This window comes from Rhodococcus sp. 14-2496-1d, from assembly GCF_002259365.1.
GTDB lineage: Bacteria > Actinomycetota > Actinomycetes > Mycobacteriales > Mycobacteriaceae > Rhodococcoides.
On the sequence record NZ_NPFV01000023.1, the window covers coordinates 1 to 56168 of the forward strand.

General features: G+C 64.2%; 55 protein-coding genes, 1 rRNA gene and 1 pseudogene. 32 read left to right on the forward strand and 25 right to left on the reverse strand.

What is annotated here, in order from left to right:
* Positions 1 to 97, forward strand: a 5S ribosomal RNA gene (gene rrf, locus CH296_RS17480); the annotation flags it as partial.
* Positions 98 to 525: 428 nt separating this feature from the next.
* The gene (locus tag CH296_RS17485) at positions 526 to 1143 is read left to right on the forward strand and encodes a DUF6188 family protein (RefSeq protein WP_179277754.1); all 618 of its coding nucleotides are present in this window, start codon (positions 526 to 528) and stop codon (positions 1141 to 1143) included.
* Here the strand turns inward: CH296_RS17485 and CH296_RS17490 are convergent.
* On the reverse strand, positions 1122 to 1871 hold the full coding sequence (locus CH296_RS17490; RefSeq protein ID WP_256980484.1) for a YqjF family protein: 750 nt from the start codon (positions 1869 to 1871) through the stop codon (positions 1122 to 1124). The two genes, CH296_RS17485 and CH296_RS17490, sit on opposite strands and share 22 nt — an antisense overlap.
* A 23-nt stretch (positions 1872 to 1894) precedes the next feature.
* Positions 1895 to 2563 carry an SIMPL domain-containing protein gene (locus tag CH296_RS17495; protein ID WP_094647102.1) on the reverse strand — a complete coding sequence of 223 codons (669 nt, stop codon included), beginning with the start codon at positions 2561 to 2563 and terminating at the stop codon, positions 1895 to 1897.
* 88 nt (positions 2564 to 2651) lie between these two features.
* On the opposite strand from CH296_RS17495, the gene CH296_RS17500 reads away from it, so the two are divergent.
* Positions 2652 to 3644, forward strand: a complete 993-nt coding sequence (locus CH296_RS17500; RefSeq protein ID WP_094647103.1) for an isopenicillin N synthase family oxygenase — start codon at positions 2652 to 2654, stop codon at positions 3642 to 3644.
* Here the strand turns inward: CH296_RS17500 and CH296_RS17505 are convergent.
* Entirely contained in the window at positions 3638 to 4066 is a 429-nt protein-coding gene (locus tag CH296_RS17505; RefSeq protein WP_045201105.1) for a membrane protein, read from the reverse strand. The genes CH296_RS17500 and CH296_RS17505 overlap by 7 nt on opposite strands.
* A 34-nt stretch (positions 4067 to 4100) precedes the next feature.
* On the opposite strand from CH296_RS17505, the gene CH296_RS17510 reads away from it, so the two are divergent.
* Complete coding sequence (locus tag CH296_RS17510) at positions 4101 to 5168, forward strand: DNA polymerase IV (RefSeq protein ID WP_094647104.1); 1068 nt, start codon at positions 4101 to 4103, stop codon at positions 5166 to 5168.
* On the opposite strand, the gene CH296_RS17515 is transcribed toward CH296_RS17510, so the two are convergent.
* From CH296_RS17515 to CH296_RS17530, 4 genes are all read right to left on the reverse strand, one after another.
* Positions 5169 to 5873: a tellurium resistance protein gene (locus CH296_RS17515; protein ID WP_094647105.1), complete on the reverse strand. Its 705-nt coding sequence runs from the start codon at positions 5871 to 5873 to the stop codon at positions 5169 to 5171. It abuts the gene before it with no gap.
* Between the two features lie 125 nt (positions 5874 to 5998).
* Positions 5999 to 7750, reverse strand: a complete 1752-nt coding sequence (locus CH296_RS17520; protein WP_094685325.1) for a pyruvate dehydrogenase — start codon at positions 7748 to 7750, stop codon at positions 5999 to 6001.
* Positions 7751 to 7999: 249 nt separating this feature from the next.
* Positions 8000 to 8665: an aspartate/glutamate racemase family protein gene (locus CH296_RS17525; RefSeq protein ID WP_256980485.1), complete on the reverse strand. Its 666-nt coding sequence runs from the start codon at positions 8663 to 8665 to the stop codon at positions 8000 to 8002.
* Between the two features lie 3 nt (positions 8666 to 8668).
* Positions 8669 to 10087: an MFS transporter gene (locus tag CH296_RS17530; protein ID WP_094685326.1), complete on the reverse strand. Its 1419-nt coding sequence runs from the start codon at positions 10085 to 10087 to the stop codon at positions 8669 to 8671.
* A 199-nt stretch (positions 10088 to 10286) separates the two neighbouring features.
* On the opposite strand from CH296_RS17530, the gene CH296_RS17535 reads away from it, so the two are divergent.
* The gene (locus CH296_RS17535) at positions 10287 to 10961 is read left to right on the forward strand and encodes a GntR family transcriptional regulator (RefSeq protein WP_045199318.1); all 675 of its coding nucleotides are present in this window, start codon (positions 10287 to 10289) and stop codon (positions 10959 to 10961) included.
* A 16-nt stretch (positions 10962 to 10977) separates the two neighbouring features.
* Here the strand turns inward: CH296_RS17535 and CH296_RS17540 are convergent, their stop codons facing one another.
* Positions 10978 to 12096, reverse strand: a complete 1119-nt coding sequence (locus CH296_RS17540; RefSeq protein WP_094685327.1) for a YbfB/YjiJ family MFS transporter — start codon at positions 12094 to 12096, stop codon at positions 10978 to 10980.
* A 156-nt stretch (positions 12097 to 12252) separates the two neighbouring features.
* On the opposite strand from CH296_RS17540, the gene CH296_RS17545 reads away from it, so the two are divergent.
* The 4 genes from CH296_RS17545 to CH296_RS17560 all read left to right on the forward strand — a co-directional run bounded on the left by CH296_RS17545 (position 12253) and on the right by CH296_RS17560 (position 15003).
* Entirely contained in the window at positions 12253 to 12552 is a 300-nt protein-coding gene (locus CH296_RS17545) for a type VII secretion target (RefSeq protein WP_094685328.1), read from the forward strand.
* Positions 12549 to 13532 carry a WXG100 family type VII secretion target gene (locus tag CH296_RS17550; protein ID WP_094685329.1) on the forward strand — a complete coding sequence of 328 codons (984 nt, stop codon included), beginning with the start codon at positions 12549 to 12551 and terminating at the stop codon, positions 13530 to 13532. The genes CH296_RS17545 and CH296_RS17550 overlap by 4 nt, the downstream gene beginning before the upstream one ends.
* 206 nt (positions 13533 to 13738) lie before the next feature.
* On the forward strand, positions 13739 to 14476 hold the full coding sequence (locus CH296_RS17555; protein WP_094685330.1) for a hypothetical protein: 738 nt from the start codon (positions 13739 to 13741) through the stop codon (positions 14474 to 14476).
* Positions 14473 to 15003 (forward strand): LpqN/LpqT family lipoprotein, encoded by a 531-nt coding sequence (locus tag CH296_RS17560; protein WP_179273072.1) that lies wholly within the window; start codon positions 14473 to 14475, stop codon positions 15001 to 15003. Before CH296_RS17555 ends, CH296_RS17560 begins: the two co-directional genes overlap by 4 nt.
* Here CH296_RS17560 and CH296_RS17565 read toward each other — a convergent pair.
* Positions 15000 to 16367 (reverse strand): MmgE/PrpD family protein, encoded by a 1368-nt coding sequence (locus CH296_RS17565; RefSeq protein ID WP_094647112.1) that lies wholly within the window; start codon positions 16365 to 16367, stop codon positions 15000 to 15002. The genes CH296_RS17560 and CH296_RS17565 overlap by 4 nt on opposite strands.
* Positions 16368 to 16545: 178 nt before the next feature.
* Here CH296_RS17565 and CH296_RS17570 point away from each other — a divergent pair, with 178 nt between their 5' ends.
* Together CH296_RS17570 and CH296_RS17575 are read left to right on the forward strand one after the other, a co-directional pair.
* Positions 16546 to 17358: a cyclase family protein gene (locus CH296_RS17570; RefSeq protein WP_045199325.1), complete on the forward strand. Its 813-nt coding sequence runs from the start codon at positions 16546 to 16548 to the stop codon at positions 17356 to 17358.
* Positions 17355 to 18782 (forward strand): MmgE/PrpD family protein, encoded by a 1428-nt coding sequence (locus tag CH296_RS17575; protein ID WP_094629325.1) that lies wholly within the window; start codon positions 17355 to 17357, stop codon positions 18780 to 18782. Before CH296_RS17570 ends, CH296_RS17575 begins: the two co-directional genes overlap by 4 nt.
* Positions 18783 to 18840: 58 nt before the next feature.
* Here CH296_RS17575 and CH296_RS17580 read toward each other — a convergent pair whose 3' ends face one another.
* Together CH296_RS17580 and CH296_RS17585 are read right to left on the reverse strand one after the other, a co-directional pair.
* Complete coding sequence (locus tag CH296_RS17580) at positions 18841 to 19668, reverse strand: CoA ester lyase (protein WP_032394945.1); 828 nt, start codon at positions 19666 to 19668, stop codon at positions 18841 to 18843.
* Positions 19665 to 20453 (reverse strand): IclR family transcriptional regulator, encoded by a 789-nt coding sequence (locus CH296_RS17585; RefSeq protein WP_045199332.1) that lies wholly within the window; start codon positions 20451 to 20453, stop codon positions 19665 to 19667. The genes CH296_RS17580 and CH296_RS17585 overlap by 4 nt, the downstream gene beginning before the upstream one ends.
* Before the next feature lie 210 nt (positions 20454 to 20663).
* Here CH296_RS17585 and CH296_RS17590 point away from each other — a divergent pair, with 210 nt between their 5' ends.
* Genes CH296_RS17590 through CH296_RS17630 form a run of 9 tightly spaced genes read left to right on the forward strand, consistent with a single transcriptional unit; the run spans position 20664 to position 30020 of the window.
* The gene (locus CH296_RS17590) at positions 20664 to 21884 is read left to right on the forward strand and encodes an ABC transporter substrate-binding protein (protein WP_094685331.1); all 1221 of its coding nucleotides are present in this window, start codon (positions 20664 to 20666) and stop codon (positions 21882 to 21884) included.
* Positions 21881 to 22870, forward strand: coding sequence for a branched-chain amino acid ABC transporter permease (locus CH296_RS17595; protein WP_045199335.1), 990 nt, complete (start codon positions 21881 to 21883; stop codon positions 22868 to 22870). The genes CH296_RS17590 and CH296_RS17595 overlap by 4 nt, the downstream gene beginning before the upstream one ends.
* The gene (locus CH296_RS17600) at positions 22867 to 23910 is read left to right on the forward strand and encodes a branched-chain amino acid ABC transporter permease (protein WP_052049407.1); all 1044 of its coding nucleotides are present in this window, start codon (positions 22867 to 22869) and stop codon (positions 23908 to 23910) included. The genes CH296_RS17595 and CH296_RS17600 overlap by 4 nt, the downstream gene beginning before the upstream one ends.
* The gene (locus CH296_RS17605) at positions 23907 to 24629 is read left to right on the forward strand and encodes an ABC transporter ATP-binding protein (protein ID WP_032395095.1); all 723 of its coding nucleotides are present in this window, start codon (positions 23907 to 23909) and stop codon (positions 24627 to 24629) included. The genes CH296_RS17600 and CH296_RS17605 overlap by 4 nt, the downstream gene beginning before the upstream one ends.
* The gene (locus tag CH296_RS17610) at positions 24626 to 25330 is read left to right on the forward strand and encodes an ABC transporter ATP-binding protein (RefSeq protein ID WP_032394949.1); all 705 of its coding nucleotides are present in this window, start codon (positions 24626 to 24628) and stop codon (positions 25328 to 25330) included. Before CH296_RS17605 ends, CH296_RS17610 begins: the two co-directional genes overlap by 4 nt.
* A 13-nt stretch (positions 25331 to 25343) precedes the next feature.
* Positions 25344 to 25976 carry a hypothetical protein gene (locus CH296_RS17615; protein ID WP_094629320.1) on the forward strand — a complete coding sequence of 211 codons (633 nt, stop codon included), beginning with the start codon at positions 25344 to 25346 and terminating at the stop codon, positions 25974 to 25976.
* Positions 25973 to 27343, forward strand: coding sequence for an FAD-binding protein (locus CH296_RS17620; protein ID WP_094682015.1), 1371 nt, complete (start codon positions 25973 to 25975; stop codon positions 27341 to 27343). The genes CH296_RS17615 and CH296_RS17620 overlap by 4 nt, the downstream gene beginning before the upstream one ends.
* Before the next feature lie 23 nt (positions 27344 to 27366).
* A complete protein-coding gene (locus CH296_RS17625) occupies positions 27367 to 28833 on the forward strand; it encodes a dihydroorotase family protein (RefSeq protein ID WP_094647123.1) in 1467 nt (488 codons plus the stop codon).
* The gene (locus CH296_RS17630; protein ID WP_094658080.1) at positions 28830 to 30020 is read left to right on the forward strand and encodes a CaiB/BaiF CoA-transferase family protein; all 1191 of its coding nucleotides are present in this window, start codon (positions 28830 to 28832) and stop codon (positions 30018 to 30020) included. The genes CH296_RS17625 and CH296_RS17630 overlap by 4 nt, the downstream gene beginning before the upstream one ends.
* A 40-nt stretch (positions 30021 to 30060) precedes the next feature.
* Here CH296_RS17630 and CH296_RS17635 read toward each other — a convergent pair whose 3' ends face one another.
* Entirely contained in the window at positions 30061 to 30987 is a 927-nt protein-coding gene (locus tag CH296_RS17635) for an ABC transporter substrate-binding protein (RefSeq protein ID WP_094685332.1), read from the reverse strand.
* Between the two features lie 75 nt (positions 30988 to 31062).
* Positions 31063 to 33360 (reverse strand): excinuclease ABC subunit UvrA, encoded by a 2298-nt coding sequence (locus tag CH296_RS17640; protein WP_094685333.1) that lies wholly within the window; start codon positions 33358 to 33360, stop codon positions 31063 to 31065.
* 174 nt (positions 33361 to 33534) lie between these two features.
* Here CH296_RS17640 and CH296_RS29565 point away from each other — a divergent pair, with 174 nt between their 5' ends.
* The gene (locus tag CH296_RS29565) at positions 33535 to 34005 is read left to right on the forward strand and encodes a PASTA domain-containing protein (protein WP_230596718.1); all 471 of its coding nucleotides are present in this window, start codon (positions 33535 to 33537) and stop codon (positions 34003 to 34005) included.
* A gap of 1 nt (position 34006) precedes the next feature.
* On the opposite strand, the gene CH296_RS17650 is transcribed toward CH296_RS29565, so the two are convergent.
* Positions 34007 to 34546 carry a DUF2231 domain-containing protein gene (locus CH296_RS17650; RefSeq protein ID WP_094647117.1) on the reverse strand — a complete coding sequence of 180 codons (540 nt, stop codon included), beginning with the start codon at positions 34544 to 34546 and terminating at the stop codon, positions 34007 to 34009.
* A gap of 89 nt (positions 34547 to 34635) precedes the next feature.
* Between CH296_RS17650 and CH296_RS17655 the strand changes: the two genes are divergently transcribed.
* Entirely contained in the window at positions 34636 to 36132 is a 1497-nt protein-coding gene (locus CH296_RS17655) for an acyl-CoA synthetase (protein WP_094629314.1), read from the forward strand.
* Positions 36133 to 36139: 7 nt separating this feature from the next.
* On the opposite strand, the gene CH296_RS29570 is transcribed toward CH296_RS17655, so the two are convergent.
* The 3 genes and pseudogenes from CH296_RS29570 to CH296_RS29580 form a co-directional block, all read right to left on the reverse strand.
* Positions 36140 to 37921, reverse strand: a complete 1782-nt coding sequence (locus tag CH296_RS29570; RefSeq protein WP_256980486.1) for an HNH endonuclease signature motif containing protein — start codon at positions 37919 to 37921, stop codon at positions 36140 to 36142.
* 46 nt (positions 37922 to 37967) lie between these two features.
* Positions 37968 to 38219 (reverse strand): DUF3253 domain-containing protein, encoded by a 252-nt coding sequence (locus tag CH296_RS29575; RefSeq protein WP_230596743.1) that lies wholly within the window; start codon positions 38217 to 38219, stop codon positions 37968 to 37970.
* A gap of 15 nt (positions 38220 to 38234) precedes the next feature.
* Positions 38235 to 38402, reverse strand: a pseudogene (locus tag CH296_RS29580) (DUF2256 domain-containing protein); the annotation flags it as partial.
* On the opposite strand from CH296_RS29580, the gene CH296_RS17675 reads away from it, so the two are divergent.
* The gene (locus CH296_RS17675) at positions 38386 to 38952 is read left to right on the forward strand and encodes a peptide deformylase (protein ID WP_094685334.1); all 567 of its coding nucleotides are present in this window, start codon (positions 38386 to 38388) and stop codon (positions 38950 to 38952) included. The pseudogene CH296_RS29580 and the gene CH296_RS17675 overlap by 17 nt on opposite strands.
* Before the next feature lie 13 nt (positions 38953 to 38965).
* On the opposite strand, the gene CH296_RS17680 is transcribed toward CH296_RS17675, so the two are convergent.
* On the reverse strand, positions 38966 to 39406 hold the full coding sequence (locus CH296_RS17680) for a hypothetical protein (protein WP_094685335.1): 441 nt from the start codon (positions 39404 to 39406) through the stop codon (positions 38966 to 38968).
* The gene (locus CH296_RS17685) at positions 39406 to 39738 is read right to left on the reverse strand and encodes a hypothetical protein (protein WP_094685336.1); all 333 of its coding nucleotides are present in this window, start codon (positions 39736 to 39738) and stop codon (positions 39406 to 39408) included. Before CH296_RS17685 ends, CH296_RS17680 begins: the two co-directional genes overlap by 1 nt.
* 109 nt (positions 39739 to 39847) lie before the next feature.
* On the opposite strand from CH296_RS17685, the gene CH296_RS17690 reads away from it, so the two are divergent.
* Positions 39848 to 40261 (forward strand): hypothetical protein, encoded by a 414-nt coding sequence (locus tag CH296_RS17690; RefSeq protein WP_094685345.1) that lies wholly within the window; start codon positions 39848 to 39850, stop codon positions 40259 to 40261.
* Positions 40262 to 40403: 142 nt separating this feature from the next.
* On the forward strand, positions 40404 to 41672 hold the full coding sequence (locus CH296_RS17695; protein ID WP_094685346.1) for a DUF4185 domain-containing protein: 1269 nt from the start codon (positions 40404 to 40406) through the stop codon (positions 41670 to 41672).
* Here the strand turns inward: CH296_RS17695 and CH296_RS17700 are convergent.
* On the reverse strand, positions 41605 to 42267 hold the full coding sequence (locus CH296_RS17700) for a hypothetical protein (RefSeq protein WP_094685337.1): 663 nt from the start codon (positions 42265 to 42267) through the stop codon (positions 41605 to 41607). The genes CH296_RS17695 and CH296_RS17700 overlap by 68 nt on opposite strands.
* Positions 42264 to 43220, reverse strand: coding sequence for a hypothetical protein (locus tag CH296_RS29585; RefSeq protein ID WP_230596719.1), 957 nt, complete (start codon positions 43218 to 43220; stop codon positions 42264 to 42266). Before CH296_RS29585 ends, CH296_RS17700 begins: the two co-directional genes overlap by 4 nt.
* Positions 43221 to 43540: 320 nt before the next feature.
* On the opposite strand from CH296_RS29585, the gene CH296_RS17710 reads away from it, so the two are divergent.
* From CH296_RS17710 to CH296_RS17735, 6 genes are all read left to right on the forward strand, one after another.
* Complete coding sequence (locus CH296_RS17710; protein ID WP_032394960.1) at positions 43541 to 44521, forward strand: ABC transporter permease; 981 nt, start codon at positions 43541 to 43543, stop codon at positions 44519 to 44521.
* Between the two features lie 31 nt (positions 44522 to 44552).
* On the forward strand, positions 44553 to 45473 hold the full coding sequence (locus CH296_RS17715; protein ID WP_045199361.1) for an ABC transporter permease: 921 nt from the start codon (positions 44553 to 44555) through the stop codon (positions 45471 to 45473).
* Complete coding sequence (locus CH296_RS17720) at positions 45466 to 47367, forward strand: ABC transporter ATP-binding protein (protein WP_094685338.1); 1902 nt, start codon at positions 45466 to 45468, stop codon at positions 47365 to 47367. Before CH296_RS17715 ends, CH296_RS17720 begins: the two co-directional genes overlap by 8 nt.
* A gap of 37 nt (positions 47368 to 47404) precedes the next feature.
* Positions 47405 to 49093: an ABC transporter family substrate-binding protein gene (locus CH296_RS17725; protein ID WP_143546374.1), complete on the forward strand. Its 1689-nt coding sequence runs from the start codon at positions 47405 to 47407 to the stop codon at positions 49091 to 49093.
* A 212-nt stretch (positions 49094 to 49305) separates the two neighbouring features.
* Positions 49306 to 49746 carry a hypothetical protein gene (locus CH296_RS17730; protein ID WP_179277755.1) on the forward strand — a complete coding sequence of 147 codons (441 nt, stop codon included), beginning with the start codon at positions 49306 to 49308 and terminating at the stop codon, positions 49744 to 49746.
* A 94-nt stretch (positions 49747 to 49840) separates the two neighbouring features.
* Positions 49841 to 51199 (forward strand): acetamidase/formamidase family protein, encoded by a 1359-nt coding sequence (locus CH296_RS17735; RefSeq protein WP_094685341.1) that lies wholly within the window; start codon positions 49841 to 49843, stop codon positions 51197 to 51199.
* Positions 51200 to 51272: 73 nt separating this feature from the next.
* Here CH296_RS17735 and CH296_RS17740 read toward each other — a convergent pair whose 3' ends face one another.
* Complete coding sequence (locus CH296_RS17740; protein WP_032394963.1) at positions 51273 to 51890, reverse strand: TetR/AcrR family transcriptional regulator; 618 nt, start codon at positions 51888 to 51890, stop codon at positions 51273 to 51275.
* Between the two features lie 85 nt (positions 51891 to 51975).
* Here CH296_RS17740 and CH296_RS17745 point away from each other — a divergent pair, with 85 nt between their 5' ends.
* Positions 51976 to 53328, forward strand: coding sequence for a cytochrome P450 (locus CH296_RS17745; RefSeq protein ID WP_032394964.1), 1353 nt, complete (start codon positions 51976 to 51978; stop codon positions 53326 to 53328).
* On the opposite strand, the gene CH296_RS17750 is transcribed toward CH296_RS17745, so the two are convergent.
* The 3 genes from CH296_RS17750 to CH296_RS17760 form a co-directional block, all read right to left on the reverse strand.
* Positions 53325 to 54194, reverse strand: a complete 870-nt coding sequence (locus CH296_RS17750; protein ID WP_094685342.1) for an alpha/beta fold hydrolase — start codon at positions 54192 to 54194, stop codon at positions 53325 to 53327. The genes CH296_RS17745 and CH296_RS17750 overlap by 4 nt on opposite strands.
* 47 nt (positions 54195 to 54241) lie before the next feature.
* Positions 54242 to 54538, reverse strand: coding sequence for an antibiotic biosynthesis monooxygenase (locus CH296_RS17755; protein ID WP_094647130.1), 297 nt, complete (start codon positions 54536 to 54538; stop codon positions 54242 to 54244).
* 73 nt (positions 54539 to 54611) lie between these two features.
* Complete coding sequence (locus CH296_RS17760) at positions 54612 to 55988, reverse strand: NAD-dependent succinate-semialdehyde dehydrogenase (protein ID WP_094685343.1); 1377 nt, start codon at positions 55986 to 55988, stop codon at positions 54612 to 54614.
* Positions 55989 to 56168 lie beyond the last annotated feature (180 nt).

Here is a 56168-nt window from a genome sequence, read left to right on the forward strand (position 1 = left end):
GGAAACGCCCGGTCCCATTCCGAACCCGGAAGCTAAGCCCTCCAGCGCCGATGGTACTGCACTCGACAGGGTGTGGGAGAGTAGGACACCGCCGAACACAATTTCCCAGAACACCCCCAGACCACCCGGTCCGGGGGTGTTCTGCATTTCGAAACCACAACCACAACAGCCCATATCCCCGCGACAAACGCGCGCGCAATTGCCGTGCGCGCGCACAATCGCACCCCGGACACCCACCAATCCCAGCGCAGCTGACGAACGCGCGCGCATTCGCGGAACGGCGATCACCACCGGCAGCCGGCATCAGCCTCCACCGGACCCGAGCAGCTCACACCCACAGGGGGCAAACGCGCGCGCAGTTGTCATCCGCGCGCAGAATCGCACCCCGATCACTGACCATTTCCCCGCGCACCTGACGAACGCGCGCGCATTTGCCATCCGCCGAGGGCTGAACCCCGCACCGCGCATCGTGCCCCGGCCAGTCTTTGTGGGCTCCCACAGGATTGTGTGGCACAGTCGATGTCGATGAAACTCGCCGTCGTTCAGAAGCGTGTCAGCAGAATCCTGCTCGATTTCGATCTGAGTATCGAATTCGACAACGGTGCCAGCATTGCCTTCAGCGAGGTGATGATCGACGGACTCATTGTCGACGAGGACAATCAGTTCGAGGGTCTACGAGCGCTCGCGACACTGCACGGTCTCGTATGCGACGACGCAGACTACGACGAATCCGGTGTTCTCCGTCTGACGTTCGAGGGGCAGACAGTGGTGGCCAGTCCGCGAGACGAGGTCGAATCCTGGGAGTACACGGCTGCGGACGGCTCGACAGTGGTGTGTGGACCGGGCGGGGCTGTCGAGTCGTGGCCCGCACCCGAGCATCCGAAGTCGGTGGCCCCGACCGTCGAGAGGCTTCCTTCCATAGGTGCGACCGTGGTTCGGCTCTCGACCGGCGACGACCCTGCCGTCGAATTCTCGGATGGCACCAAGCTGTTGTTCGACCTTCCCCTCGACGCCGGGTACCTCGTGTTGCGGGAAAGTGTGACGTCGAGTTCCCTCGCTGACAGCGTCGCTGCTGCACAAAGAGATTGGGTCGTCGAACTGTCCTCGGGGCACGTGATCTTCTACCGACCGCGCACTACGTAGGGTCTACCGAACTGGGTCTCGACACCGGGTGAGTACAGAACCGAGTCCGGTCGCCGGGTACTGACACCGGGTAGGCCTGCCGCTGCCACGAGCTCGTCGGAGCAGTGGGTGAGTTCTGCGTCGACCAAGGGCCAGTGCCGGTGGACGTTCGGGACGTACAGCAGGCGACCGGCCAGTGAGGTGTGCAATCCCCAACGCGCGGTGAGGAACACCGCGAGCGGATCCTCGGACAGGTCGCGTGATCCTCTGACGACGCCGAAGTCGGTGGTTGCGCCGCGGTGTGGGGGAGCGAGCCGTTTGCTGCGGTAGCCGATCGTGGTGCTGTCGTCGGCGATATCAATCGAGGACCAGCGGTACGGAATGCGAGCAGCGTTGGTGCCCAGCACGACTGCGAGTCTGGTTGCTTCCAGGGATCGGAACACGACGCCGCGTCGCCCCTCCGCGTCGACCGAGTACAGCCGAACGTTGATCTCACCGAAGGTGCCGAAGTACGGGACGGGGTGACGGTAACCGAGGCCGGCACCGACCATGTGGAAGCCGATCAGCCCAACCCACGACGAGCCGTCGAATTCGTCGGGTACGCACCCTTGGGGCAACAGCGGGGCGACGTCGGAACTCGGAACCCGCCAGTGTAGAAAGACCAGCCGTTCCCATCGCTGATCCATCACGATCGGACGAGGCAGTAGCGGTGGCCGCGGCCAGAGGCGTCGGGCATCGTCTCGGTTCATGATTCGAGCCTAGGCGCGAGGCGTCAGGAGGCGGTGAATCGGGCGTGCACGCTCGCCGAGATGGTGATGTTCTCCGGCTTGAGTGCAAATCCGGTAGGCGCTGATTTCGCGGCGAACATACGTGCCGAGGATTCTGGTCCACCGCTCTCCGCGAACCCTGGCAGCAGACCGGGATCGGCCACCGCGACAGCGTGCACGCCCGATCGTCCCAGGCTCGACGCGTAGGCTTCGGCCTTCGAGACGGCGTCGCGCACAGCGAGTTCCCGGACCGCCAAGGTGTGAGCGGTTCTGCTGGATTCGGTGAGGTCCCAATCGAAGTGGTCGATCGACACTCCCTCGAGCGCCGATGCTGCGTAGACGAACGCGTCCACCAGATCGAGCTGGCTGAACTGCACTTCCACTGACGCCTCGGCTTGATAGACGTACGGCAGTTGCTCTCCGTCGTGGTTGAACGGGCGGTGGCGCGAGTGGCGCACCTGGTCCACCGACCATCGATCGATGGGTCCCCCGTCACTGTTGTAGAGCGGCTCGACCAGTCTGGTGAGCTCCCGGACGAGTTGTTGAGCAGGCTCGGATGCGGACTCTGCAGTGCGACCGTCGGTGCGGACGGTCAGCGCGAGTGTGCACTGTTCGGGTGGGTAGGTGGCTGCGCCGTGACCGACGACGGTGATGTCGAGTGCTTCGGGGCTCATGACACTCAGTGTTGCATCCGGGTCGGGCGGTTTTACCGAACCTGAACACTGCTGGCCGACGCGTCGAGGGAGGAGGACAATCGCGAACATGCTTCCCGTTCTCGATCTCGGTCTGGCCGACCACGACCCCCGCGCGTTCCAGTTGTCGCTGCGCGAAGCAGCTCACGGGTCCGGCTTCTTCTATCTCGTCGGACACGGGATCGAGATCGAACGAATGCACGAGGTACTGCGCCTCGCGCGAGAGTTCTTCGCCGTGCCGGACGATGTGAAGGAAGAAATCAGTCAGCTGAAGAGCCCGCATTTCCGCGGCTACTCCCGGGTGGGTGGCGAGCTGACCAACGGCCGGGTGGATTGGCGAGAACAGATCGACATAGGTCCCGAACGCCCGGCGATCGAGGGAGCCGAAGGTTACTGGAACCTCCAGGGCCCCAACCTGTGGCCGTCGCAGCCGGCCGGGTTCCGAGAGACGTTCGAGCAATGGGAGCAGTCCGTGTCGGGTCTCGGGCTCCGGTTGCTCCGGCACTGGGCGCAGTCATTGGGTGCGCCCGAGAACGTGTTCGACGACGCTTTTGCCACTGCGCCCGCGACGCTGATGAAAGTCGTGCGTTACCCGGGCACTGCTGATCATTCGCAGGGCGTCGGAGCGCACAAGGACTCCGGGGTGTTGACGTTGCTGCTCGTCGAACCGGACTCGGCCGGTCTGCAGGTGGAGACGACCGCCGATACGTGGATCGACGTACCGCCGCTGGACGGGGCATTCATCGTCAACATCGGCGAGTTGTTGGAGGTTGCGACCGGCGGCTATCTACGTGCGACGCGTCATCGGGTGGTCGCGCCGGGACCCGACACCGACCGGATATCGGTGCCACACTTTCTGAGCCCGGCCCTCGATGCCGTCGTCCCGGTGATCGAACTGCCGCCCGAATTGGCGCGGCAGTCACGAGGAGTCGAGGACGATCCTGCCAACCCCATCTACAGCACCTACGGCGAAAACGCGTGGAAGTCCCGTACGCGAGCACACCCCGACGTGGCGCAGTTGCACCACGGCATCGTTCCGGCCGGTCGGCAGTCTGCCTACTGATTCCTACTGTGGCCCTGACGTGATGCGCGAAACTGCGCCCATGCTCCGGTGCACCACAAGGCCCATACGATCAGCAGTGGCTGGAACAGCAACCGGATCCCTCGGGCCGTATCTGAGTCGAGGCCGAACGCGTCGGTGTGCGTGACGAACTGCGAAATGTTGCCGGGAAAGACCGCGACGAAGAACGCCGCGACCACCCAACCGATGACCGGTGCGCGAGCGGTCCAGAACAGCAGCGCCAGACCGAGCGCGATCTCGACGACACCCGACGCCAGCACGACGAAGTCGGTACTGATCGGAACCCAGGTCGGCACCTGGGCGGCGAAGGTGCTCCTCGCCCAGAAGAGATGACTGAGTCCGGCGAAGACGAGGAACGCTCCCAGTACTACTCGTCCGATGGTGCGAGAAATCGATTTCGTCATGGCGTCATGAGACACCACGGGCACACTGAGCACTATGACCGGGAGTACACCGACCGACCCAGCACGGCGCCGATGGGTACTGCACGTCGACCTCGATCAGTTCATCGCTGCCGTCGAAGTGCTCCGCAACCCGGACCTGGCGGGCAAAGCCGTCGTGGTCGGCGGTAGAGGAGATCCGACCGAGCGTGGGGTGGTGTCGACGGCCTCGTACGAGGCGCGTGCGAAGGGCGTCGGATCCGGAATGCCACTACGCGTCGCCGCGAAGAAGATCCCGGACGCAGTCTTCCTCCCCGTGGACAAGCCGGCGTACGACGAGGCCTCGGCACTGGTGATGGACACTCTGCGGTCGTTGGGATTCGTGGTCGAGGTGATCGGATGGGACGAGGCGTTTCTCGGTGTGGAGACCCACGACCCCGAGGGCGTGGCAAAGACCGTCCACGACGCGGTGTTCGACGCGACGGGGCTGCATTGCTCGGTCGGCATCGGGGACAACAAGTTACGAGCCAAGATCGCCACCGACTTCGACAAGCCTCAGGGCATCTACCGGCTCACCAAGGAAAACTGGTTCGAGGTGATGGGTGATCGCGGTACCGATGCGTTGTGGGGGATCGGCAAGAAGATCTCGAAGAGGCTGACCGCCCTCGGCATCTCGACAGTCCGAGAACTGGCCGATGCCGAGGACGCGGACCTCGCCGCAGCGTTCGGACCGAAGATCGGTCCGTGGCTCGGTACCAAAGGGCGAGGCATCGACCTCGCACCGGTGACGTCCGAGCCGTGGGTCGCACGGTCGCACAGCCGTGAGGTCACGTTCCAGACCAACGTCGCCGATTGGGCGATCGTCCGAGACGAGGTCGCCGCGTTGACGTCGAAGGTGCTGGCAGACATCGAAGCCGAGAACCGGCCGGCCGTGCGAGCGGCATTGAAGATCCGCTACGCGCCGTTCGAGACGCATACCGTCAGTGCACCGATCATCGGAGCGCCCACCTTCGATCCGGAGATCCTGACCTCGGCCGCGGTGGCGCTCGTCGACCGCCTCGACCATACGAGAGAGGTTAGACTGATCGGCGTCCGGCTGGAAATGACTCCGCCGCAACCTCTCTGACTACTTGCGGCCCGCCGCCCAGCGCAGTCCCCAACCGTACTTCTTGTCGAGGTCGGCTTGGCTGCCCTGGATGTACTCGACTTCGCGGGTGACCGTGATACCGGCAGACGTGTTCTCCAACAATGCGATCGAGCAGATGCGCGCAGAGTTCTCGGCCGAGTCGAGGCGTACCTCGACCTGTGGTCCGCTGGTCGGGTACAGCGTCACCACTCCGTCGACTGCGGCCCAGTTCGGAGCGCCGTCGTAGATCATCGCGAAGATCAGGATGCGGGCGAACTTTTCGGGGTGGGCAAGATTGATGTGCATGTTCTCGCCGCCGCTGACCGAGCCGGAGCGGTCGTCGCCGTCGAGCGCGATGAACGGGGCATCCTGCAGCGAACCGAAGCTGTTGCCGAGCGCTTGGACCACGCCCTTGGAGCCGTCGCGTAGTTCGTAGAGGCACCCGAGGTCGAGATCCACACCGCCGGAGCCGTACGACGCAGCAGCCAGCTTGGCCAGGAAGCCCTTCTTCTTCGGCTGCGCTGCGGGTGCCCCGGACGACCAGTTGAGGTTCACCCGCATGGAGCCCTGCTTCTCGCCGGACTTGGTGAGGCTGATGGTCGGCGATGCCTTGGACAGCGTGACTTTGCTCAGACTGACGGGTGCTCCGACTTGCTGCGCGGGGTTCTGCCCCGTAGAGGGCTTGCGGGTGTAGTCGATGGCCATGGTGGAGCCTTCCGGGCGGGGAGGTGCCGGATCGCGATGTCCGGTTTGGGCGGTGTGTCGACAATAACCGCACGACCGACGAGCGCGGTGCCCGCACCGACCTCGGGTTCCCTGCCGATGAAGATCTACGGGCGCGGCACGTTACGCAGATTCGACTTGGCCATCCGAACGGCCTCGCCGACACCGCCGTTGAGCACGACCTTGCTCATCGCGAGTGCGAATCCCTTGATCTGCTCGCCGGTGATGGTCGGCGGGACCGAGAGCGCGAGCGGATCGGTGATCAGCTGCACCAGCGCCGGGCCGTCGACGGCGAACGCGGTCTCGAGTGCGCCGCGGATGTCCTCGGGCTTCTCGACGCGTTGTGCATGGATACCCGCAGCCGCCGCGATGCCGGTGTAGTCGACCTGCGGGACGTCGACACCGAAGTCGGGCAGACCGTCGACGAGCATCTCGGCTTTGACCATGCCCAGTGTCGAGTTGTCGAACAGCACGATCTTGACCGGCAGCTTGTACATCGCGACGGTCAAGAGTTCGGAGAGCAGCATCGAGAAGCCGCCGTCGCCCGAAATCGACACGACCTGGCGGCCCGGATTGGCGAACTGCGCACCGATGGCGTGCGGCAGGGCATTGGCCATCGACCCGTGCAGCATCGACGCAACGAACGCCCTTCTACCCGTGGGGTTGATGTAGCGCGCGGTCCACACGTTGCACATGCCGGTGTCGGTGGTGAACACGGCGTCGTCGGCGGCGAGGTCGTCGAGTACCGACGCGGCGTACTCGGGGTGGATGGGGACGAGCTTCTCGGCGTTGCGGGTGTACGCACCGACGGTCTTGCCCATCAGGTCGTTGTGCTTGTCCACCCACTTCTCGACATAGCGGCGATCGGCCTTGCGAGTGACCAACGGCTGCAACGCATTCAGGGTCGCGCGAACATCACCGTGAATCGGGTACCGGACCGAGGTCCGACGTCCCAGCTTCGTTGGGTCGATGTCGATCTGCGCGGTCGTGACGTCTTCGGGAAGGAACTGCTGATACGGAAAGTCGGTGCCGAGCAGGATGAGTAGGTCTGCGTCGTGGATCCCGGCGTGCGCAGCTCCGTAGCCCAGCAATCCCGTCATGCCGACGTCGTACGGATTGTCGTACTGGATGAACTCCTTGCCACGCAACGAATGTCCGATGGGAGCGCCGATCGTGTCGGCGAACGCGACCACCTCGTCGTGAGCGCCCTTGACCCCGTAGCCGGCGAAGATTGCCACCTTCTCGGCGTCGTTGATGGCGTCGGCCAGCTTCTGGATGTCCGCCGCGGGTGGTGTGACGACCGGTGTCGAGGGAATAGCGATCGGGTCCATCGTGCCTGCGGCCGACAACTCGGCGATGTCGCCGGGAATCGTCAGAACCGACACTCCGCCGCCGGTGACAGCAGCGTTGATCGCCGCACGGAACACCCGGGGTGCCTGCTCGGCAGTGGAGACGAACTCGTTGTAGAGCGAGCATTCGCCAAAGAGACGGTCGGGGTGCGTCTCCTGGAAGTAGCCCGATCCGATTTCGCTGCTGGGAATGTGCGACGCGATCGCCAGAACCGGTGCGCCCGAACGATGTGCGTCGTACAGGCCGTTGATCAGATGTAGGTTTCCCGGTCCGCACGAACCAGCGCAGACGGCGAGTGTGCCGGTGGTCTGCGCATCGGCCGACGCAGCGAACGCCGCGGCTTCTTCGTGGCGTACGTGAATCCAGTCGATGCCGCCCTTGGCCGATCCTCCGGTGCGACGCACTGCGTCGACCACCGGATTGAGACTGTCGCCGACGATGCCGTAGATGCGTTGTACGCCGGCGTCGACGAGTCCTCGAACGAGCTGATCGGCCACTGTGATTGGCATTGATTCTCCTCAACTTTGCGACGCGATGTTCTCCGATGTTCTTCGGCCGCGTCTCGTCGACGGCTTCCCTGTGCGGAGGGCCTGCCAAACATCCTGGGAGCGCAGACGGGAGTCGTCAAGCGAAAAGTGCTGGTAGATGCTGTGGCGATCTCCGTCACGTCGGGATATTTCAGGCAACACCCATAGATGACGGCGGTTATCCGCCGACCGACTAGCTTCGGTGAACGCAGCCCGGGCGATGGTGGAGATCTAGCTGCGTACCGCGTTCGAGATTCTGTCGACGACCATTGCAACGGCACTCGGAACCGGCTCGATGACGTCCACGTCGGTGCGCAGCGCCAGCCGCCGAGCCGAATCGCTCAACGGTCCGCCGCCGATGACGACGGCGCTCGCTCCGGCTGCCACTGCTGCATCGACCGCCGTTCCCAGTTCGTCGACGCTCGACGCGAGGTCCTCGGCCAGGACCAACGGCGATGACGCGGTGACGAACACACCCGCGAAATCGCCGTCGGACGCGGTGGCACGAGTCAGTGCTTCGAGTTGGGCGGCGAGATCGGCTGTGGTGGTGGCGATCGCGAAGCAGCGACCGCCTCGTGCTGCGTGCAGGATTCCTGCCTCGCCGATCCCGACGACCGGAATGTCGACGAGGGCTCGGAGTTCGGCCGCACCGGGATCACCGAACGCGCCGACGATCACCGCGGCGGGGCCATGGTGCTCGATCGCGTCGAGGGCTGCCGCTACGACTTCCGGTCCGGCAGCCCGCAGCTGTTCGGTGTCGGTGATCATCGCCGGTCCGGTACCCGCGGTGATTCCGATGACGGTGAATTCCGTGTCGTGGAGCCAACGTCGAGCAACGTCGACGAGCAGCTGCGTCGTTGCAGTGTTCGAGTTGGGGTTGACCATGAGAATCTTCACTGCTCAGCCATCTTCCGGCATGGGTTGTCCGAAGGTCTCTTTCGGGAACTGCACGGCAATGCCGCACACGATGAACAGGCCGGCCAGCATCGAGAACATGGCACCCACGCCGGACGAGTCCAGTACGGCTCCGGCAATGAGCGGGAACAGTCCGCCGGAGAGGGAGCCCAGCGCCAGGATCACCGACGTCGCGAGGCCACGGATTCGCGTGGGGTACTGCTCGGGCGCGAACAGCCAGATCGTCGTGTTGAGGATGATGACCGAGAAATTGAACAGGGCACCGAAGACCAGTACTAGGCCGATCGACGTTGCGAAGAAGCCGAATCCGAGCCCGGCGACGATACCGAGAACGGCACCACCGGTCAGTGTCACCTTGCGGGGGAGTTTGCGGGCGATCAGTGCGGCGGTCAGCGCGCCGATGAGCGATCCGGATTGCATCACGAGGGTGTACCAGAGCGCACTCGAGATCGACATTCCCCGCTCGGTCAGAATGACGGGAATGAGTGTGAGCATCGAGATCTGCGCTGCGTAGGACATGCAGACGGCAATGCCGAGGGCGAGAGTGCTTCTGCGGTAACGCCGCCCGAACATTTCCGTCCACCGTGCGCGCGGTACGGCGGGATCGTCGACCGAGGTGTCGACGTTCAAGTACTGAACCTCGGAGTCGAGCGTGCCGCGAAGCTTGCCTTGCGCCAAGCGGTTGATGACGGTATTGGCCTCGGCCACACGGCCTGTCGCGGCGAGGAAGCGAGGCGTTTCCGGAAGCGAACGGCGGTAGAACACGACCGCGAGTGCGGGCAGTACGAGTAGACCGAACAGCCATCGCCAGCGGTCGTCACCAGTGAAGATTGCGAAGACGATGACCCCGAACAGTGGGGCGAGCATGTTGCCCAGACCTGCAGCTGCGACGTTGATCATGCCGACCGCGGTACCGCGATGCTTGGCGGAGAAGAATTCGGAAAGCATGATCACCGCTACGGCGATCTCACCGCCGAGTCCGAGCCCGACCAGGAATCGAGCGCCCACCAGCACCTCGTAGTTGGGCGCGAACGCGCACAGCAGCGAGCCGAATGCGAAGACGAGAAGGTTTGCGCCGAGGAGGGTTCGACGACCGAAACGGTCCATCACTGCTCCGGCCAGGATGCGCCCGAGTGCGACGGCGGTGAACGTCGCGGTGTTCAGCAGCCCGATCTCGGTTCCGCCGAGTCCCCAGGATTCACGCAGGAGCGGTCCGGTGATACCGACGGCATTCTGTTCGATGGCGTCGAAGAAGACACCGAACAGGACCATGGCGACGATGCCGAAGTGCGCTGTGGTGAGGCCGATCTTCGAGTACGACGCCTCTATCTGTTCGCTGAGGCTGCCGGTCTCGGGTGGTGGGTCGATCGGTGACGGCTTCTCGTTCGTGGTCGGGACGCTCATCCCAGTGCCTCTCGCTCGGTGGTATACCAACAGCGGAGAATTTACGGAGCATTGCGCCGCGACAGGTTTCTCGGTGGTAACACTTGCGTTTCCAGATCCTCTCACCTGCTACTTTCTGTCGAGGTGATTATTGGTCAACGTCCGCCGATGGCCGCTGTGGATACGCGGTATACCTGCGGTTCGCTGGTATACAAGCATCATGGCATCCACGGAAGGTCGCGAATCGCTGTCGCGTTCGGTGTTCGACGCGATCAGAACACGCATCCTCGACGGCCGCCTCCGACCGGGTGAAACGCTGAGCGAGCGCAATCTGGGTACCGAGCTGCAGGTGTCGAGGGTGCCGATTCGTGAGGCACTTCCATTGCTCGAAGCAGCCGGGTTGGTGACGCTGTCGCCGAGACGCCCTGCCGTGGTGACGGGAGTGACCAGAAGTTCGGTCGACGAGTTGTACGACATCAGGTCCGCACTCGAGCCGCTCGTTGCTCGCCGAGCAGCGTCCGCTGTGTCGGCGGGAGCGGACTCGTCATCGTTGGTCGACGCCGTGTCCCGTGCAGGTGCCGCTCTCGAGCGGGGCGATCTACTCGAGTTCCATCACGCGAGCTCCGGAGTGCACTCAGGGATCGAGGAATTGTCCGCCAACCGACTGTTCCCGGTCATCATGGAACCTCTGCGGGAGCGCAGTAACCGACTCAACATGGCCAATCTCGAACGAGATCCGTCGCTGCGCCACGGGGAGCATGTCTCCCTCGTCGACGCCATCGCCAAGGGGGACCCGGAGTTGGCGGCCGCGGTTGCGTTCGCACACGTGGAATGGGGCCGAGCGCGAACGTTCGAGACTCTGGCACAAGTTCCGGGCTACGACCCACAGCACTGAGCCGAGCGAGCCGTACTCATCGCGATGCGGTCAGTCCGGACACCCGTACGGCCCCGGCTGTCCCGAGGATCAGCACGCCGGTTGCGACTGCGAAGGCGATCGAATAGGAGTCGCCGATCGCAGGTGCAACGATCAGCGGGCCGAGAACCTGCCCGACGCCGTAGAACGCGGTCAGTGTTGCTGCGGTACGCCCGATGGGCAGTGTCTGGGCGGTGCTCATCGTCAACATCGTGATGCCCATGAACGTTCCGCCGAACAGCAGAGCCGAGAACACGGCAGCAACGGTGTTCCCGGTCAGAGCGGGGAGTACCGCTGCGATCGACTGCAACGCGAACGCTGCCACCAGGGCATTGCGCGTGCTGGTTCGGCGGGCGACTGCCTGCCACAACACAGTCGCCGGTACCGCGGCGAATCCGACGACGATCCACACCGCCGGACCCACCGATGTGCTGCCGTGGCCACCGACCGCCGCCACGAGGAACGTACCGACGATGATGTAGCCGAGACCTTCGAGGAAGTACGCGAACAGCAACGTCCGCCAGACGGTCCGGGTCCTGCGGTCGATGTCGCCGGGTTCAGCCCGCGCTGCGGGCTCGGGATGCACCCGTAGCGTCCACGCCGGGGCGATGAGGACCGTTGTCAGGAGCGCCGAGCACACCCACAGCGCCTCCCATGACAGGTGCGGTCCGACGAGCAGGGTCAGAATTCCCGACGCCGCGATGCCTGCGCCGACACCGCCGAACGCGATACCGGGGGAAGCGCCGTCGGCGCGATGCTTCGTGACGGTGCTCGCGCACGCGATGAAAACCGCTGCGCTCGCCAGGCCCGCCAGGAACCTCAGTGCGGAGAACGCGGCGGTGGAATGGGCAGCGGCCATGGCCAACTCGCTCGCGACGAGTATGACTGTCCACAGACGGAACGATGTCGTCGTGTTGATCGACGGGCGCACGGACAACACGATTGCGCCGACGAGGTAGCCGGCGTAGTTCGCGGTCGCGATGACGGCACCGCTGCTCGGCGTGACCTCCGATGCATCGACCATGATCGGCAGCAGCGGCGTGAACACGAATCGTCCGACACCCATCGCGGCCGCGAGTCCGGCCGCGGCAGCGAACGACAGTCGACGGCCGTTCATGGCGAGCACCCCCCTATATCGTTAGCCGGGCCAACGGTACCCGCCGTATTCACGACCCCGGAATCGGACCGGACGGAACCGATCCGAGCCCACAGGCGTCAAACCCCATGACGCCGAAACACCGGGCGTCGATACGGTGCGACTCGGGGGAGCGTCATGACAGTGAATGTGGATCCAGTGATCCTGCGGCAGTTCTCGAATATGTTGTCGGCGACCGGCGGGGTGATCCGTGAGTTGGATGCTCTTGCTCCGTTCCGTGAATCGGAGAATGCGTTGCAGGGTAGCGACTTCGACGCAGCGTGCGCGGCGGCGGCGGCTGCCGCGGCCGGAGCTGTTGCAGCTCTGGCCGGGCGCGCGGAATGCGTCGCAGACATCGCCCGCGGCGTCGCGCAGAACTACGAGATCACCGACGACGAACTTGCCCGCCGGCTCGATGAGATGGACCGGCCGAAATGACCCCGACGGTCCCGCATGTCGCGGGGTGGGAGCCGGAGTCCATGCGCAAGACGATGATCGAACTGTCGGAGATCGTCGAGCGCGTCAACGGCCAGCGCACCGGAGTGCTCGAGGAGCAGGACGCGTTGGCCGAGACCTGGACCGGCGAAGCAGCCGACGCCGCAGCCGAACGCGTGGTGACCGAGTGCTCCCGGATGGGCTCGGTGTGCAGTGAGATCGATTCGCTCGGAAAGGCATTCGAGAGCGCAGCCGGAATCGTGGAAGCCGCAAAGGCGCACCTGCAGGCGCAGGTGTCGGCGGCGACGGCCAGCGGGTTCGCCGTACGAGCCGACGGTGTGGTGGATCCCGAGGGAATGATCGCGCTGATCCCCGACGGGCTCGGCGAGGAGAAGGCGCGCCAGGCCGACGAACTACGCTCTGCTGCAGCACAATTGACACGAGACATCCAGGGGGCGCTGTCGCAGGCCGAGCGCGCTGCGATCGACGCTGCCCAGCAGTTGGCCGAACCCACGAAGCACTTGACCGAACTCGCGCTCGGCAGCGCGACCGGGAACGTCGTGGAGAATCCGGACGGATCGTTCTCCTGGATGCCGGACTGGCCCAGCACCGTGGCCTCGTCGGTGATCTCGGGTATGAGCGACGTGACGAGAAGGGTGCTCGATTTGCCCGGCGTCGATTCCGTCGACGATGTTGCCAAGAACATCGGACGCGGTCTGGGAGTGTTCGGTTCCGTGGCCGGAGCGATCCCCGGAATGGCCGACAAAATCGACGACGGCATGGACCCGACCGAAGCGGTCATCGTCGAGGCCACACCGATTGCCGCGGGAGCAGTTACGACCTGGGCGTTCGGTGTCCTGGGTGGCATGGCGGGTTCCGTCGTTCCGGGACCTGGGACCGTGGTCGGCGCTGCTGCCGGAATCGCACTGGGTGGACTCGTCAGCTATGGAGTAGACAAGCTGTTCGAGGCGGCGGGAAAATGAGCGAATGCAGGGACGGTGGGACGCCACAGCGTGAGGACGTGCTGAGCAAAAGCGTGGTAGGACAGAAGTATCCACTGTGGGTGAGAACGTGGCGCAGTGTTCACCTGGGGTGGCTCGTAGCTCTCGGCGTTCTGTCTGCCGTCCTTGCGGCGACAATCGTGACTTCCGGGCTGCTGAGAACAATCGACGCGGACACACTCCTCTTCATGTCGTGGCTGACGTTGCTGATGCTCTTGCCGCTCACCCTCGCAGTATTGTTGTCCGGCATCGGATCTGCCCGGCTTTCACGTTTCGTGCGACCGGTGAACGTCGCCGGAGTCGGCCGAGGCGTGGCAGTGCCGGGGCGAGGAAATGTGTTGTACCGCAGCGGAATACTTGCATTCGCGTTGGTGGCCGGCGTGTCTTGCGTCCAATGGGGAGCAGACGAACCCGTAGGTGCTGCGCGTCACCAGCTGAAGATCGTAGTCATGTCGCACGTCGGCGCTCCGATATTGCTGCTGTTCTTCGCCCTCAGTGTCTTGATCGTCAACCGGACCAGAATTTCACTGCATCCCGATGGCATTGTGGAAGAGATCTATCGTCGTCGCGGGTGGAAGGTCACCACAGCCCTCACGGTCGTGCCGTGGGACGGGATCGTCGAGCTGCAACCGCAGACGCATCCGAATCCGGCCCTGTCACATCCGCACTGGTACCCCACTATCCGAGTCGCGTACCGTGCAGCCGACAGCGAATCGGATCAGGAACTGACGCTGATGGTGTGCGAGAAGAAAGTCGAGCCCAACTCGTTGTATGCCCTGTTGCAATGGTGTCGCGACAATCCCTGGGCTCGTGCGCAACTGGGCCACGACGACGCGCGTGAATTGCTGCGTCCACCCGGTCTGCGCGAGCGCATCCGCGCCGACCGAGCCGCGTCGATCTCCGCTGGAAGGAATGCTGTCCAGTGACGGTTCGAGAGGGCTCGATCGAAGGTTTCCTCGAGCAGCAGGGTGTCGAGCTCGTTCCAGTGCATCGCAGCGAATGCAACAGGTTCGGTCTCGAACTGCCGACAATGCCGGGCTGGGACCTGGTTCCCGAGCACTTGTTCCCGCATGCCACCGCGGTGCTGTGCTCGCCGGCCAACACAATCGACGGATTCGTTCCGAACGTGGTGGTCCTGGTCGGCAAGCTCAGTCGATCGGTTCATCCGGAATCGTTGCTGGACTGCGGCTTCGGTGACTCCCGGGCGCTGCCCGGATGGGTCGAGATCGGTCACGACCGAGACCCGTTCCGTGCTCTACCGGCAGTCTCGATCGCAGGTCGCTACGACTGCGACGGCCGGTTGCTCTTCGCCCGGACCCGCTACGTCGTGGTCCACCACATCGTCGATCAGTATCTGATTCAGGTGACGGTCACCGTGCCGGATTCGCTACGGCAGAAACTGTCCTGCGCCGCGGACGAATTGATCGAGGACATGCGTATCGGGCGACGCTAGTGCCTGGGCAGCTGGAGCAACAGTGCCGCCACGTCCTCCGTCGCACCGAGGGCATCGACGATGTGTTCGAGAACGGTGGTATCGGATTCGCCGACCAAGCGAGAGATCTTGGCTCGCAGCGCGGCGTAGTCCATCGGAAAATGGTCGATGTCGCCGACCGGATTAGGGGTGGTCGCGGAGACCGAACTTCCGTCCTCGAATTCGATCGTCACCTCGGCGGCTCGACGCTCGGGCAGTAGAGCATCCAGTTCGGGGGACGACGCGACGTCGACTCGAGCGCTGAACAACTCGGCCGACGCGAAAGTTGCACCTCGGGGATCGAGCGATTCGACGTCTATCGCGTCGGACACGAATGCGGCGGACACGACGAACGGCAGCGAGAACATAGCGCCCAGCCTGCTGGAAGGATGTCGGCGAAACAGTGGTTCTGCCAACGAATGCGTGCGCACCCGCACACGTTCGATGTCGTCTGCGAACCATTCGGCGTTCGAGCGCAGGCTCTGCACGGCGTCGACGGCGGCGTGCGTGTACGAGCAGCTCGCGTGCTGCTTCGTGTAGCCCTCGAGCGTGAGCCATCGATCGCCGAGGTCCTCGGTCAGTCGGGCGATGTTCAAGGTCCCGACGATCGCACCCAAGGTGTGCTCGATGGCACCCGAGTTGTGCACCACCCCCGATCGGGCCAGCCTGGCCGCGTTCAAGCCTGCCCGCGCTGCACCGCCGATCCACAGGTTGCGGGAGAAGTTTCCGTCGAGGACCACTGCCCACGGTGCCACCTGCACCAGAGCAGACGACGAGTCGATCGCCGCGGCAACCTCGCTGGCTCCGGCACCGTGGATGAATGCCGCCGCCGTGGCTGCACCGGTGGCACCCCAGTGGCCATGGGTGTGCCAGGAGCTGTTGCGGCTCAGTGCCCAGCCGAATCGAGCGGCGACTTCGTATCCCGCCACGATGGCCGTCAGAAAGGTCGAACCCGAAATCGGCGTTGGTGCCAGTCTGGTGGCAGCGATGGCCGCGGGGAGCACGTGCGCAGCAGGATGACCGGCGGCGTACTTGTTGCCCTCGTCCAGTTCGAGGCAACACGATGCGATCGCGTCGAGCTCGGACGCAGTGTCGACCGTAGTGCCTACGCTCCCGCCGATCGGGTGCGTCGATCCAGTTTCTGCAGTCCAGTTCCTTCGCAATTCGACCATCTCGGCGGAGCGGGCACCGGCGAGCGTGACACCCAGCAGATCGAACAGGATCAACCGGGCCCGGTCGTTCAGCGGTGCGGGCAACGGTGCGCCCCTGAGATCGACCATCACGGCAGCCAGGCGGTCTACCGCGGCAATATGTTCCGTTGAGCGAAACGAATTGGAGCCATTCATTCGTGGACTGTAGAAGGTTGTAAATCGAAGAGTCAATGATCGAGACGGGTAGGGAGAGAACTGCTACGCTCATCCTGCCGCCGGTGCACTTCTCGGAAGCCTCAAAGCGTTCCGGCTAGCGAAACGACATTACGCTGGTGTGAGGTGACTGCTCAGCGTCGAACGAGGAGATGAAGCAATGTCCGATCAACTTCTTCGTGCCGTCCAGGGGGGCGTGCACGCAGTCGATCTCGGTAGGCAACTGAGGGTCGGCATGCCGCAGTCACCCAATCATCCGCAGTTCTGGCACACGTTGCCGCGCAGGCACGGTGACATGACCCGAGCGGATGGCGGCAGTGCCGCGAACGACATGATCACCACCGGAACGCATGTGGGTACCCATATCGACGCTCTTGCTCACGTCAGCCAGGACGGGAAACTGCACGGCGGGGCCGACGCAGGTCAGTCCTGCCTCGGTGGGAAATACGTCGAACACGGAGTACACACCATCGAGCCCATGATCCGCCGCGGTGTGCTGCTGGACATTCCGAGGCTCCTCGGTGTCGGCCGCTGCGAGGGTGGATACGAGATCACCGTCGACGATCTCGAATCGGCATGTGCAGCAGAGGGTGTCGAGATCGGGGCCGGCGATGTCGTCTTGATTCGCAGCGGCTGGGGGCAGTTGTTCGCCGAAGGGCTGCCCTACGTCGGCGGACCGTCCGGTGTTCCCGGAGTCGGAGAAGCAGGCGCGCAGTGGCTGGCGGACAGAGGCGTACACGCTGCAGGTGCCGACACGATCGCGTTCGAGCGGCTCGCTCCCGGCAGTGGCCACGGTCTGCTACCTGCGCATCGAGTTCTCTTGGTGGAGAGCGGAATTTACATCATCGAGGCGCTCGACCTCGAAGAGCTCTCGCAGCAGGAACTCTTCGAGTTCACGTTCCTCCTCGTGCCGCTGAACATCTTCGGCGCAACGGGTTCGCCGGTCCGGCCGTTGGCGGTGAGGTCCGCATGACCGAACGCACACTCGCGCAGCACATAGCGCATTTCGCCGCGACCACCCGCTACCACGATCTCCCCGAAGCAGTCGTCGCCTCGGTGGGGATGCGAGTACTGGACACACTCGGAATTGCAGTGGCTGCCACCGACCTCGATACCAGTCGGGCCGCGACCGCGTGGGCACGAGAACAAGGTGGGTCGGCAACGGCGTCCGCCGTCGGACTCGATGTTGCACTCCCGCCTGCCATGGCCGCCTTCGTCAACGGCGTGCTCGCGCACTCGCTCGATTTCGACGACACCCATCTGCCGTCGATCCTGCACCCGAGTGCCAGCGTGGTGCCTGCGGCACTCGCGGCCGCTCAAGAGCACGGAGCCGACGGCCGAGAACTCGTGCGTGGCATCGCGATCGGGCTGGAAGTGTGTGTGCGAATCGGAATGGCGGGGTTCGATCCGGAGACCAAGAATTCGGTGTTCTTCGAGCACGGTCAACACGCCACCTCGATCTGCGGTGCCATGGGCAGCGCCGTGGCTGCAGCCGTCATCGGTGGTGCATCCGAGGAACAGATCGTCGACACGATGGGTATCGCGGCCTCGATGGCGTCGGGCATCATCGAGGCCAACCGCACCGGCGGAACGGTCAAGCGTATGCACTGCGGATGGGCGGCGCACTCCGCTCTGTCTGCAGCCGGGCTTGCGCGACACGGGATCACGGGACCGCCGACCGTCCTGGAAGGACGGTTCGGCTTCTTCCAGGCCTGGTTGCACGAACCGGGCCGAGCCGACGAAATCCTGAACGGCCTCGGCTCCGAGTGGGCTGTTCCCGGAATCTTCTTCAAGCCGTACCCGGCCAATCACTTCACCCATGCTGCGATCGACGCGGGAGGAGCCCTTCGCGCGCGTGGAATCGGTCCGGAGCAGATCGAGAAGCTGGAGCTGGGGGTACCTGCGGCGAACCTGCGGACGATCGGCGAACCCATCGACGTCAAGCGCACGCCCGAGACCGGATACATGGCTCAGTTCAGCGGCCCCTACGCGGTTGTGGTCGGGCTGCTGGGCGGGGGAGGACTCGGTGCCGCGCTCGAGGACTACACGGACGAGTTGGCGAAGTCGGCGGATCGACGTGCGCTGATGGCCAAGGTCGACGTGGTGCCGGATGCCCGGTGTGATGCCGTTTTCCCCCATCAGTTCCCGGCGGTGCTGACCGCAACACTGACCGACGGAACGGTCGTGGTCGAAGAGGTGTTGACCACGCGCGGAGGACCAGAACGGCCGCTGTCGTTCGGTGAGGTCTCGACCAAGTTCACCAGCAATGCCGGGCCGTTCCTCTCCGACGTCGAACTGAAAGAATTGGCCGGTCGATGCGATCGGCTCGGGGACCTGACCGACATCGGAACACTGCTTGCTCCGTTGACCGATCTGAAATCGACCACGCAGCAATAGGACAGTCCTCGGGCACCGTCCACTCGTATGGCGGTGCCCGAGCTGCAGTGCGACCGGCTCAGGCCCGGGCGAGGATTTCCCGCGCGCCCCGTACCACTGCTTCGTCGACGAATCTGCCGTTGTCGTCGACGGTCGGACCACCCTGGGCCACGTCGTACAGTTCCACCAGTCGACGGGCTGCAGCCACGTCGTCCGTCGACGGCGTGAGTGCGGCATTGATGATCGGAACCTGGCTCGGGTGCAATGCCGTCCGGCCGCGGAAACCCATCTGCACGAAACGTGCTGTGGTGGTGACGAATCCGTCCAGATCACGGAAGTCGGTCGACGTCGGAGCGATCGGTGCGGCCAATCCCGCTGCAGCGCAGTCGATCACGACGTTCAACCGAATGGCGTCGATCATCGATTCGGTGTGCTCCGATCGTGTGATACGCAGGTCGGCGAGGAGGTCGACCTCGCCGACCCCGAAGGTTCGAACCCTGTTGCATCGAGCCATCTCCGGCACAGCGCGCAAGGAGTGAGCTGTTTCGATGAGGCCGATCAGCTCGATGTCGGGGAGATTGCGCATGTCGAGGAATCGGTCCGCACGTGTCAGGGACTCGGTCGAACACTTCGCCACCATGATGCCGGTGACTCCGGTTCCGGCGACGGCCTCGAGATCCTGCGTCATGAACTCAGGGGTGACCCGAATCCAGATCTGGGTGTCGGTGGATGACCTCGACGCCAACCACTGTGCGACCTCGTTGCGCGCTCGGTCCTTGTCCGGCAGCGGAACTGCGTCCTCCAAATCGATGATCACCGCGTCGGTCTCTCCGCGCACCGCCTTGTCGAACAGCTGCGGCTTGTTCGCGGGGACGTAGAGGAACGATCGGGCGGATGTAGGGATCATCGGGCTGCTCGCGCTTCCAGGATGGTGGTGATCGATCGAGCCGCGGCGACGACCTGGCCGGCGTGGACGATGTGCTCGTCGTCCGCTGAGGAGGAGTAGCGAAAGGCCGGACCGGACGAGCTGACCGAACCGAGGACGTGGCCCGCGGCGTCGAAGAAGGGAGCGGCGATCGATGCTGCACCGGTATTGCGCTCGTTCGTCGAGGTCGCGTACCCGTTGGTGCGGATGTCGTCGAGGCGAGCGCGGAAGCGGGTCTCGTCGGCGTCAGGGGTGGTGCTGCGGAGTTCCTGGAAGGCTTCCTCCGCGAATCGGTCGGGGAGGAACGCCAGGATCGCTCGGCTCGACGCTCCCGAGTGCAATGCGTACTGCGGGCCGATTTCGACGACCATCTTCACTTCCTGCGGGCTCTCGTACTGATCGAGATAGACGCGGCGGTGCCCGACGAGTACCGACAGCGTGGCAGTTTCACGTGTGTTCGCACGGAGCGCACGCAATACCGGAGCGGCGATGGACCGCACGTCGAGTTGGCTCCAGGCCTTGGTTCCGAGTCCGATCGCGGCGGGACCGAGGGAATACGTCGACTCGCCCGCGACGGGCTGCACGATCGACCGCGATGCGAGCGATTGCAGAATGCGGTGCACCACAGCCTTGCTCAGCCCAAGCGTTCGAGCGATTTCCGATACGCCGAGTGCGCGATCGGATTGGGCGAATGCGATGAGCACGTCGGCGACACGATCGGCCGACTCGGTGCCGGTCGATGTCTCCAGTACTGGCCTGCTGACCATAAGTGCCACCTTTCGGATGTGCATGCGTTCCGCTGAGCGAACCATACCCGTAACAAGAATTTGACGGAAGAGCCTGTTCTGAGCCCGTGATGCGTGCCATACTCGATTCCAGCGAGATCAATCATCAATCTGATGGTGCGCTCAGCGGAACGGTTGGTTCCGCCCAGTGGTTCGACTCGGCGCCGGTAGGCGCGGAAGGCAGATTCGACAATGAAGAAGCTCGTAGGTGTGCTGACGGCCGTTGCCGTCGTGGGTGCTGCAGCGTGTGGTTCGTCCACCGGTTCGGACGACTCCGGCCCCATCAAGATCGGATCGGTTCATCCCACCACCGGAGCGCTGGCAGGTGTGGGCGGTCTGATGAACGACGGTGCTGCACTGGCGGTGGCCGATATCAATGCAGCAGGCGGCATTTCGTCCCTCGACGGTCGGCAACTGGAATTGGTATCGGGTGACAGCCAGGGCAAAGCAGAGGTCGGACAGAGCGAGGCGCAGCGACTGATCGACGACGGCGCGGTGTCGCTCATCGGCACGTACCAGAGCGACGTCACTCAGAATGTCGCCTCTGTCGCCGAACGATCGCGGGTACCGCTTGTGATCGACGTGGCGGTGGACGACAAAATCCTGGACCAGGGGTACCAGTACTCCTTCCGCATGCAGCCGAACGCCTCCAGCATGGGAACCGACGGTGCAAAGGCGCTCGCCGCGATCGAAGAGCAGACCGGTCAGGCCATCGATCGAGTCTCCTACCTGCACATCGAAGGATCGTTCGGCGACAGTGTCTTCAACGCATTCGAGGCCGAGGCTGCGAACCAGGGAATCTCGTCGGTGCAGGAAATCGCCTATCCCGCAACGAATTTCTCCGACGCCACCACACAGGTGCGTGAGGCTGCAGTATCCAACCCCGACGTCATAGTCGCCACCGGCTACTACCCGGACGGTCTGTTGATCGCCCGCGCCGTCGAGCAGCTGAATCTGAACGTCAAGGGTGTCTACGGAATTGCCAACGGCGCTTTCGACGACAGCTCTTTTCCCGGCGACGCAGGCGCGGCCGGCGACGGTGTGTTGAGCGCCAACTACCACTTCGACGCCACCAGCGACCGCGTCACCGACATTCGTACGCGGTTCGAGGCCCAGTACGGACGCCCGATGGAGACGGCAGCGATGCTGTCCTACCAGGCGGTCGAGGTCATCGCGGCGGGCCTCAACGACGGAGCCTCCAGTGACCCGGAAGATCTGCGCGAGGCGATTTCCGGCGTCTCGATCGACGACCCGCTCCTCGCGTTCAGCGGACCGATCGAATTCGACGAGACCGGGCAGAACAAGAACGCAACCGTCATTGTCATGCAGGTCCGCGACGGTGCAATCGCACAGGTCTTTCCCGAGGAGTTCGCAACGGACGCAATCGAATTCCCCGTGGGAGCCGGCCAGTGACGGCGGCTACCTCGACTGCGGAGAAGACGGGTAAGCGAGGTCTGGCCGGGATCGACCCCGGCATCCCGGTCGCAGCAGCGATCGTCGTCATCATGGCGGTGATCTACCTCGTCGGTGGTAAAGATCAGGGCTTGGTCACGCAGTCGGTCGTCTCCGGGCTTCTGCTCGGCGGCGTGTACGCACTGATCTCGGTCGGACTGACGCTCATCTTCGGCGTTCTCGGCATCGTGAACTTCGCTCAGGGCGCGATGCTGACGATGGCGATGTACATCGTGTACGCGCTATCCACTGCCGGGTTGCCGGTCTACGTCGCGACGCTGCTGGCAGTTCCGGTGATGTTCCTGTTCGGCATGGTCGTTCAGGCAACTCTGCTGACGAAGCTGACCATCAGTGGCAGCCACGACGGCCCTTTGCTCGTCACCCTCGGCCTGTCTCTGCTCATCATCAACGTGCTGCTGATGATCTTCGGCGGGCGACCTCAATCGGTCCAGGCACCGATCGACGGTTCCCTCGACGTTCTCGGTGCGGTGGCGTCGTGGCCGCGCGTGGTGGCGTTCATCGGTGCCGCTCTGGTCGCCGTCGCGCTCAGCGCGGTGCTAAAGCGGACGCCGCTCGGATTGTCCATTCGCGCAGTCGCATCCAACTCCGAAGGCGCGAAACTCGTGGGCGTCGACATCGGCAGGGTCTATGCGCTCACCTTCGGTATCGGTGCCGCGTGCGTCGCCGTCGCCGGCGGGTTGATGACACCGTTCACCAGTCTCACGCCGTCGGTCGGAGAACAGTTCACCATCCTGGCGTTCGTCATCGTGGTTCTCGGTGGACTCGGAAGTGTCGTGGGAGCGATGGTCGGTGGCCTCGTCATCGGCCTCGTGCAGACCGTCGGTGCGCTGTATCTACCGGGAACAGGCTCGCTGATCCTCGTCTTCGCGGTGTTCGTCCTCGTCCTGTTTCTCAAGCCCGAAGGATTGTACGGAGCTCGCCGATGACAACGACAACAAGCGCACCCACTCCGGTGCAGCACGATCCACGGTTGAAGGACACCTGGCTCCGACGCCAATTGATCACGCTCGCCATCGGTTTCGTCGTGGTTGCGGCATTGCCGCTGATGCTCGGTGAGCAGGCACAGACCGTTGCCGTTCGCACGCTGATCTTCGCCGTGATGGCCGTGGCGTGGAACATCATGAGCGGGTTCGGTGGCATGTTCAGTTTCGGCCACGCCGCCTTCTTCGGAATCGGTGCCTATACCGGTGCGTATCTCTTGGTCGAACGCGGCGTCTCGCCGTGGATCTCGATGATCCTCGCGGCGATCATCTCGGCGGTGGTGGGAACGCTCATCGCCTACCTGTGTCTGCGCTACCGATTGGCCGGGTCCTACTTCGCATTGGCCACATTCGCCTTCGCGCAGATGTTCCTGCTGCTGGTGCAGAACCTCGAAGTCTTCAACAAGACCGAGGGATTCAACGTGCCGATCCTGCCACGGGATTCGTGGTGGATGCTGCAGTTCGAAAAGGGCAGCCCCAACTACGTCTGGATTCCACTCGTCATTCTGGCCCTCGCCGTTCTCGGCACGATCTTCTACACCCGTTCGCGGGCCGGGCAGTTCGTCCAAGCCACCCGCGACGACGAAACCGCCGCAGCCTCACTCGGTATCGACACGATGAAGTACCGGTTGATCGCCGTAGCGGCGAGTTGTGCGCTGACCGCCGTCGCAGGTGTCTATTACACGCAGTACTACTTCTTCGTCGGACCGGAGCAGGCCTTCGGTTCGGCGGTCTCCGTCGAAGCGATCGTTCCGGCCGTCATCGGTGGCATCGGCACGATCTGGGGACCGGTCATCGGTGCTGCGGTGATCGGGCCGCTGTCCGAGTTGATCAACGAACTGCTACGAAACCCACCCGCCTTCCTCGAATTCCTGCAGGGAACAATCGGATTGGACGTTGCCGCGTACTCGGTGATTCTGATCGCGATCGTGATCTTCCTACCCAAGGGAATCTTCGGCACGATCCGTGAGAGGTGGAACCGATGAGCCTGTTGAGCATCGAGAACCTGAGCAAGTCGTTCTCGGGTATCCATGCGGTGCGCGATGTCAGCCTCGATGTGCCCGAGCACGAATTCCTCGGGATCATCGGCCCCAACGGGGCAGGTAAGACGACCTTGTTCTCCTTGTTGTCGGGTGAACAGCCACCGACCACGGGCCGAGTGATCTTCGACGGTACCGACATCACGGGTTGGCCGGCCAGCAAGATAGCGCGCGCCGGACTGGTCCGCACGTTCCAACTGATGCGCCCGTTCGAGTCGATGTCGGTGTTGGAGAACGTCACCATCGCCGCGTTGTCGAAGCGCAAGTCACGCAGGGATGCGCGGCGTCATGCCCTCGATGTTCTCGATCGTGTGCAGTTGTCCGATCAGGTCGGCGGCAAGGTCTCGGCCATGTCGACCGCGGGATTGAAGAGACTCGAGCTCGCGCGCGCACTGGCCATGGAGCCGCGCGTCGTGCTCCTCGACGAGGTTCTCGCCGGGCTGGTCCCAGCCGAGCGTGCACCGATGATCGAACTGCTGCGCACAGTGCACCAGGAGGGCCAGACGGTGCTGTTCGTCGAGCACATCATGGCCGCGGTGATGGCCCTGTCCGAGCGCCTGGTGGTCATGCACGAAGGTGCCGTGCTCACCTCGGGTGACCCACGCACGGTGGTTGCCGACGACCGTGTCGTCGAGGCGTACCTCGGTGAGGAGAAAACAGCATGATGCTCGAGATCGACAACCTGCACGCCGGATACCGTCGTCTGGAAATCCTGCACGGGCTGAACCTCGCGGTCGACCGACACGAGATAGTCTCTTTGATCGGTGCCAACGGGGCAGGCAAGACGACGACGCTGCGCGCACTGTCCGGTATGGTCTCCACCTCCGGCGGTACGATCATGCTGGACGGCAACGCCATTCACGGAATGCGGGCGGATCGAATCGTCCGGGCAGGACTCGTGCACGTCGCACAGGACCGAGCTCTGTTCGGCAGTCTCACCGTCGCCGACAACCTGGAGATGGGTGCGTACACCCAGAAGCGCAGCGGCGTCAAGGAATCCCTCGACCAGGTCTACGCACTGTTCCCGATTCTCGCCGAACGACGAGAACAGCGGGCCGACACCATGTCCGGCGGTCAGCAGCAGATGCTCGCCATCGGTCGCGCGATGATGTCGAAGCCGCGAGTTCTGACGCTGGACGAACCGTCGGTCGGGCTCGCTCCCAAGCTCGCTGCTCAAGTGCTCGACGCTATCGTGCGAATCCGTGATTCGGGCGTGACCGTGCTGATCGTCGAACAGAACGCCGCACAGGCACTCGCGATCTCCGATCGCGCTTACGTCATCGAGAGCGGATCGATCGTGTTGACCGGCACCGGATCCGAATTGGCACACGACGAGCGGGTCAAAGCTGCCTACCTCGGTATTTAGGAGTTCACTTCACATGCATCTCTTGGCCTTCACCCCGATCGACGTCGACGCGGCAGAATTGCAGCGGCGCCAGGGTCGGTACGACCACCTTTCTCCCGCAGGGATCACCGTCGAGCTCCGCAACATCGGGTCCGACGCGCCGAGCGCACTGGACACCGAACGTGACGTCAGACGGTCGGAGGAGGTGCTGTCTGCTGCATTTCGGTCTGTGCACGACACGGAAGCGGATGGGTTTCTGCCCGACTGCGTGCTCGATCCCTGTGCCGAAGAGGCGGACTCGTTCATCCGGCCCCTCTACGGCCTGACCCGGCTGACGGCATCGTTCTACGCGTCCCAGGGGCATCGAATCGGCGCGCTCGCCCGCAACGATGTGATCGCTGCGGAGATGGATCGCCGGCTCGCGTTCTACGGGGTCGTCGCCGAGGCAACCCAGGTACTCGGGCTCGGTGTGCACGATATCGCCGACACCCGGGCCTGGGGGAGAGCGGTCTCGGAGCACGCGAGGAAGCTCCGGTGCACCATCGCAATCAATGCGTGCTCGGCCGTCGATCTCGTCGATCCACCCGCGTCGCCGCAAGTGGTGGACCCGACCGCCACTGCGCTACGGCTACTGGGTCTGCGATCCGAACTGCAGGTGTCCGCGTGAGCGAGGACGGCCCGGACCTGATCGTGGCCGGCGCGGGCGGCGGCCTCGTTGCTGCGCTCCGCGCCGCCGAGCTCGGCCTCGACGTGCTGGTCGTCGAGGCCAGTGCGCACTTCAAGCGAGGCAACAACACCGCGATGTCGACCGCGATGATTCCCGGCGCGGGGTCACGATGGCAGCGAGAGGCCGGAATCGAGGACTCGCCGCAGCAGTTCCTCGACGACGTGATGCGCAAGACGAAAGGCAGTGCAGACCATCGGCTGGCGTCGGCGCTCGCCGAAGTCAGTGCCACTTTGGTCGAGTGGCTCGCCGATCACGTCCGACTGCCGCTCTCTCTCGTGACCGACTTCTCGTACCCGGGGCACTCGCAATTGCGTTGTCACACAGTCGAAGGCCGCCACGGTAGTGGGATGCTCGAGCACCTCGCGCGAGCGGTCGCCGACGAGCCGCGCATCGATATGTTGACACCCGCGCGACTGACCGACGTGTCAGTCGATTCCGACGGGGTTGTCGACGGAGTGACGATCACGATGCCCGACGGCAGCGTCGACGTCGTTCCTACCCGTGCAGTTCTGTTGGCCACCAACGGCTACGGTGCCAACGCGGCCATGGTGGCGGAGCACGTACCGGAGATCGCCGCTGCGAGGTATCACGGCAGCGAGCACTCCGCGGGCGATGCGCTCACCATCGGCCGTCGTCTCGGTGCCGAGTCGGCGTATCTCGATGCCTACCAGGGGCATGCTGCACTGTCCAAGCAGGCCACGACGCTCGTCGGATGGGCGACGGTGATGCACGGCGGCATCGTGCTCGACACCTCCGGACGCCGGTTCGGTGACGAGACGACAGGTTACTCGGAGTATGCGGCCATTCTGGCCGCTAGACCCGGATCCGAGGGCTGGGTCGTCATCGACCGGTCGATCTACGACAAGTGCTTGTCGTTCAAAGACTTCCAACAGACCGTCGACTCGGGTGCGGCAGTATGGGCCGACGATATGGACGGCCTGGCGGCCGCAACGGGGCTCCCACCTGCGGCGGTGGTGGAGGAACTCACCGCTGTGCAAAGGTATGCCTCGGGAGAGGCCTCGGATCCGTTCGGCCGCAGCTCATTCGGGCACACGCTCACCGGTCCGTATGCAGCCATCAAGATCGTGCCCGCCTTGTTCCATACGCAGGGCGGGCTCGTCGTGGACGAGAACGCACGTGTTCTACGAACCGACGGCTCGGCGATCACCGGCCTGTTCGCCTCGGGCGGTGCCGCGATGGGCATTTCCGGCCACGGTGCTGCCGGGTACCTCGCCGGTAACGGATTGCTCCCGGCACTCGGACTGGCCTACCTCGCGGCAAGCTCACTCAGAACCAACGAACTCTAGTGAAGAAATTCGAAAGGACCATCATGTCAACGCTTTTGATCACCAATGCGCGCGTAGTTCGGCCAGGATCCGACGCCCCCGACGAGGGTGAGTTTCTGGATCTGCTGATCGAAGACGGCAAGTTCACCCGTATCGAGGCGAACATCGATGCAGGATCCGCAGAGACCGTCATCGACGCTGCCGGCAAGGTCGCATTCCCCGGTGTGGTGGACGCACACCAGCACTGGGGTATCTACAACTCGCTCGGCGACGATGCCGAGACCGAGTCGCGGGCGTGTGTCCAGGGCGGCGTGACCACCTCACTGTCCTACATGCGGACTGGCCAGTACTACATGAACACGGGTGGTTCCTACGCCGACGTGTTCCCGAAGGTTCTCGACGCCACCGAGGGGCGCCCGTACGTGGACTACGCGTACCACCTCGCGCCGATGTCCAAAGAACACATCGACGAAATCCCCTCGCTGATTGCCGATCACGGCGTCACCTCGTTCAAGATCTTCATGTTCTACGGCAGCCACGGGCTCCACGGCCGGTCGACCGATCAGAGCGAATTCCTCATGACTCCAGAGGGGGAGCGCTACGACCTGGCGCACTTCGAGTTCGTGATGCGCGGCATCCAGGCTGCCCGAGAGCAGATGGGCGACAAGGCCGATCACATCTCGCTGTCGCTGCACTGTGAGACCGCCGAGATCATGAGCGCGTACACCAAGATCGTCGAAGAAGAAGGCACCCTCGAGGGCCTGGCTGCGTACAGCGCGTCACGGCCACCGCACTCGGAGGGCCTCGCCGTCACCATCGCGTCGTTCCTGGCCGACGAGACGCAGCTGCCCAACATCAACCTGCTGCACCTGTCCTCGCGCAAGGCGTTGACTGCGGCGATGCGGATGGCAAAGGCGTTCCCGCACGTCAACTTCCGCCGTGAGGTCACGATCGGGCACCTGTTGGCCGATATCGACACCGCATACGGTCTCGGCGGCAAGGTCAACCCGCCGCTGCGTCCGCGCGACGACGTCGAAGCGCTGTGGGAGCACCTGCTCGCAGGTGACATCGACTGGGTCGTCAGCGATCATGCGTGCTGCAAGGACGAGAAGAAGTTCGCCGAGGACCGCGGCGACATCTTCGCCGCGAAGTCCGGCTTCGGGGGTGCCGAGTATCTGCTTCCAGGGCTGGTCAGCGAGGGACGCAAGCGCGGCCTGAGCTGGCGGCGTATCGCAGAGCTCACTTCGCTCAACCCGGCCCGACGCTACGGCCTACCGGGTAAGGGCGACATCGCCGTCGGGATGGACGCAGATATCGCCCTGATCGACCCGGACCGCACCTGGACCGTCCGTCCGGAGGATTCCGAGTCTGCGCAGGAGTACACACCATTCGAGGGATTCGAGCTAGGTGCCAAGGTGACCGACACGTTCGTCCGTGGTCAGCGGGTACTCGCCGATGGTGCCGTCTCCGGTGCGCCCGCCGGCCGCTACCTGCACCGCCCGTACCTGTGACGGGGCCACTGGAGGGCATCAAGGTACTCGACATCTCGACGATTCTCGCAGGCCCCCTCGTCGCGCAGATCCTCGGCGACTTCGGGGCAGAGGTCATCAAGATCGAGCACCCCACCAAGCCGGACGGTATGCGCGGGCACGGCTTGGACAAGGACGGTCACCCGCTGTGGTGGACGATGATCGGGCGGAACAAGCGCACGGTCACCCTCGATCTCGGAAACTCCCGAGGCGGAGCCATATTCCGACGCCTGGCCGCAGAAGCCGACGTGGTGGTCGAGAACTTTCGGCCGGGAACCCTCGAACGCTGGGGGCTGGGATATGACGTTCTCTCCGAGCTCAACCCTGGTCTGATCCTGTTGCGTGTCACCGGCTTCGGCCAGACCGGACCGTACGCGACCAGACCGGCCTTCGGAACGCTCGTCGAATCGATGAGTGGTTTCGCGCACCTGACCGGCGAAGCCGATGGGCCGCCGACGCTTCCGGCGTTCGGCTTGGCCGATTCCCTTGCCGGGATCGCGGGCTCGTCGGCCGTGTCGATGGCTCTACTGCACCGCACCAACAACGGCGGCAAGGGGCAGCAGATCGACCTGGATCTGTTGAGCCCCATCATGGCTGCGGTCGGGCCGGGCGTCATCTATGCCGATCAACTGGGCATCGATCAGGAGCGAACAGGGAACCGGTCGAGCAACAACGCGCCCCGCAACCTGTACAAGACCGCAGACGGGTATTGGTTGGCGATCTCCACGAGCGCCAACTCGATAGCCGAACGTGTGCTGGTGCTGGTGGGTCACCCCGAGGTGCTGGACGAACCGTGGTTCGCCACCGGGCGTCAGCGCGCCGCCCACGCCGACCTTCTGGACGAGTACGTCGGCGGCTGGATTGCCAAGCGGACCAAGGACGTGGTGATCGACGAGTTCGAAAAGGCAGGAGCGGCAGTCGCTCCCGTCTACAAGCCGAGCGACCTGTTGTCCGATCCGCAGGTGAACGCCATCGAGATGGTGACGACCGTCGAGGACGACGACCTCGGCCCCGTGCGCATGCAGAACGTCATGTGGCGGATGGGTGGCAGTCCCGGCCGGATCAGATACACCGGCCGCAAGCACGGTGCCGACACCGACCAGGTGCTCACCGAAATAGGGTGCAGCGCCGACGAGATCGAGGCCATGCACCGCGACAGCATCGTGTAGAGCGCGGCGGGTGGTCGCGGTGTCCGGTCACCCGCCGAGTTCACTCGGGAATCTGCTGCACCACGGCGGCGACGGCTTCCACCTGGTCCGCGATCCGTGGCCCCCATCTACTCGACAGGTCCTCGTCCATCGGGAAAATCCTGCCGTCTCGGACGGCGGTCATCGAACCCCACCCCGGTCGAGCCGCGACCGATTCGGCTGTGACTCCACAGCACTGTGCGTCGGCGAGGAACACGATATCGGGATTGGCGGTGATCACCGACTCGGCGGACAGCTGCGGGTAATCACCAGCCCCGGATCCGTCGGCGATGCTCTGCAGACCGAACAATCCGTAGATCTGGCCGACGAAGCTCTGGCTGCTCACGGTGTACAGGGTGTCGTCGAGTTCGTGGAAGTACGTCAACGGCTGATCGCGTGTCGGCACGCTCGCGACGGCAGCATCGATGCGGTCACGCATCTGCGCGACCACCGCATCACCTTCGGCGTCGTGCCCGGTCGCGTCTGCCACTTGTTCGATCTGCGAGTACGCGTCGTCGAGGCTCGTCGCGGCCGGGACCAGCAGCGTCGGAATGCCTGCCTCGGCCAGGGTGGACGTCACCAGGCCGAGGTCGGTGGAGGTGATCACCAGATCGGGGTCGTACGCGACGATCGCCTCGAGGCTCGGCGTCAACGCAGACAGCCCGGTCTTCGGGGCATCGGCGGGATAGTCCGACTGATCGTCGACGGCCGCCACCTGCTCACCCGCTCCGACGGCGTACAGGGTCTCTGTCGCCGTCGGGCTCAGAGAAACGATCGAACGGGGCATCGCGTCGATGGTGACGGTCTCGCCGTCCGAGCCCGATGCGATCGTCCTCGGGAACTCCCCGCTCGACGCCGTGGTGGAGGAAGCGGTCGGCGGGGAGTCCGTGGTCGTGTTGCCGCATCCGGTCGCGAGCAGCGCGATGACCGCGAACCCGGCTGAGATCATTCGTGCCGATCGACGCTGCACTGCCACTCCTGTGTTTCCGGTGCCTCTTGGAGCGCCAACACTATCGGGTCGCGGTCAGCGACCCAGGCTCCGTGCCAGGTACGTGCCGGTGTGGGTGTCGGAGACCACCAACTCGTCGACGGTTCCGGTGAAGGTGATCAGTCCGCCGTTGTGTCCGCCGTCGGGGCCGAGGTCGATGACCCAATCGGCCGCGGCGATGACGTCGAGGTTGTGTTCGATGACGATCACCGACCTGCCCTCGTCCACCATTCCGGACAGCAACGCAATCAGGTTCGACACGTCCGACGGGTGCAGACCGGTCGTCGGCTCGTCGAGTACCAGCACCGGCGACGACCCGACCAGTTCGGTGGCGAGCTTGAGCCGTTGCCGCTCTCCGCCGGAAAGCGACGACAGATTCTGGCCGAGCGAGAGGTAGCCGAGCCCGACATCCCGGCACCGGCGGAGGATGTCACGGATCTTCTTGACCTCGAAGAAGTCCTGCGCGTCCTCGACGGACATCTCGAAGATGTCGGCGATGCTGACGCCGTCGACGGTATGGCGGATCGCACCCGACCGAAAACGCCTGCCCTGGCACGTCTCACAGGTGCTCGTCACCGGGTCGGTGAAACCGAGATCGGTGAAGATGACCCCGCTGCCCTGGCAGTCGGGGCAGGCGCCGTCGGAGTTGGGCGAGAACAGAGACGGCGGCTGGCCGGTCTTCTTGGCGAAGTATGCGCGGATCGGGTCGAGCAGACCGGTGTACGTCGCGGGGGAGGAGCGGCGTGATCCGCGGATGGGTGCCTGGTCGATGATGACGGCGTCCGGCGCGGCCTCACGGAGGTGGCCGTGGATGAGGCTCGACTTTCCGGAACCAGCGACCCCGGTGACGGCGGTCAGAACTCCGAGCGGCACGTCGACGCTGACATCTCGTAGGTTGTGCGTGCTCGCTCCGGTGATGCTCAGCCAACCCGAAGGGGCACGGGGAGTGCGTAATTCGACGCCCTCGCGCCGCAACGCGGCACCGGTCCTGGTGTCGGCGCTGCGGAGTTCGTCGTAGGTGCCCTCGAACACGACTGTGCCACCGGCCTTTCCCGCGCCCGGGCCGATCTCGACGATGCGGTCGGCTATCGCCATGACCTCGGGGTCGTGCTCGACGACGAGGACGGTGTTGCCCTTGTCGCGCAGCGCGAGCAACATGTCGTCGAGGCGGTGGACGTCGCGGGGGTGGAGGCCTGTGGTCGGTTCGTCGAAGACGTAGAGCATGTCGTTGAGGGTGGCTCCGAGGTGGCGCACCATCTTGATGCGCTGGGATTCACCGCCCGACAGCGACGACGTCGCCCGGTCCAGGCTGAGGTAGCCGAGACCGAGATCGACGAGTCTTCGCAGTTGCGTGACGATTTCGGCGGTGACCGTACCCAGGCCGCTGACCTTCCACCCGTCGATGCGGTCGGCGAGTTCGGACACCTGCATCGCGAACGCGTCGGGCAGAGACAGGCCCTCGAGGGTGGCACCGCGGATGGTCTCGTTGTAGCGGGAGCCGCCGCAGGACTCGCAGACGCCGCGCGTGACGATGCGCTCGAACGCGAGCTTGGCCTTGCCCTTCAGGGCGTCGGCGTCCTTCGCCAGGTAGCTGCGCCGGAACCGCGACACGATCCCCTCGTAGCTCTTCATGACGGCGTCGGGGTTCAGCACTTCGACCTCGCCGGGCTTGGCGTCGAAGAATATGTGGCGCTCGCGGGCGGAGTACTGCTCGATCGGGACATCGAGATCGAACAGACCCGAGTCTGCGAACACCCGATACGGCCATTTGCCGACCTCGAAGTCCGGATGTTTGAACGGCCCCTCGCGCAGGGACTTCGACTCGTCCACCAGTTCTGCGAGGTCGACGACCTTCGCCTCGCCGAGCCCTTCGCACTCGAGGCACATGCCGGCCGGGTCGTTGAACGAGAACGCGTTCGCGAACCCGATCGTCGGGGTGACGCCGCGGGACCAGAGCATGCGCAGCCAGTCGCCGATGTCGGTGATGGTGCCGACCGTCGACCGCGGGCCACCGAACAGGCGCTTTTGGTCGACGATCACGACTGCCGACAAGTTCGCGATCATATCGGCGTCGGGGCGACCGTAGGACGGCAGGAAGGTCTGGGCGAACGCGGTGAACGTGGAATTGATCTGCCGTTGAGCTTCGGCAGCGATGGTGTCGAACACGAGTGACGACTTCCCCGACCCGGAGACGCCCGCGAACACGACGAGCGATCGCTTGGGCAGGTCGAGGTCCACGTCGCGGAGATTGTTCTCGCGTGCTCCGCGAACGATGATCGTGGACAGTTCGTTGTTGGATGGCTGGGCTGGGGTGGTCGGCTGGGCCTGGGTCATGTGCGCTGAGGTCGCCTTTCGCCGCCCCCGACGCTGGTTCGTCCGGGGCCGACGCAGTCTACCGTACGCCGTACGGAAATGCCGTTCATGCTTCCGCAGTAACAGACTTACCGGTCTGGCGATCTCACATGGGCGCCGATTGCATCAGGCCATCGGTCGTGTCGAAAGGTATTCATGACCAGTAGTAGTCGTTTCCGCGTGCGGTCGGCCATCGTGCTCGCCCTCCCGGCGATCGTCCTCGCGGGCTGCGGATCGCAGGACTCCACCGAGCCCGAAGTCCGCACCGAAGTCCGGACTGTGACCGTCGAGGCAACGGCAACCCCACCGACGATCGCGCCGACGTCGATCGACAGGATCGTCCTTCCGGACACCACTGCGCCCGAGCCGTCCACATCGGAACCGGCCGCGCCGGTCCTCGTTGCCATGCCTCCGGTCGTATGCATGAATTTGCAGTCCGCGCAGAATGCGATCCAGGCAGCCGGGGTCTTCTACTCCCGCAGCGCCGATGCCTCCGGCGAAGGTCGGATGCAGGTCAACGACTCGAACTGGATTGTCGTGGCGCAGGATCCGCCCGCAGGGACGCTGATCGGTGAGGGAGATGCTCTGCTGTCCGCGGTGAAAATCGGTGAGCCGAACAACTGCTGATCTAGCGGCGAAGGCTGTGCTTGCCCGCTGGAGCCGGTTTCTGCTCGGTCGAGCTGTACGCGAGGTGGCCGCCGATGAGACCGCCGACGCTCGCTGTGGCGAGACCGGCTGCAGCCAGGGCCTTGGCGATGCCATCGGTCTGTTTCCGGCGACGTAGGTAGGAGCCGAGAAAGAGGAAGACGCCGGTCGCGTTGGAGGCCGCGTGGATGATCCCGACTCGTCGCTGGCGGGTGTTCATCGTCGACCAGTCGGCCCATCCGGTGGCGATGGCGGCCGGCGCGGACACGAGCCCGATGGAGATCACAAGCTTGCTTGCTCTCGACTGGTGATTCAGCAGGTCCAGAGCAACGGCGCTGGTCCAGCTGCCGATGGTGACGTTGACCAGAGCCGGGTGGATGGGGTGGCCGATCCACTGTCCGCGGAGCGCGCCGCCGACGGTGCTGTCGTCGAGTGCGGGCTCGAGGACGTCGTTGATCGCGTTGCTCGCTCCGTCGAGGAACGATGCCGATTCGAGGCTGTCGAGTGCTTGCTTGAGTGTCATACGTTGCCGCATGCCCCGCTGACGCTGCGCGAACCGTAAGGGCAGCCAAACACGGGACGAGATGCTTGGACGTCCTATAACGTCGGGTGATGAGCAGCGGAACACGAGTGAACACCGTCGACGGCGTCCTGCGGCGGTCGGCCGCTAAATTCCCCGACCGTCTCGCCGTGACATTCGAGGGACGCAGCCACACCTACGGAGAACTCGATACCGCCGTCACCCGCGCCGCCCGACGACTGATCGCGTTGGGGTTGAACAAGGGTGACCGCGTCGCGGCGTACGGCGTCAACTCGGATGCGTACGTTGTTGCGTTTCTCGCCTGTGCGCGAGCCGGATTGGTGCACGTTCCGATCAACTACGCGCTGGTGGGCGACGAATTGCAGTACTTGCTCGATCAGTCGGGCTCCCGCGTGGTGCTCGTGGATCCGGCTTTGACGGCCACCCTCGACTCCGTTCGTGCAGACCTGACGATCGAGCACGTGGTTTCTCTGCCCGATGTACTGGGCACGGACGGCGACGGCTCCGAACTCGAACCCGCCGCCGATTCGACCGACCTCGCTCAGTTGCTCTACACCTCCGGAACGACGTCGAAACCCAAGGGTGCGATGATGTCTCACGGAGCGCTCGTCGCGGAGTACGTCTCGTGCGTCATCGCGCTCGGGTTCACCCAGGACGACGATCCACTGCTCGTGATGCCGATGTACCACTCGGCGGGAATGCACGTGTTCATGCTGCCGTATCTGTCGGTGGGTGCCACGGTCCGCTTGATGCGCAGGCCGGACGTGCCGGAGATACTGCGCCGGATCGAAGAGGAGAAGATCAAGTCTCTGTTCCTGGCCCCGACGGTGTGGGTTCCGCTCGCCAATCACCCCGACCTGGCCACGCGTGACCTGTCGTCGCTGAAGAAGGCGCAGTACGGTTCGTCGATCATGCCTGTCACCGTTCTCACTCGGCTACGTGAGCGCTACCCGGACATCGAGTTCTACAACTGTTTCGGGCAGTCCGAAATCGGTCCACTGGCAACGGTATTGCAGCCCGAGGAGCACGAGGCACGGCCGGCGTCGTGCGGCCGTGCGGTGTTCTTCGTCGAGACCCGTGTCGTCGATGCCGACGGCAACGACGTGCCGGACGGCGAGCCCGGGGAGATTCTCTATCGTTCTCCTCAGCTGTGCGACGGCTACTGGGACAAGCCGGAGGCGACGGCAGATGCGTTCTCGGATGGGTGGTTTCATTCCGGTGACTTGGTGACACGCGACGCCGAGGGTTTCATCACCGTGGTCGACCGGATCAAGGACGTCATCAACACCGGCGGCATTCTCGTCGCGTCACGCGAGGTGGAGGATGCGATCTACACCCATCCGGCGGTCGCCGAGGTTGCGGTGATCGGGACGCCCGACGACAAGTGGATCGAAGCGGTGACGGCAGTCGTCGTGCTCAAGGACGGCAGTGCGCTGTCGTCGCAGGCGTTGATCGATTATGTGAAAGGTCGTATAGCGCCGTTCAAGGTGCCCAAGACCGTCACCTTCGTCGACGAATTGCCACGCAATCAGAGCGGAAAACTGCTCAAGCGTGAGCTGCGCGGTTGACCTGTCGTCAGGCTGCTCGTTGTTTTCGTCGGTGGTAGCTGGGGATGGGTTGGTGTGTGGGGTCGACGGATTCGGGTGGGATGGCGTAGGGGTGTCCGTCGTCGCCCATGAGTAGTTGCCAGTGGCCGTGGTGGACGAGGCGGTGGCATTCGCCGCAGACCAGCGCGAGGTTGTTGAGGTCGGTTCTGCCGCCGTGTTCCCAGAACTTCACGTGGTGGGCGTGGCACCACTGTGCGGGGCGGCCGCACATGACGCAGCATCGGTCGCGGATGGTCAGGGCGATGCGTTGGTCGTCGGTGGCGAGTCTGGTGGTGCGCCCGAGCGCGAGCGGGACGCCGTGGTGGTCGACGATCACCGGGGTGAGGTCTGCGTCGCAGGTGAGAAGTTCGGCGAGGGAGCGACTGATCGGACCGGTCCAGTCGAGGTGGAACGGCCAGTCCGCATCGCCAGGCTCGGGAACGGACTTCTCCCTCGCATCACTACCACCGGCAGCGTCACTACCGTCGGTGCTGCGACCGACACGACTCTCGGGAGAGTCACCGGTGCATGAACAGTCGCCGGCACCAGAACTCCCTCTGGCGCGTTGACCGCGGCCGGTGGCTCGATCGGGACCGGCGTCGGTGTCTTCGGTTCGTGAACCGCCGTCGATACCAGCACTCTCGCTGACGCGGTGACCGCCGTCAGCACCACCATCGGGACCGGCGTCGGCATTACTGGTTCGTGAGTTGCCGTGGGCACCAGCACTCTCGCTGGCGCGGTGGCCGCCGTCAGCACCGGTAGCGTGTGTTGTCGAACCCGTTGGTGCGCTGGCAGTTTCCTTGTTTCCGCGGTCGCTGAGCAGGTCGCGCAGCGGAACGATCAGGTGCACCGACGCCCGCGACCCACCCGCCGCACCGCGGCTGCCACCGCGTAGGTGCCGGTCGAGAATCCGATCGAGTGCATCGGCCCGGCGTTTCGACGGACTCCGCGGGTCGCGTTCCCCGCCCGGGCCCGGTTGCGGTGCGGTCAAAGTCGACAACACGGTGAGCAGCTTCTCGGCGAGGAGCCGGTCGACGTCGCCACCGAGCTGGAAGCGGCCACTGGCCAGCCGGTGAACATCGAACCGGTTCAGACCCGGGTTCTCCGACACCGGTACCGGCGGCGGCCCCGACGAAACAGGCTCGGGCCCAGCAGGTTCGGGCCCACCCGAACCACCGGCATCACCGGCATCACCGGAGCCACCGGCATCATTCGAACCACTGGTATCGGCTCGGCCCGCCTGCTCTTGCTCGCGCGCTCGTTCCTGCTCTAGTCGTTTCTTCTCGGCCTGCTCGTGTCGAGCTCGGGCGTCCTCTGCCGCGGAATGCGCGAGTGCCTGAGCACGGGAGCTGACCTGCCCGGCGGTGCCGCGCATCGCGGTCTCGAGCAGTTCCGCGACGACGGCGTCGCGGCGCTGCTCGTCGAGGGTGGGTTCGGCGACCACCACGGTGGCGTAGCCGTCGGCGATCGCCGAGGCGTGGCCGGCGTGGATGTCACCGCCGGCGAGGGCGTCGAGCACGTTCGGCCATTGGGTGAGCCACTGCCCGAGTTCCATCTGGCGGGTTGCGGATCCGTCGGTGATGCGAACCGACTTCGCGTACCAGCGGGTGACGGAGGAGTGCCCGAGTTTCATCGCCAAGCCACGCCGGTCGATCTCGGCGAGCAGTGCCAATCTCGATGCAGCCAAGGCGTTTTCGTGGAAAGACACGTCGGCGAGCTCGGAGACCAATTCCTGGTCCCCGAGCTCGAACACATCCCCCCATGTCTTCACCCCACGGAAGCTATACCCACCCACCGACACGTTTCTGCGACGCCGGTCAACGCTTCCAACGAATACGGATTGGGCCCTTCGCAGTCGAGGGATCGACCACGGATCCCTTCTGGGTGATCTCGACTTCTCCCGCGTCGACCATCCGGCGGGCGGCGCGGCGAACCGGTTCCATCAACTCCCGCCAACCGTCGTCGGACAGGGCACGTGCGACGTCGGAAGGGCAGATTGTGGAGTCGCGGGACCGGGCGTCGAGCAGGGTCCTGATCTTGTCTTCGAGTTCTTTGTCGGTGGTGCTCACCTTGTGCCGCCGGCAAGAGTCGCTGCAGTACTTGATGTCATCCCAGTTCTTCTCCCACTTCTTACGCCATTCGATTCGCCGCCCGCACGATGCGCAGACCTTGTCGGCGGGCTGCGCAGTGGAGGAGCGACGAGAATGAGCCATGCTTCGACAGTAACCTCGTTGCATGGCGATTCGACCCATTCTCGTTGCCGGTGACCCGCGGCTGACGACGGTCGCCGAACCCGTCACCGTGTTCGACGCCGAGTTGGCGGCGTTCGTGAAGGACCTGTTCGAGACCAACACCGCGGCGCACGGGGCCGGACTCGCTGCCAACCAGGTCGGCGACCCGCGTGCAGTGTTCGTCTACGACCTCAGGGACGGCGGGGTCCGTCACCGCGGGCACGTGGTCAACCCAGTGCTCGAGACGTCGGCGATCCCGGAGACGATGCCGGACCCCGGAGACGGTGAAGGGTGTCTGTCGGTACCGGGGGAGCGGTACCCGACCGGCCGCGCGGACTGGGCCCGCGTGACCGGTGTCGATGTGGAGAACGCTCCCGTCTCGGTCGAGGGCCACGGTTACCTGGCTCGGTGTCTGCAGCACGAGTCCGACCATCTGGCCGGTCACCTGTACCTCGACCGCCTGATCGGCCGCAATCAGCGTGCTGCGAAGAAGATGATCAAGGCACGAGGATGGGTCCGCCCCGGCAACAGTTGGCTGCCCGGGTCCGATGCGGACCCGTTCGGCTGGTGAATCGAACCGGCGATCAACACGCGCCGGTGAGTGCGCATGCCGCTGCGCGTTCCAGCGTCCAACGGCCCTCGGAGACAACGAAACCGATCGAGGACACTCGCCCGACGGGAGTGCCGCTCGCCTCCACCCGTCCGGGTGCTACGGCGTCGACGCGGTCGAACGTCACGTCCGACATGACCCCGCCGCTGTCGAACAACGCTGCGTTCTCCTCGAGTGTGCCTTCGAGCGCGTCGGCGCGGTCGGACCGCTCTGCGGTCCAGTCGAAAACGGTACGGAAGATGGCGGTCGCTTCCTCCTGGGTAGGGATGGCTGTGGGCGCGACGGAGGGAGGAGGGGGCGGGAACGACGACGGCGCAACGTTTACCGCGGCGTCGATGCCCGGCTCGGGTTTCGTTGCGGCACAACCGGTAAGCATGACCAGAGTCAGTCCGCAGAGCACACGGCCGACGATCATCAGAACGGGTTGTAGACGTAGAGCATCCGGTAGTCCCACTCCGAGGATCCGGCCGGGATTCGGATCTCCGTCAGCACCCGGCCGTTCTGGGAGCACGAACCGCGGGCGTGAAACGACCAACAATCGATCTGCCGACTCGTGCCGAACGGGCTGACGATCAACGATCTTGTGCTCGCCGCGCCGTATGCCGCAGGGTCGAAGGCGCTGACGAAACTCGAGGTGGAGTCCTTGGGCCCGAACGGGTTGTCGTCGGGAGCGGCGGAGGCTGTCGGCGCGACGAGCACTGCGCCGCCGATCGCCAGCGCGACTCCGGCGAGGATCTTCTTCGGCAATGGTGGCTCCGTTCGTTTCGAGCACGACTACTCAGTGCTCGTGGGATCGGCCGCAACCGACCGCGCGTTACGAACCGGCTCCTTCCTCGAACGCGGCACACTGGAGTCCATGACAGCACTCGAAGCGCCCATCGTTGCCCAGCGGCTCGGCCGTCGTCTCGCAATGTGGGGCGGTGGAAGTGTGCTCGTCGGAACGGTGTTGGCGTTGCGCGGGTCGTCGCCTGCCCGGCGGGCGTTCGGGTTGCAGACGGCGGGGTGGGGTGCGATCGATCTGGCGATCGCGGGTGTAGGCGCGCTGAGCTCGAAGCCTCCGACTGCCGCGAGTTTGAGCCGGCTGCTGTGGATCAATGCCGGTCTCGATGTCCTCTACGTCGCGACCGGCGCGCACATCGCCGTCAGAAAGCCTCGGTTCGGCGGCCGGATCACCGCTGACCAGGCGCTGGGCCACGGCTCTGCCGTCATCGTGCAGGGCGCTGCGCTTCTCGCATTGGACACGACACACGCCCGCATGATTGCCGGCTAATCACACGAGTGTCATTCTCGCCGTAGGCAATTTGTCAAGCACCAACACGCCTCATTTGTTGCGCGATCAGTAGATTTGCGTAACACTCGTCCCATCAGTCACATCAGTATCGTGGGTCACACGGGAAACGGTGGGTTCGTCCATGCGTGTACGTAGTCGGCAGATTGCTGTCGGGGCTGTCCTGGCACTGGCAGTGAGCGGACTCAGCGCTCTGACCGCGCCCACCGTGTCGGCCGAACCGTGCGGTGGGCTCGGTGGGCCGGGCTCGTCTCCGCTGTTCGGGTCGTCGGGTAGCGCCGGGATGTCGGGCAAGAACCCGCAAGGCCCTCAGGGGCCGCTTCCTCGGATCACCGGCAACACCCAAAGCATCGCCTGGGTCACCGGTCCGCAGAGCGTGAACAACACCTACAACGACCTCGCGATGTCCGGCACCGACCTCGGAATCAGTTGGGACAACGGGGCCGGCCAGATCCTGATGGCGTTCGGTGACACCTTCGGAGACTGCTCCTCCGGCAATGCGCAGTGGCGCAGCAACGCGCTCTTCCGGTCGGACAAGGCGTCGACGAATCTGGCGCAGGGAGTCGAGATCGGTCCAGCCGACCCCGCGGACAACACCTCCGGTGCCGTCGTGCGGGCCGGTAGTCCCAACTATGCAGCCGAGATCATCTCCAGCGCAAAGCTGCCCAGCGTCGAGGACACCACGATTCCCACGGCGGCCATAGCGATCGGCAACACCCAGTACATCAACTACATGTCGGTGCAGAGCTGGGGCAGCCCCGGGCGCTGGATCACGAACTACTCGGCGACGGCGAAATCCACTGACAACGGTCAGAATTGGTCGACCGACCCCAAGACGATCCGCGTCAACAAGGGTGTCACCATTCCGGGCTTCACCAACGTCCACGAAAGCCAGGGCAAGTTCCAGCAGAGCGCCTACGTGCTGGGTCGAGACAGCAAGTACCTGTATCAGTTCGGCACACCCAACGGACGATTCGGCGATGCCTTCGTCTCACGGGTGGCACCGAGCGAGATCGAGAACCTCGACGCGTACGAGTACTCGACGCAGGATCCGGATCCGGCGAAGCAGTGGTCGAAGAACATCGGCGACACCGTTGCGATCGTCAAGGGCCCGGTCAGCGAGATGTCGGTTGCATGGAACGACTACCTCGGCCGCTACGTGATGATGTACGGGGACGAGAACACTCGCACATTGGTCGCTCGCACTGCCGACAATCCCGAGGGGCCCTGGAGTGCGCCGAGGACCATCCTCGATGCCAATCAGACCGCCGGCGGAATCTATGCGCCGTTCATTCACCCGATGTCGAGCGGAAAAGACCTGTACTTCACCGCTTCTCGGTGGTCGGACTACAACGTGTTGCTGTTGAAGACGAATCTCGACGCGCTGAAGTGATCTCCGCGGAGCGTTCGATCGCCGCCTGCAGGTAGGCATCCACCTCGAGATCTTCCGGGGCGGAAAGTAATCCGCGCCGGATCGTCGAGAGGTATCTGCTCGACGGTTCGCCGGGCTCTCGGGCGATCGAACTTGTCAGCGTGAACGCGGGTCGTCCGTCGATGTCCGGAAGACGGAGTAGTGCATCGTATTTCCCACGGAAGCTCTCACCTTCGCGATCCACTGCCAGCTGCGACCATTGTCCGATGGCAAGTGTCTCCGTCGCCCCGACATCGATGGACGCGACGACGTTCTCGACGGCAGCCAGGTGAGCGAACTGGACGCCGTCGAGTAGATAGCCATGTGCTACAGACCGATTCGCGGCATCTGCCGTCGTCGAGACGAACGCGGACGCTCCGGTCCAGCGCCGCGAGACTCCGGCGAAGTACAGCGGATAGTCGATCCACAGCCATTTTTCCCCTGCAGGCAACGCTGTCGAGGGTGCCGGTGGGTGCGCACCGAATTCGGAGCTTTCGTCGGACCCCGTCAGGTAGCTGAAAAACCTCTCGCGCAGGAGATTCGACCCGTACGAGACGTACCAGAGCCGACCGGTCACTCGGTCTCGAACAGCTGCCGGTATGCCTCGGCGAGCAGGTCGGCCGCGAGGTCGTGGTTGTGTGACGCTGCACCCGTCGAGTTGCCGGATCGCATCAGCCTGGCGTTGAGGCCGTAGGCGAGGTCGTCGAACGTGTCGTCGTCGATCCCGAGGTCGACGTCCACGTCTTCTTCCAGCAGCGCGCCGAGGTCGATCGACCACGACCACACTCGTTCGTCCCGGTAGGGTCCGCGCCCGGCGCTGACGGTCTCGTTGGAGACCTCGAGTTGCTCGTCGGTCCGGTCGCGCGGAACGTTGGTGTTGATGCGCAGGTCGAGTTCGATCGTGTCGTCGTCGTGCACGATCTCGTCGACGCGCAGCGTCTCGAAGCCGCCGCACGTCAGCGTCAGCAAGCGCCGAGGCCCGGTGTCGACGTGTTCGTCGGACAGGGCGGCGATCTGCCACAGGTACTTCGCGGTGTTCGCCGGGTCGGGGATCGAAGAGTTGATGTAGTCGGCCACGATGCTGCGGATGGCCGGGTATGCGATGTGGTCGGACAGTTCCCAGAACTGCTTGCGCGCCTTGCCGACAGACGTGTCGAGCAATGTCGCCCGCTTGGCCCTTTCCTTCGGCAGCGCAGATTTCGCGCTCGGAACGTCGCCCAGGGAGGCCGGCTCCGAGGGGCGTTCACGTAGACGGGTCAGGTGCGACACGAGATCTCGCAACTGCTCGAGCTGATCGGCAGTCCCGGCTGCGAAGTCGAGTGCTTCGATGTCGGTCCACGCGTCGAGGTCGGCGATGAACTGTGCCGCGACCGAGTCGGAGTACCCGACGTAGGCCTCGTTGTCGGCGAAGTGCAGAACGTAGAGCCCGGCTCGGTGTTCCTTGGCCGCGAAGACCGTGGCGATGGATCCGGCGTCGGTGACGTCGTATCGCTCGAAGGTGAATCCGTCGGATGTGGAAGCTGTCGGCATGGCTGTGAATCTACCGATGTGAGTCGAAAGCACCTATTTTCGGCCGTGTCCGCAATGTCGGGAATTCGTTCCAGAAACCAATGATTTAGGTGAACCTTCGTAAACTGGATGCTCAGACTTGTTCTGGCACCGCGTGTTCCGCATTGTCCGATGTACCGGAAGTACTTCCGCTACCGTGAACGAAAGTTGAATTCGTGGTGCTATCTTGTGGAATGTCTGTTTCCATCGCTAACGAAACAAGCAGGTAACACGCGGTGTGAACAATGCCGAGAGCAGTGCCATCGGGCACGGCCGTGGTGCTCGATGGAAGGTGGTTGCGCGTGGGCGGTTATCTTGCGCGGAGGTTGCTGAACTACGTCGTCCTGCTGCTCATTGCGACGTTTCTGACCTACCTTCTGGCGTCGCTCACGTTCGATCCGCTGTCCAATCTCCTCAGTCGCAACCCGCCGCCGTCGAGCGCTGTACTCGACGCGAAACGCGCGGCGCTGCATCTCGACGACAACCCCGTGTTGCGCTACCTGAAGTGGCTGTGGGCTGTGCTTCATGGTGACTTCGGTCAGACCATCGCGGCCGGCTCCGTCAACGACGAGTTGTGGCGACGCATTCTCGTCTCGCTGCGTTTGGTGGTGCTCGGCACCGTCCTCGGCGCGGTACTGGGAACACTCGTAGGTGCGTACGGTGCCGTCCGGCAGTACAAGATCTTCGATCACGTCGCCACTGTCGTGACGTTCATCCTCATCAGCACCCCGATCCTGGTTCTGGCACCGGTACTCAAATACCTTGCTGTGCAGGTCAATCAGAGCACCGGTAGCCAGTTCTTCCAATACACCGGTGAGACGTCGACAACGCTCGCTCCCGGTCTGATGAACGAAATCATCGACCGTGCTCAGCATTTGCTGTTGCCGACCGTTGTCCTGATGTTGTTCACCATCGGTGGTTACAGCCGCTACATGCGTAGTTCCATGCTCGACGAACTGAACATGGACTACATCCGTACGGCCCGCGGCAAGGGCCTCACCCGCGGCCGCGCGATATTCAAGCATGGCTTTCGAACTGCATTGATCCCGATGGCGACGCTCTTCGCGTTCGGGATGGGCGCGGTGATCACCGGCGCGACCTTCACCGAGCGAGTTTTCGGGTGGTACGGCATGGGGGACTGGCTGATCTACGGCATCACCAGTCAGGACATCAACATCACGCTCGCGGTCTCGCTGTTCACCGCGCTTTCGGTCCTCGTCTCCGGAATGTTGACCGACATCTTCACGGCCGCATTGGATCCGCGCGTTCGCTACGCGGACTGACCCACCACTTCGAGTAAGGAAAGGATCGGCGATGGCGACACCTGTGGTTCCCGAGATCGCTGCGGTCGAGGGCCCGAGCGACTCGACGGCTCCGATCACACGCAGGCGCTTGGTGCTGCGCCGGTTCCTGCGCAACCGGCCTGCGTTGGTGGGCATCGTGGTGTTGCTGGCGATGTTCGTCGGCGCATTCGTACTCCCGCACTTCATTCCCTTCACCTACGAGGAACTCGACGCGTACGCGCTCAACTCGCCCCCGACCACACGACACTGGTTCGGCACCAACCAGATCGGGCAGGATGTTCTGGCTCAGACGCTGCGTGGCCTGCAGAAGTCGCTGATCATCGGCATGCTCGTCGCGCTCATTTCCACGGTGCTTGCCGGCGTCGTCGGCGCGGTGGCGGGGTACTTCGGCGGTTGGACCGACCGTGCGCTGATGTGGGTCGCCGATGTTCTGCTCGTCGTCCCGAGCTTCCTGGTCATCGCTATCTGCTCGCCGCTGTTCCGCGACAAGAGCTTCTTCATCCTGGTGTTGCTGCTCGCGGCGTTCGCGTGGATGATCACCTCCCGCATCATCCGTGCGATGACGCGGTCGTTGCGTGAGCGCGAATTCATTCGTGCCGCCAAGTACATGGGTGCGACGCCGACGAGTGTCATCGGGAAGCACGTGCTGCCCTCGATGGCGTCGATCCTCATCGTCGACGTCACGCTCAACGTGGGTATCGCCATCATCGGTGAGGCGTCGCTGAGCTACTTCGGTTTCGGTGTCCAGCGGCCCGACGTCTCGCTCGGAACCCTGATCGCGGACGGTACGTCGTCCGCGTTGACGTATCCGTGGCTGTTCGCGTTCTGCTGTGGCGCACTGGTATTGATCGTGCTGGCAACGAACTTCGTCGGCGACGGCCTGCGCGACGCATTCGATCCGAACTCGACGAGGGGACAGGCACGTGGCTGAGACTGTGCCGGTGTTGAAGGTCAGCGGACTCGAAGTCAGCTTCCCGAGTGAGGAAGGCCGCGTCACCGCGGTCCGCGGACTGGACTATCAGGTCGACAAGGGCGAGGTCATGGCCATCGTCGGCGAATCCGGCTCCGGTAAGTCGGTGTCGTCCCTGGCCGTTATGGGGTTGCTTCCGCAGACCGCACGGGTCACCGGGTCCATCGAGCTGAACGGCCGTCAGCTACTCGGACTGTCCGACCGTGAGATGTCCCGTGAGCGTGGGCGTTCGGTGGCGATGATCTCGCAGGACCCATTGACTGCGCTGACGCCCATCTACCGGATCGGTGATCAGATAGCCGAGGCGATCTCGGTACACAACCCGTCACTGAGCAAGGTGAAGGTCCAGGAGCGGACCTTGGAATTGCTCGATCTGGTCGGCATCGCCGATCCGAAAACACGGGCCAAGTCGTATCCGCACGAGTTCTCCGGCGGTATGCGGCAACGCGTCGTCATCGCGATGGCCATCGCCAACGATCCCGACCTCATCATCGCCGACGAGCCGACCACGGCACTCGACGTGACGATCCAAGCGCAGATCCTCGACCTGCTGCGCACGGCCCGTGACGTCACCGGAGCGGGCGTCGTGTTCATCACCCACGACCTGGGAGTCGTTGCCGGCGTGGCCGATCGGGCCATGGTCATGTACGCCGGGCGCGCCGTCGAAACTGCTCCAGTGGACGAGCTGTACGCGCACCCGTCCATGCCCTACACCGTGGGCTTGCTCGGCTCGGTCCCTCGCCCGGATCGTCCCGCGCAGGAGCGCCTGGTGCCCATCGAGGGCACGCCGCCCGCTCTGGTGAATCTCCCTACGGGCTGCCCATTCGGGCCCCGATGCCCGCTGCACACGGAGGCCTGCGACAAAGGCGAACCACCGTTGATTCAGGTTGCCCCGAATCACAGCGCGGCGTGCATCCGTATCGATGCGGCGACGGCCGAGTCGGTGGAGGCGGAGTTCGAGGGTGCCCCGAGGTCGGAGGCACCGGCCGAATTGGTGGTGACCGTACCGAAGGATGCTCCGGTGTTGTCGGTGACCGATCTGCACAAGAGCTACCCCATGTTCAAGGGTTCGGTACTGCGTCGACGCGCGGGCGAAGTGCCTGCGGTGCAGGGCATCAGCTTCGATGTCCACGCAGGGTCCACCTTGGCGATCGTCGGCGAATCGGGCTGCGGCAAGTCGACGACCCTGCTCGAGATCATGGAGTTCGTGAAGCCGCAGCAGGGCTCGATCAGAATCAACGGAGTCGAGCCTTACGGCCTGAGCCGAGCCGAGCAACGAAAGCTGCGCGCGCACATCCAGATCGTGTTCCAGGACCCGATGGGCTCGCTCGATCCGCGAATGCCGGTGGGAGAGATCATCGCCGAGCCGTTGAAGATCAACGGCGTGCCGGTCGACGAGCGCACCCGCCGGGTTCGGGAACTGATGGACACCGTCGGAATGCGTCCCGAGCTCGCCGATCGGTATCCCACCCAGTTCTCCGGCGGGCAGCGTCAACGTGTCGGCATTGCACGGGCTTTGGCGCTCAAACCGTCGATCCTGGTGCTCGACGAGCCGGTGTCCGCGCTCGACGTGTCGATCCAGGCGGGTGTGCTGAACCTGCTCCAGGATCTGCAGGAGGAGCTCGGTCTGGCGTATCTGTTCGTCTCGCACGACCTGTCGGTGGTGCGTCATCTTGCCGACGAAGTAGCGGTGATGCGCAACGGGGTGTTCGTGGAGAAGGGCCCGACGGCGCAGATCTTCGACGCACCCGAGGACCCGTACACACGGGCACTCCTGAAAGCCATCCCCATCCCCGATCCGATGCTCCAACGAGCCCGAATCGCCGAGGCCGCACAGCTGGCCGACGCCATCTGACCTTGCAGGTTACGTGCACACTGAGAAAGGTGAATTGATGAGAGCCAAGCTATTTCGGGCACTGGTCCCGATCGCGGTGGCCGTGACCACCGTCGGACTGGTGGCGGGGTGCAGCTCCGGCGACACCGGGCCCAACGCCGATGCGCCTGCATCGTTCGAGAGCGGAGCGCAGATAAACCCGCATCCGATCACCGATTTGCAGCAGGGCGGGAACATGAACTTCCCGCTCACGCAGGTGACTGCCAATTACAACTACTACCAAATCGACGGCACAACGGTCGATACCTCGCGGTTCTACGCCGCGCTGATGCCGAGGTCGTTCACCGCCGCAGCCGACGCGAGTCTGACGGTGGACACGGACTTCTTCACCGACATCACCGAGTCGGAGGTCGACGGAAAGCAGGTCATCACCTACAACATCAATCCCGAGGCCAAGTGGAGCAGCGGGAGGTCGCTGGACTACACCGACCTCGTGGCAACGTGGACCGCGAACAGCGGGAAGGACCCGGCGTACGAGGCTTCATCCACGGCCGGGTACGACAAGGTCGAATCTGTCGTGCGCGGCGAGAACGACCAACAGGTGATTCTGACCTTCACGGAGAAGTTTGCCGACTGGCCATCGCTGTACTCCCCGCTGATGCCCGCAGAGTCGGTGAATACCGTCGACGCCTTCAACACGGGATCGGTGAGCACGATGCCTGCCACCGCAGGCCCGTTCCGTATCCGGACCATCGAGCCCGGGGGTAAACGCATGATTGCGGAGCGCAACCCTGATTGGTGGGGCGAAAACCCAGCGGTGCTCGACACCATCACGTTCCTGCCACTCGATTCGACGGCCTCCGTCGGCGCGTTGCAGAGTGGCGAGATCGATTACTACGAATTGGGCAGCAGCGCTGACGCATTCAAGGTCGCGCGGGGTATCCCGAACATCGACCTGCGGCAGAGCCTGGGCCCGCAGTACCGCCATTTCGATTTCAACGGCGCGCCCGGGCGCATCACGTCGGACAAGGCGGTCCGGTTGGCTCTGATGAAGGCGATCGACCGCGATTACCTGGCCACCTCGCAGCTCGGCCAGATCACCTCGAACCCGACGGTGCTGAACAACCACATTTTCGTCGACGGCCAGAAGGGTTACCAGGCGAACAACGGCGACGTCACGTTCGACCCGGAGAAGGCGAAGTCCGAACTCGAGGCCGCCGGATGGACGATGAACGGCGAGTTCCGCTCCAAGGACGGACAGCAACTCGATCTGCACGACATCATTCCGGCGGACACCCCGAACGCGACGCAGGAAGCGCAGATCATCCAGCAGAACCTCAAGGCTGTCGGCGCCAACCTCATCATCGACGCAGTGCCGTCCGACGACTTCTTCGAGAAGTACATCCTGGTCGGCGCATTCGATGTCACCCACTTCACCTGGGAGGGAACGCCGTACATCTCCAGCAGTGACGGCATCTTCCGCCTGACGCCCGGCAGTACGCTGCAGAATTACGGTCAGGTCGGGTCCGAGGAGATCAACGGACTGCTCGACACGGCGGCCGGCGAGCTCGACGACGACGCACGTATTGCCGACTACAACGAGGCAGACAAGGCGATCTGGGCGGAGGGGCACAGCCTCACGATGTTCCAGCGTCCGTCGACGTACGCGACCAAGTCGAATCTCGCGAACTTCGGCGCTCCGGGATTCGGTGACCTCGATATGTCGAAGGTCGGGTTCCTGAAATAGCTCACGGTCTCGGATATCCGGTCGGTGCCGCGGCAGCCACGTTGGTTGTCGCGGCATCGACCGTTGTCGTGATTGCACCTCTGAGTTTCTTCGTTGCGCTCGTCGTCCTCGTCTGGACGGGTTGGTCGGTGGCGTGCGCTCTCCTGTCCGGGCGATCAGCACAGACATCGACCGCCCGAACCACAGTGCGGCGAGTTCGGTTTCAGCACCGCATGCGGTCGCGCGGTTACCTGGAGGTCCACGAGAAAACAGGGCGGGCCTGGTACCCCGTCTACTTCCACACCGGGCTGCTGGCGATCGTTCCCGACGCCGCAGCGAGCGTGAGCAGGTCGATCCTCGGTCGGCGTGCTTTCGTCGCGGAACCGGGGATTCTCGCCGTGCCGTCGGGGCGGCGTCGCACGTCGTTACCTCCCGGCACACCCCTCGATGCCCCTCGCCTCAACGACGTCGATCTGCGTACGCGCAGTGAAAGATTCGGATCGCTACGACGCCGAATCATGCTCGACGCCCCTGCCACAGTGGCCGGCCCGTTCATCGGTCTGCTGTGGCTGGTCGTCGACGGCGGGGGATTCGCCGAGTTCGTAGCCGTCACCGTTCTGGCCGCGGTCACAGCGCTCTGGTGGTCGGCGATCGGTGGAAGCGATCCCAGCTGAGCCGTCCTGCCGAAGACTTCGTCCGACGCATGTTCGTAACTGCCGAGAAACACCCTCGGTCTACGTTCGAGATTCGGACAATTCAGGAGGCATCATGGCGCGGTCGATGGCGGAGCAGGCAGCGGAGACGATCACCAAGGGAATCGGTCGACGTGGATTCATCCAGGCGGTGGCGGCATTGGGCGCAGGCGTCGGAATTGCCGGAACGGCAGCGTGTTCGTCGTCGTCGTCGTCCACCGCCGCCGCGAGTTCGTCGGCACCTGCACCGGTCGGCATTCTTCAGCCCGGATCAGGCGACATCTCCGGCGATCACTATCTGAGTTCCGAAGTCGACAAGGTCCTGTGGGGGTACGTCCCGACGGTCGAGTCCGAGTCGGTGCTGCAGATGAAGTCCGGCGAGACGGTGACCATCGACGCGCTCAGCCACGAAGGAATTCTCGAAGATCAGGGTCGCGATCCCGTCGAATTCTTCGGCAGCAAGGGGGTATCGGAATCCGACGTGCTGCAGGACGCCATCGACATCGCCGGCGGATACGACCGCACGGTCCGCAACTTCGACGTCGACGGCCCTCATGTGGTGACGGGTCCGGTGTTCGTCGAAGGAGCGCAGCGCGGGGATGTACTCAAGATCGAGACGCTCGAGGCGATCCCACGCGTTCCGTACGGTGTGGTGTCGAGCAGGCACGGCAAGGGCTCCCTGGCGGTCACTGCGTCCGGTGAGGCTCCTGCGGGCATCAGCCTGGACGAGGTGATGCCTCCGATCGCGAGCGACGGCAGAACCTCGGGTGACCCGACGCAATACGGCAACATCTCCACGTTCACCGCCGTCGAGGACGGGCAGGGTGTGATGCGGTACGGCGATGCGGCCGTGCGCTTTCCGCTGCGTCCCTTCATGGGCATGATGGGTGTTGCCTTCGCCAGCGACCCGGGCCTGACATCACCGAATGCGAATTCGATTCCCCCGACGCTCGGCGGCGGCAACATCGATGTCGGCCTGCTCGGCGTCGGGTCGACGTTCTACCTCCCGGTGTTCGCAGAGGGTGCGTTGTTCTACGTCGGCGATCCGCACATGGCGATGGGCGACGGGGAGGTCGCGCTGACGGCGATGGAAGGTTCCCTGCGCGGCACCTTCCGCCTGACGGTGTGCAAGGCGGGCAGCGGGGATGCGCCGTCCGTCGCGTACTCGTATCCCTTTGCCGAGAACGAGGATTCATGGATTCCGATCGGCCTGTCCGATCCGGACGGTGCCGTCGGCGGTCAGAGTTCGGACCTGAACGCAGCCATGCGGCGCGCAGTGGTCAACGCGCTCGACTTCCTCGAGACCGACCTCGGCATGGACCGGGCGACGGCCTATGCCTACCTTTCCGCGGCCGCCAACTTCACCGTTTCGCAGGTGGTCGACAAGACGGTAGGCGTGCACGGCCAGATCTCGAAGGCGCACTTCGACCGATAGGAGTGCGCCTTCGGCGCAGTGGTGCGAACAAGTGCCCTCCACGGCACCTGAACACGCCACTGCCGAAGGCACCTCAGCGGTGCGCCGTCGCGATGAAATGACGTGTTGCGGCGTCGACGATGTCGGCGGGGGCGATGTCGATTTCGTCGTTCAACCACGCGATGACCAGTTCGGCGAGTCCGCCGATGAACAGCAGGCCGTTGATCTCGGATTGTGGTTGCGGCCAGGCCTGTTCGCCGAACAGCTCGCGTGACTGCTCGGCCACCAGATGGGCGAACGCGCGCATGGACTTTCGTCGATAATCCCGCAGCGAGTCGACGGCCAGTGACTCGATCATCGCGACGCGTCCCTTGCGGCGGTCGTCGGTGAGCACGCCGACGAACGCTGCGATGGCGTTGCGAACCTGTTCCTCGACGGTGGGGGCCGGGGAGTGCAACGCGTCCATAGCCGCTGCCCGGATCTCGTCGGATACCGACTCGACCACCTTCTCGAGCAAATCCTCTTTGCCGGAGAAGCTTTGGTAGAAGTAGCGCTCGGTCAGTTTCGCCTCCGCGCAGATCGCGGTCATGGTCGTGTTCTGGGCACCGGCCGTGGAGAACACTTCGAGTCCGGCTTCGAGCAACCGCGCGCGACGGTCGGCGGTGCGGTCGTCGGCACTCATGCCGTTGTACCTGCGCGTCGGGGAAGCCATGGGTAGATCTTGACAGAGGAAGCGGGTGTGACGCAGACTACATCTCATCTGACAGGACGCTCTGTCAGATTGACGGAGGTCGACAATGGCACGTGCTCTGGCTGCTCCACCTGCTGATTCAGCGCTCCAACCGGTATACGGTGACGGCGGCATACCCGTCGTGGGGCACACACTCGAATACATCCGAGACCCCCTGAAACTGCTCGGGAGTCGGTGGGAGAAGTACGGCGAGGTGTCGTGGCTGACGATGGCCGGGCAGAAGTGGATCACCGTTCTCGGTCCGGACGCATGCCAAGAGGTGTTGCAGAACGCCGACAAGGCGTTTGCGAACGGTGACGGCTGGTCCCTGCTGATCGGCCCGTTCTTCCACGGTGGGTTGATGCTGCTGGACTCCGACGAGCACCTGAAGCACCGACGAATCATGCAGCAGGCCTTCACGAGGGACCGGCTCACCAAATCCGTCGAGGCGTTGAATCCTGTCACCGCAACCGGTTTGGACGCGTGGCAGGGCGGGCGCGACGTCCAGGTCTACCCGGCGCTCAAAGCGCTGACCCTGGAGGTGGCGACGAGCATCTTCATGGGCGGTGCCGAGGGCAGCACCGAAGCCGAGATAGCCGAGCTCAACTCGAGTTTCGTGGCGTGCGTTCAGGCTGCGACGTCGATCGTGCGCTATCGAGTTCCGGGAACGCGGTGGAAGCGTGGCCTCGATGGCCGCGCCATGCTCGAGCAGTTCTTCCGGCGCTACCTTCCGTCGCGGCGTGCCACCGAAACCGACGACCTGTTCTCTGTCCTGTGCCACATCGAGGGGAACGACGGCGAGCGATTCTCCGACGAGGAAGTGATCGACCACATGATCTTCCTGCTGATGGCCGCCCACGACACGTCGACGATCACACTGTCGACGATGATGCAGTACCTCGGGCAACACCCCGAGTGGCAGGACAAGTGCCGCGCGGAGTCCGAGGCCCTCGGCACCGATGCGCCGACGCTCGCGCAACTCGACGAACTGCACAGTGTCGATCTGGTGATGAAGGAATGCCTGCGGTTGGTCTCGCCCACTCCGGTGGTGGCGCGACGCGCAGTCAAGGACACCGAGGTGCAGGGGAGGTTCGTACCCGCGGGGACGTACGCGTCGGTCGCGCCGCACTTCACGCACCACATGGAGCAGTACTGGCCGGAACCCGAGAAGTTCGACCCCGGCCGGTTCGCCGATGACCGCCGAGAGGACAAGGTGCACCGCTACGCGTGGGAGCCGTTCGGCGGCGGAGTGCACAAGTGCATCGGCATGTTCTTCGCGGGTGCCGAGATCAAGACGATCATGCACCACCTGCTGCTGCGATTCGATTGGTCGGTCGATCCCGATTACGTTGCGCCGCTGAACTTCACGTCGCTGCCCTTCCCGGAGGACGGGCAGCCCGTGCAGCTACGAAAGCGCTAGATCTTTCCGGCGCGGTCGGTGAGCCAGCCGATGATGTTCGCGGTGACCTCGTCCCGGTTCGTCTCGTTGAGAATCTCGTGGCGGGCACCGGGGTACAGAGTGACGGTCACGTCGCTCATGCCGGCCTGGCGGTACCGGGCAGCGAGGGTTTCGATCAACTGTCCGCCGTCGGCGAGCGGGTCGTCGGTTCCCGACGTGATCAGGAGTGGCAGGTCGGAGCGGATCTGCTCGAGGTTGTGTGGATCGGCGAGCTTGTCGGCCTCACCGAACAAGGCAGGGACCGTCGACTCGGGGAGGTCGAAGCCGCACAGCGGGTCAGCGACGTAGGCATCGACTTCGGCCTCGTCGCGCGAGAGCCACTCGTACCCGGTGCGGTGCTCGAAGGCGGCGTTGAAGACACTGAGGTCACCAGCTGGAGCGTCGGCCATGCCGGCGGCGAGGATGTCGAGCGTGGTCGAACCCGACAGCACCACGCCCTCGTAGAGATCCGAGCGCTCGATCAGAACATGCTGCGCGGCAAAGGATCCCATCGAATGTGCGAACAGGAACAGTGGCAGGTCCGGGTATTCGTTCAGCAACGATTCGCCGAGTTGCTCGATGTCGGCCCACAACCCGGCGAACGCGGCAGCCCCGAAGTCGCCCGGTGTGTCGACGATCGACTCTCCGTGGCCGCGATGATCGGAGGCGACGACGTGGAATCCGGCGTCGTTCAGAGCGGCGGCGAATCGGGCGTAGCGGCTGCCGTGTTCGGCGAGTCCGTGTGCGATCTGTACGACGCCGCGAGCCGGGTCGGCCGAGGTGGTCCACGTGTAGGTGCTGATCTCGATGTCGTCCTGCTTGGATACGAACGACGAAGCGTTGGCCACGACTATCTCCTCGAAACGGCGATGGGAACGAGACTCGAACCTATCTCCTATGCGTTCTCTATCGGGTCGAAATGCGAGACGACGGGGAACGGCTCGTAGAAGTGATGCAGCAGCGTCTTCCAGTCCTGGTACCGGTCTGACTTCCTGAAGCCCTCGGTGTGGTCTTCGAGGCGTTCCCATTCCACCAGCAGAAGATAGACATCGGGCTGCTCGATGCCCCGCGACAGTGTCAGATTCACGAACCCCGGCATCGAGGAAATGATCGACTTCGCGTCGGCGAAGGCGGCCTCGAAATCGTCGGTTCGGTGGGGAATGACATGCAGGAGGGCGTGTTCGATGATCATCGAGACAGTATGACCATGCTTCGAACGACGAAACTCCCCGGGCAGCGCGCCCGGGGAGCATCTACGGTGCCGCTTACTTCGCGGAGACGCGGACCAGTTTCTTGTTCACGAACTCGTCCATTCCCCACGGTCCCAGCTCACGGCCGACGCCGGAGCGCTTGACGCCGCCGAACGGCAGGCCCGGCAGGGTGGTGCCGTGCTCGTTGACGAAGGCCATACCGACCTCGAGCTGCTCGGCCACGTCGCGGGCCTTGTCCAGATCGGCGCTCCACACCGAGCCGCTCAGGCCGTAGGCGGAGGAGTTCGCCAATTCGATTGCCTGCTGCGGGCTTTCGACCTTGTAGATCACTGCGGCCGGTCCGAACAGCTCTTCGCTGTACGCACGCATGTCGGGGGTGACGTCGGCCAGCAGAGTGGGCTGCACGAATGCACCCGGTCCGTCGATCTTCTTGCCGCCGGTGAGCAGTGTCGCCCCCTTGGCGACGGCGTCGTCGATCTGCTCGATCAACGTGTCGGCCGCTGTCTGTGACGACAGTGGGCCGAGCGTGGTGTTCGCGTCCAGCGGGTCGCCGGTCTGCACGGCCTCGAACGAGGCGGTGAGCTTGGTGACGAAGTCGTCGTAGTGCTCCTCGGCGACGAGGATGCGCTTGGCGGCGTTGCAGGCCTGACCTGCGTTGGAGAGTCGCGCCCTGGTCGCGGACTCGACTGTTGCATCCATGTCGTCGGAGTCGAGCATGATGAACACGTCCGATCCGCCCAGTTCCAGGACGACCTTCTTGAGGTTGCGTCCTGCTGTTTCGGCGACGGACGTTCCGGCTCGCTCGCTACCGGTGAGCGAGACGCCCTGCACGCGTGGATCGGCGATCATGTCGGCGATCTGCTCGTTGGTCGCGAAGATGTTGATGTACGCGTCCTGGGGGAGTCCGGCCTGCTGGAAGATCTCCTCCATCAGCAGCGCCGACTGCGGGCAGTTGGGTGCGTGCTTGAGCAGAATCGTGTTGCCCACCATCAGGTTCGGGCCGGCGAACCGAGCCACCTGGTAGTAGGGGAAGTTCCACGGCATCACGCCGACGAGCGCGCCGACCGGCTTGCGCTGCAGCACAGTGTCTTCCGCACCGGGTACGTCGAGCTTCTCGTCCTCGAGCAGAGCGGGGCCGTTGTCGGCGTAGTAGCGGTAGATGTTCGACGACAGCTCCACCTCACCCTGGGATTCGGTGAGTGGCTTGCCCATTTCGAGTGAGATGGTCCTGGCCAGCTCGTCGGAGCGCTCGGTGTAGAGGTCGGCGACCTTGTGCAGAATTTCGGCGCGATGCTTCGGTGAGGTCTTGCGCCACGTCCGGAATCCGGCGTCTGCGTCGGCGAGCGCGCGCTCGACACCGGCCGAGTCGAGGGTTTCGAATTCCTTGACGGTTGTGCCGTCGGCGGGATTGACAGTCTTGTAGGTCGTCATGATTCGTTCAACGGTCGGGGAGGGGTCTGTTGTTCCAATTCGGGCAAACCGGATGCTCCGACGGTGGTCAGGGGCGGATCGAGGAACGCTGCGAAAACCTATGAGCGCCCTACTGGTCGGTAACTTGGAATCGCAGGTGGAGTGATACCCCACTGCCCGGCACAGCGGCCGGTTCAAAGA

What these genes read in the sequence shown, in the direction of transcription:
- CH296_RS29585 (WP_230596719.1), bottom strand. Translation starts at nt 43,220, where the DNA reads ATGCCGACAGCTTCCACATCCGACGGATTCACCTTCGAGCGATACGAC.
- CH296_RS17580 (WP_032394945.1), bottom strand. Translation starts at nt 19,668, where the DNA reads ATGATCCCTACATCCGCCCGATCGTTCCTCTACGTCCCCGCGAACAAG.
- CH296_RS17695 (WP_094685346.1), top strand. Translation starts at nt 40,404, where the DNA reads ATGCGTGTACGTAGTCGGCAGATTGCTGTCGGGGCTGTCCTGGCACTG.
- CH296_RS29565 (WP_230596718.1), top strand. Translation starts at nt 33,535, where the DNA reads ATGACCAGTAGTAGTCGTTTCCGCGTGCGGTCGGCCATCGTGCTCGCC.
- CH296_RS17575 (WP_094629325.1), top strand. Translation starts at nt 17,355, where the DNA reads ATGACCGAACGCACACTCGCGCAGCACATAGCGCATTTCGCCGCGACC.
- CH296_RS17745 (WP_032394964.1), top strand. Translation starts at nt 51,976, where the DNA reads ATGGCACGTGCTCTGGCTGCTCCACCTGCTGATTCAGCGCTCCAACCG.
- CH296_RS17735 (WP_094685341.1), top strand. Translation starts at nt 49,841, where the DNA reads ATGGCGCGGTCGATGGCGGAGCAGGCAGCGGAGACGATCACCAAGGGA.
- CH296_RS17570 (WP_045199325.1), top strand. Translation starts at nt 16,546, where the DNA reads ATGTCCGATCAACTTCTTCGTGCCGTCCAGGGGGGCGTGCACGCAGTC.
- CH296_RS17610 (WP_032394949.1), top strand. Translation starts at nt 24,626, where the DNA reads ATGATGCTCGAGATCGACAACCTGCACGCCGGATACCGTCGTCTGGAA.
- CH296_RS17495 (WP_094647102.1), bottom strand. Translation starts at nt 2,563, where the DNA reads ATGAGCCCCGAAGCACTCGACATCACCGTCGTCGGTCACGGCGCAGCC.
- CH296_RS17520 (WP_094685325.1), bottom strand. Translation starts at nt 7,750, where the DNA reads ATGCCAATCACAGTGGCCGATCAGCTCGTTCGAGGACTCGTCGACGCC.
- CH296_RS17690 (WP_094685345.1), top strand. Translation starts at nt 39,848, where the DNA reads ATGACAGCACTCGAAGCGCCCATCGTTGCCCAGCGGCTCGGCCGTCGT.
- CH296_RS17550 (WP_094685329.1), top strand. Translation starts at nt 12,549, where the DNA reads ATGACCCCGACGGTCCCGCATGTCGCGGGGTGGGAGCCGGAGTCCATG.
- CH296_RS17585 (WP_045199332.1), bottom strand. Translation starts at nt 20,453, where the DNA reads ATGGTCAGCAGGCCAGTACTGGAGACATCGACCGGCACCGAGTCGGCC.
- CH296_RS17510 (WP_094647104.1), top strand. Translation starts at nt 4,101, where the DNA reads ATGACCGGGAGTACACCGACCGACCCAGCACGGCGCCGATGGGTACTG.
- CH296_RS17535 (WP_045199318.1), top strand. Translation starts at nt 10,287, where the DNA reads ATGGCATCCACGGAAGGTCGCGAATCGCTGTCGCGTTCGGTGTTCGAC.
- CH296_RS17675 (WP_094685334.1), top strand. Translation starts at nt 38,386, where the DNA reads ATGGCGATTCGACCCATTCTCGTTGCCGGTGACCCGCGGCTGACGACG.
- CH296_RS17655 (WP_094629314.1), top strand. Translation starts at nt 34,636, where the DNA reads ATGAGCAGCGGAACACGAGTGAACACCGTCGACGGCGTCCTGCGGCGG.
- CH296_RS17715 (WP_045199361.1), top strand. Translation starts at nt 44,553, where the DNA reads ATGGCGACACCTGTGGTTCCCGAGATCGCTGCGGTCGAGGGCCCGAGC.
- CH296_RS17680 (WP_094685335.1), bottom strand. Translation starts at nt 39,406, where the DNA reads ATGATCGTCGGCCGTGTGCTCTGCGGACTGACTCTGGTCATGCTTACC.
- CH296_RS17545 (WP_094685328.1), top strand. Translation starts at nt 12,253, where the DNA reads ATGACAGTGAATGTGGATCCAGTGATCCTGCGGCAGTTCTCGAATATG.
- CH296_RS17730 (WP_179277755.1), top strand. Translation starts at nt 49,306, where the DNA reads ATGCGGTCGCGCGGTTACCTGGAGGTCCACGAGAAAACAGGGCGGGCC.
- CH296_RS17515 (WP_094647105.1), bottom strand. Translation starts at nt 5,873, where the DNA reads ATGGCCATCGACTACACCCGCAAGCCCTCTACGGGGCAGAACCCCGCG.
- CH296_RS17725 (WP_143546374.1), top strand. Translation starts at nt 47,405, where the DNA reads ATGAGAGCCAAGCTATTTCGGGCACTGGTCCCGATCGCGGTGGCCGTG.
- CH296_RS17635 (WP_094685332.1), bottom strand. Translation starts at nt 30,987, where the DNA reads ATGATCTCAGCCGGGTTCGCGGTCATCGCGCTGCTCGCGACCGGATGC.
- CH296_RS17485 (WP_179277754.1), top strand. Translation starts at nt 526, where the DNA reads ATGAAACTCGCCGTCGTTCAGAAGCGTGTCAGCAGAATCCTGCTCGAT.
- CH296_RS17625 (WP_094647123.1), top strand. Translation starts at nt 27,367, where the DNA reads ATGTCAACGCTTTTGATCACCAATGCGCGCGTAGTTCGGCCAGGATCC.
- CH296_RS17505 (WP_045201105.1), bottom strand. Translation starts at nt 4,066, where the DNA reads ATGACGAAATCGATTTCTCGCACCATCGGACGAGTAGTACTGGGAGCG.
- CH296_RS17740 (WP_032394963.1), bottom strand. Translation starts at nt 51,890, where the DNA reads ATGGCTTCCCCGACGCGCAGGTACAACGGCATGAGTGCCGACGACCGC.
- CH296_RS17755 (WP_094647130.1), bottom strand. Translation starts at nt 54,538, where the DNA reads ATGATCATCGAACACGCCCTCCTGCATGTCATTCCCCACCGAACCGAC.
- CH296_RS17490 (WP_256980484.1), bottom strand. Translation starts at nt 1,871, where the DNA reads ATGAACCGAGACGATGCCCGACGCCTCTGGCCGCGGCCACCGCTACTG.
- CH296_RS17530 (WP_094685326.1), bottom strand. Translation starts at nt 10,087, where the DNA reads ATGAGCGTCCCGACCACGAACGAGAAGCCGTCACCGATCGACCCACCA.
- CH296_RS17555 (WP_094685330.1), top strand. Translation starts at nt 13,739, where the DNA reads ATGTCGTGGCTGACGTTGCTGATGCTCTTGCCGCTCACCCTCGCAGTA.
- CH296_RS17565 (WP_094647112.1), bottom strand. Translation starts at nt 16,367, where the DNA reads ATGAATGGCTCCAATTCGTTTCGCTCAACGGAACATATTGCCGCGGTA.
- CH296_RS17540 (WP_094685327.1), bottom strand. Translation starts at nt 12,096, where the DNA reads ATGAACGGCCGTCGACTGTCGTTCGCTGCCGCGGCCGGACTCGCGGCC.
- CH296_RS17760 (WP_094685343.1), bottom strand. Translation starts at nt 55,988, where the DNA reads ATGACGACCTACAAGACTGTCAATCCCGCCGACGGCACAACCGTCAAG.
- CH296_RS17590 (WP_094685331.1), top strand. Translation starts at nt 20,664, where the DNA reads ATGAAGAAGCTCGTAGGTGTGCTGACGGCCGTTGCCGTCGTGGGTGCT.
- CH296_RS17615 (WP_094629320.1), top strand. Translation starts at nt 25,344, where the DNA reads ATGCATCTCTTGGCCTTCACCCCGATCGACGTCGACGCGGCAGAATTG.
- CH296_RS17605 (WP_032395095.1), top strand. Translation starts at nt 23,907, where the DNA reads ATGAGCCTGTTGAGCATCGAGAACCTGAGCAAGTCGTTCTCGGGTATC.
- CH296_RS17650 (WP_094647117.1), bottom strand. Translation starts at nt 34,546, where the DNA reads ATGACACTCAAGCAAGCACTCGACAGCCTCGAATCGGCATCGTTCCTC.
- CH296_RS17600 (WP_052049407.1), top strand. Translation starts at nt 22,867, where the DNA reads ATGACAACGACAACAAGCGCACCCACTCCGGTGCAGCACGATCCACGG.
- CH296_RS17640 (WP_094685333.1), bottom strand. Translation starts at nt 33,360, where the DNA reads ATGACCCAGGCCCAGCCGACCACCCCAGCCCAGCCATCCAACAACGAA.
- CH296_RS17500 (WP_094647103.1), top strand. Translation starts at nt 2,652, where the DNA reads ATGCTTCCCGTTCTCGATCTCGGTCTGGCCGACCACGACCCCCGCGCG.